This is a genomic window from Lunatimonas lonarensis (assembly GCF_000390185.1).
GTDB classification, from domain to species: domain Bacteria; phylum Bacteroidota; class Bacteroidia; order Cytophagales; family Cyclobacteriaceae; genus Lunatimonas; species Lunatimonas lonarensis.
The window spans coordinates 57,672-115,342 of record NZ_AQHR01000041.1 but is presented as its reverse complement, the minus strand read 5'-3'; the positions used below and the strand labels follow the sequence as shown (position 1 = coordinate 115,342).

49 protein-coding genes and 1 pseudogene (2 of these 50 cut by a window edge) are annotated in these 57,671 nt (G+C 47.0%); 12 read left to right on the top strand and 38 right to left on the bottom strand.

All coding sequences use genetic code 11. The features are described from left to right. From ADIS_RS06135 to ADIS_RS06100, 8 genes are all read right to left on the bottom strand, one after another. Positions 1–707, bottom strand: the 5' portion of a protein-coding gene (locus ADIS_RS06135) for an enolase C-terminal domain-like protein (RefSeq protein ID WP_035804939.1). Its footprint begins 565 nt before the window's first position; 707 of the gene's 1,272 nt are visible here — the first part of the coding sequence; it begins with the start codon at positions 705–707; the stop codon falls past the left edge of the window. A gap of 72 nt (positions 708–779) precedes the next feature. Further along, the gene (locus ADIS_RS06130; RefSeq protein ID WP_035804884.1) at positions 780–1,655 is read right to left on the bottom strand and encodes a 2-hydroxy-3-oxopropionate reductase; all 876 of its coding nucleotides are present in this window, start codon (positions 1,653–1,655) and stop codon (positions 780–782) included. A 128-nt stretch (positions 1,656–1,783) separates the two neighbouring features. Further along, a complete protein-coding gene (locus tag ADIS_RS06125; RefSeq protein WP_010853508.1) occupies positions 1,784–2,965 on the bottom strand; it encodes a mannonate dehydratase in 1,182 nt (393 codons plus the stop codon). 31 nt (positions 2,966–2,996) lie between these two features. Continuing rightward, the gene (locus ADIS_RS06120; RefSeq protein WP_010853507.1) at positions 2,997–4,442 is read right to left on the bottom strand and encodes a GntP family permease; all 1,446 of its coding nucleotides are present in this window, start codon (positions 4,440–4,442) and stop codon (positions 2,997–2,999) included. Positions 4,443–4,447: 5 nt separating this feature from the next. Further along, positions 4,448–5,227 carry an HpcH/HpaI aldolase family protein gene (locus ADIS_RS06115; RefSeq protein ID WP_010853506.1) on the bottom strand — a complete coding sequence of 260 codons (780 nt, stop codon included), beginning with the start codon at positions 5,225–5,227 and terminating at the stop codon, positions 4,448–4,450. Between the two features lie 61 nt (positions 5,228–5,288). Then, positions 5,289–6,815, bottom strand: coding sequence for a SusD/RagB family nutrient-binding outer membrane lipoprotein (locus tag ADIS_RS06110; protein ID WP_010853505.1), 1,527 nt, complete (start codon positions 6,813–6,815; stop codon positions 5,289–5,291). Positions 6,816–6,836: 21 nt separating this feature from the next. Further along, a complete protein-coding gene (locus tag ADIS_RS06105; protein WP_010853504.1) occupies positions 6,837–10,337 on the bottom strand; it encodes a SusC/RagA family TonB-linked outer membrane protein in 3,501 nt (1,166 codons plus the stop codon). A gap of 42 nt (positions 10,338–10,379) precedes the next feature. Next, positions 10,380–11,432: a FecR family protein gene (locus ADIS_RS06100; protein WP_010853503.1), complete on the bottom strand. Its 1,053-nt coding sequence runs from the start codon at positions 11,430–11,432 to the stop codon at positions 10,380–10,382. A 216-nt stretch (positions 11,433–11,648) separates the two neighbouring features. Between ADIS_RS06100 and ADIS_RS06095 the strand changes: the two genes are divergently transcribed. From ADIS_RS06095 to ADIS_RS06070, 6 genes are all read left to right on the top strand, one after another. Further along, positions 11,649–11,888, top strand: a complete 240-nt coding sequence (locus ADIS_RS06095) for a MoaD/ThiS family protein (protein ID WP_010853502.1) — start codon at positions 11,649–11,651, stop codon at positions 11,886–11,888. A 4-nt stretch (positions 11,889–11,892) separates the two neighbouring features. Beyond that, positions 11,893–12,300 carry a molybdenum cofactor biosynthesis protein MoaE gene (locus ADIS_RS06090; RefSeq protein WP_010853501.1) on the top strand — a complete coding sequence of 136 codons (408 nt, stop codon included), beginning with the start codon at positions 11,893–11,895 and terminating at the stop codon, positions 12,298–12,300. Positions 12,301–12,310: 10 nt separating this feature from the next. After that, positions 12,311–13,300, top strand: a complete 990-nt coding sequence (gene moaA / locus ADIS_RS06085; protein ID WP_035804882.1) for a GTP 3',8-cyclase MoaA — start codon at positions 12,311–12,313, stop codon at positions 13,298–13,300. Beyond that, positions 13,301–14,395, top strand: a complete 1,095-nt coding sequence (locus ADIS_RS06080; protein WP_010853499.1) for a HesA/MoeB/ThiF family protein — start codon at positions 13,301–13,303, stop codon at positions 14,393–14,395. Position 14,396: 1 nt separating this feature from the next. Beyond that, entirely contained in the window at positions 14,397–15,587 is a 1,191-nt protein-coding gene (locus ADIS_RS06075) for a molybdopterin molybdotransferase MoeA (protein ID WP_010853498.1), read from the top strand. Between the two features lie 119 nt (positions 15,588–15,706). Then, on the top strand, positions 15,707–16,849 hold the full coding sequence (locus ADIS_RS06070; RefSeq protein ID WP_010853497.1) for an XdhC family protein: 1,143 nt from the start codon (positions 15,707–15,709) through the stop codon (positions 16,847–16,849). Between the two features lie 57 nt (positions 16,850–16,906). Here ADIS_RS06070 and ADIS_RS06065 read toward each other — a convergent pair whose 3' ends face one another. Beyond that, positions 16,907–17,395, bottom strand: coding sequence for a hypothetical protein (locus ADIS_RS06065; protein ID WP_010853496.1), 489 nt, complete (start codon positions 17,393–17,395; stop codon positions 16,907–16,909). A 102-nt stretch (positions 17,396–17,497) separates the two neighbouring features. Between ADIS_RS06065 and ADIS_RS06060 the strand changes: the two genes are divergently transcribed. Beyond that, positions 17,498–18,355 (top strand): sugar phosphate isomerase/epimerase family protein, encoded by an 858-nt coding sequence (locus tag ADIS_RS06060; protein WP_010853495.1) that lies wholly within the window; start codon positions 17,498–17,500, stop codon positions 18,353–18,355. Then, positions 18,339–19,139: an alpha/beta fold hydrolase gene (locus ADIS_RS06055; RefSeq protein ID WP_010853494.1), complete on the top strand. Its 801-nt coding sequence runs from the start codon at positions 18,339–18,341 to the stop codon at positions 19,137–19,139. Before ADIS_RS06060 ends, ADIS_RS06055 begins: the two co-directional genes overlap by 17 nt. A gap of 8 nt (positions 19,140–19,147) precedes the next feature. Here the strand turns inward: ADIS_RS06055 and ADIS_RS06050 are convergent, their stop codons facing one another. From ADIS_RS06050 to ADIS_RS05995, 12 genes are all read right to left on the bottom strand, one after another. After that, positions 19,148–19,690 carry a DUF4136 domain-containing protein gene (locus tag ADIS_RS06050; RefSeq protein WP_010853493.1) on the bottom strand — a complete coding sequence of 181 codons (543 nt, stop codon included), beginning with the start codon at positions 19,688–19,690 and terminating at the stop codon, positions 19,148–19,150. 117 nt (positions 19,691–19,807) lie between these two features. Then, positions 19,808–20,275 carry a cold-shock protein gene (locus ADIS_RS06045; RefSeq protein WP_010853492.1) on the bottom strand — a complete coding sequence of 156 codons (468 nt, stop codon included), beginning with the start codon at positions 20,273–20,275 and terminating at the stop codon, positions 19,808–19,810. Positions 20,276–20,605: 330 nt separating this feature from the next. Beyond that, complete coding sequence (locus ADIS_RS06040) at positions 20,606–22,033, bottom strand: BNR-4 repeat-containing protein (RefSeq protein WP_010853491.1); 1,428 nt, start codon at positions 22,031–22,033, stop codon at positions 20,606–20,608. 100 nt (positions 22,034–22,133) lie between these two features. Further along, positions 22,134–22,526 (bottom strand): response regulator, encoded by a 393-nt coding sequence (locus ADIS_RS06035; protein WP_010853489.1) that lies wholly within the window; start codon positions 22,524–22,526, stop codon positions 22,134–22,136. A 292-nt stretch (positions 22,527–22,818) separates the two neighbouring features. Then, a complete protein-coding gene (locus ADIS_RS06030) occupies positions 22,819–24,216 on the bottom strand; it encodes an enolase C-terminal domain-like protein (RefSeq protein ID WP_010853488.1) in 1,398 nt (465 codons plus the stop codon). A gap of 2 nt (positions 24,217–24,218) precedes the next feature. After that, positions 24,219–26,633: a c-type cytochrome gene (locus ADIS_RS06025; protein ID WP_155907182.1), complete on the bottom strand. Its 2,415-nt coding sequence runs from the start codon at positions 26,631–26,633 to the stop codon at positions 24,219–24,221. Continuing rightward, a complete protein-coding gene (locus ADIS_RS06020; protein WP_238325391.1) occupies positions 26,614–28,077 on the bottom strand; it encodes a sulfatase family protein in 1,464 nt (487 codons plus the stop codon). The genes ADIS_RS06025 and ADIS_RS06020 overlap by 20 nt, the downstream gene beginning before the upstream one ends. A 4-nt stretch (positions 28,078–28,081) precedes the next feature. Continuing rightward, positions 28,082–29,677 carry a sulfatase family protein gene (locus ADIS_RS06015; protein WP_010853485.1) on the bottom strand — a complete coding sequence of 532 codons (1,596 nt, stop codon included), beginning with the start codon at positions 29,675–29,677 and terminating at the stop codon, positions 28,082–28,084. Between the two features lie 21 nt (positions 29,678–29,698). Further along, complete coding sequence (locus ADIS_RS06010) at positions 29,699–30,832, bottom strand: formylglycine-generating enzyme family protein (protein ID WP_010853484.1); 1,134 nt, start codon at positions 30,830–30,832, stop codon at positions 29,699–29,701. Between the two features lie 135 nt (positions 30,833–30,967). Next, positions 30,968–31,198 (bottom strand): hypothetical protein, encoded by a 231-nt coding sequence (locus ADIS_RS06005; protein ID WP_010853483.1) that lies wholly within the window; start codon positions 31,196–31,198, stop codon positions 30,968–30,970. Further along, complete coding sequence (locus ADIS_RS06000) at positions 31,199–32,056, bottom strand: hypothetical protein (RefSeq protein ID WP_010853482.1); 858 nt, start codon at positions 32,054–32,056, stop codon at positions 31,199–31,201. After that, positions 32,031–33,017 (bottom strand): type IV toxin-antitoxin system AbiEi family antitoxin, encoded by a 987-nt coding sequence (locus ADIS_RS05995; protein WP_010853481.1) that lies wholly within the window; start codon positions 33,015–33,017, stop codon positions 32,031–32,033. Before ADIS_RS05995 ends, ADIS_RS06000 begins: the two co-directional genes overlap by 26 nt. A gap of 367 nt (positions 33,018–33,384) precedes the next feature. Here ADIS_RS05995 and ADIS_RS22910 point away from each other — a divergent pair, with 367 nt between their 5' ends. Next, on the top strand, positions 33,385–33,528 hold the full coding sequence (locus ADIS_RS22910) for a hypothetical protein (protein WP_238325390.1): 144 nt from the start codon (positions 33,385–33,387) through the stop codon (positions 33,526–33,528). Positions 33,529–33,667: 139 nt separating this feature from the next. Here the strand turns inward: ADIS_RS22910 and ADIS_RS05990 are convergent, their stop codons facing one another. The 11 genes and pseudogenes from ADIS_RS05990 to ADIS_RS05940 form a co-directional block, all read right to left on the bottom strand. Next, a complete protein-coding gene (locus ADIS_RS05990) occupies positions 33,668–34,312 on the bottom strand; it encodes a DUF4391 domain-containing protein (RefSeq protein ID WP_010853478.1) in 645 nt (214 codons plus the stop codon). 5 nt (positions 34,313–34,317) lie between these two features. After that, positions 34,318–37,548 carry a helicase-related protein gene (locus tag ADIS_RS05985; protein WP_010853477.1) on the bottom strand — a complete coding sequence of 1,077 codons (3,231 nt, stop codon included), beginning with the start codon at positions 37,546–37,548 and terminating at the stop codon, positions 34,318–34,320. 260 nt (positions 37,549–37,808) lie between these two features. Next, positions 37,809–40,934: a type III restriction-modification system endonuclease gene (locus ADIS_RS05980; RefSeq protein WP_010853475.1), complete on the bottom strand. Its 3,126-nt coding sequence runs from the start codon at positions 40,932–40,934 to the stop codon at positions 37,809–37,811. Between the two features lie 352 nt (positions 40,935–41,286). Next, complete coding sequence (locus ADIS_RS05975) at positions 41,287–43,140, bottom strand: ATP-binding protein (RefSeq protein WP_010853474.1); 1,854 nt, start codon at positions 43,138–43,140, stop codon at positions 41,287–41,289. Between the two features lies 1 nt (position 43,141). Further along, complete coding sequence (locus ADIS_RS05970) at positions 43,142–45,034, bottom strand: site-specific DNA-methyltransferase (protein ID WP_010853473.1); 1,893 nt, start codon at positions 45,032–45,034, stop codon at positions 43,142–43,144. Positions 45,035–45,186: 152 nt separating this feature from the next. After that, positions 45,187–45,861 (bottom strand): annotated as a pseudogene (locus ADIS_RS05965) (tetratricopeptide repeat protein); the annotation flags it as partial. Between the two features lie 187 nt (positions 45,862–46,048). Then, complete coding sequence (locus ADIS_RS05960) at positions 46,049–47,680, bottom strand: OmpA family protein (RefSeq protein ID WP_010853471.1); 1,632 nt, start codon at positions 47,678–47,680, stop codon at positions 46,049–46,051. After that, entirely contained in the window at positions 47,680–48,651 is a 972-nt protein-coding gene (locus ADIS_RS05955) for a deoxyhypusine synthase family protein (RefSeq protein WP_010853470.1), read from the bottom strand. Before ADIS_RS05955 ends, ADIS_RS05960 begins: the two co-directional genes overlap by 1 nt. Positions 48,652–48,754: 103 nt before the next feature. Then, positions 48,755–49,399 carry an OmpH family outer membrane protein gene (locus ADIS_RS05950; protein ID WP_010853469.1) on the bottom strand — a complete coding sequence of 215 codons (645 nt, stop codon included), beginning with the start codon at positions 49,397–49,399 and terminating at the stop codon, positions 48,755–48,757. 140 nt (positions 49,400–49,539) lie between these two features. Then, positions 49,540–50,442: a histone deacetylase family protein gene (locus ADIS_RS05945; RefSeq protein WP_010853468.1), complete on the bottom strand. Its 903-nt coding sequence runs from the start codon at positions 50,440–50,442 to the stop codon at positions 49,540–49,542. 59 nt (positions 50,443–50,501) lie between these two features. Continuing rightward, positions 50,502–51,071 (bottom strand): hypothetical protein, encoded by a 570-nt coding sequence (locus tag ADIS_RS05940; protein ID WP_010853467.1) that lies wholly within the window; start codon positions 51,069–51,071, stop codon positions 50,502–50,504. A gap of 145 nt (positions 51,072–51,216) precedes the next feature. On the opposite strand from ADIS_RS05940, the gene ADIS_RS05935 reads away from it, so the two are divergent. Further along, the gene (locus ADIS_RS05935; RefSeq protein WP_162141561.1) at positions 51,217–51,633 is read left to right on the top strand and encodes an AlbA family DNA-binding domain-containing protein; all 417 of its coding nucleotides are present in this window, start codon (positions 51,217–51,219) and stop codon (positions 51,631–51,633) included. Positions 51,634–51,792: 159 nt separating this feature from the next. Here the strand turns inward: ADIS_RS05935 and ADIS_RS05930 are convergent, their stop codons facing one another. Beyond that, a complete protein-coding gene (locus ADIS_RS05930) occupies positions 51,793–52,152 on the bottom strand; it encodes a hypothetical protein (protein ID WP_010853465.1) in 360 nt (119 codons plus the stop codon). Positions 52,153–52,297: 145 nt separating this feature from the next. On the opposite strand from ADIS_RS05930, the gene ADIS_RS05925 reads away from it, so the two are divergent. Together ADIS_RS05925 and msrA are read left to right on the top strand one after the other, a co-directional pair. After that, positions 52,298–52,486 (top strand): PspC domain-containing protein, encoded by a 189-nt coding sequence (locus tag ADIS_RS05925; RefSeq protein ID WP_010853463.1) that lies wholly within the window; start codon positions 52,298–52,300, stop codon positions 52,484–52,486. Positions 52,487–52,539: 53 nt separating this feature from the next. Continuing rightward, on the top strand, positions 52,540–53,634 hold the full coding sequence (msrA, locus tag ADIS_RS05920; RefSeq protein ID WP_035804879.1) for a peptide-methionine (S)-S-oxide reductase MsrA: 1,095 nt from the start codon (positions 52,540–52,542) through the stop codon (positions 53,632–53,634). A gap of 50 nt (positions 53,635–53,684) precedes the next feature. Here the strand turns inward: msrA and ADIS_RS05915 are convergent, their stop codons facing one another. The 5 genes from ADIS_RS05915 to ADIS_RS05895 all read right to left on the bottom strand — a co-directional run. Next, positions 53,685–54,527, bottom strand: a complete 843-nt coding sequence (locus tag ADIS_RS05915) for an arylamine N-acetyltransferase family protein (protein WP_010853461.1) — start codon at positions 54,525–54,527, stop codon at positions 53,685–53,687. A 4-nt stretch (positions 54,528–54,531) separates the two neighbouring features. Beyond that, positions 54,532–54,897, bottom strand: coding sequence for a HepT-like ribonuclease domain-containing protein (locus ADIS_RS05910; protein ID WP_010853460.1), 366 nt, complete (start codon positions 54,895–54,897; stop codon positions 54,532–54,534). Further along, a complete protein-coding gene (locus tag ADIS_RS22230; RefSeq protein ID WP_010853459.1) occupies positions 54,884–55,480 on the bottom strand; it encodes a helix-turn-helix domain-containing protein in 597 nt (198 codons plus the stop codon). Before ADIS_RS22230 ends, ADIS_RS05910 begins: the two co-directional genes overlap by 14 nt. 166 nt (positions 55,481–55,646) lie before the next feature. Next, the gene (locus ADIS_RS05900) at positions 55,647–56,990 is read right to left on the bottom strand and encodes a Gfo/Idh/MocA family protein (protein ID WP_010853458.1); all 1,344 of its coding nucleotides are present in this window, start codon (positions 56,988–56,990) and stop codon (positions 55,647–55,649) included. Positions 56,991–57,030: 40 nt separating this feature from the next. Continuing rightward, on the bottom strand, positions 57,031–57,671 hold the 3' portion of the coding sequence (locus ADIS_RS05895; protein WP_010853457.1) for a 3-keto-disaccharide hydrolase. The gene runs 124 nt beyond the window's last position; only the last 641 of its 765 coding nucleotides appear in the window; the start codon falls outside the window, past its right edge; the stop codon is at positions 57,031–57,033.

Genomic DNA, 57,671 nt, shown 5'->3' with positions numbered 1-57,671 from the left:
CCGAATTGGAGACCGGTTTCAGGTTTCCAAATCGCATTTGGGTCAAAACGCAGAGGAATGTCTTTACCGAAAGCCTCGTACAACGCAAACATAGAATCGGTTTCGAGCCGGGGCTCGAACGCACCACCTTTGAGCTTGATGGACTGGAATCCAAATTCCGCGCACATAGCCTTGGCTTGTGCTACAATTCCCTCCGGATCTACGGCCTCCTTCTGTCTGGCAGCGGCCCAGCCCATAGCCGCCGGATCTTGGCCCGTTCCGAGTACCCCTCCTGCCCCTTCGTATTTGAAAAACAAATAGGCAGCGTAGGGTACACTGTCACGCATTTTTCCTCCGAGCAAATCAACCACAGGACGATCCAACATCTTGCCCTGAATATCCAGGCAGGCCACCTCCAACGCACTGAATACATGTACAAGTTTGCGCTGATCCCAGGGTGTATCCCCTCGGGAGGCGGCAGTTTCATCGCCAAAATAGGCAGCTAGCCTATTTTGCAGCGCGTTGAGATGAAATGGATCCATTCCAAGGACCATAGACCGGGCAGACTCCAATGCCTCGTTGGTCTGTACGTTTCCCGGAATTTCACTGATTCCCACTATTCCGCTTTCCGTAACCAATTCCAGTATGGTCCGGAGCGCATAGGGAGCATGGACGCCCGCTGCATTTAACAATGGCGGATCCTTGATGGCAATCGGGGTGATCACCATCCCACAGATCTTGGAACCTGAATTCTTAACCACCAGTTGATTAGTTTGGTTTTTATTTAATAAAATTAACCTTTATTCAAGTCCCGAGAGTTTTTCCATCAACAAGGCGATGGAACTATGGTCTTTTTCTCCATTGCCCAAGGCGAGCAGGGCATCCATGTGACTGGCGACCAAAGCGGAACCATACAGGGGAACGGAAAACTCCTTACCTGCCTCCAATGCGATATTCATATCTTTTCGATGCAACTTGATCTTAAATCCTGGGTTGAAGTTTCGATCGATGATACGCTGCCCGTGCAGGTCCAGTATACGGCTTTGTGCAAAACCTCCCAATAAAGCCTCCCTCATCTTGGCCAGATCCACACCGGCCTTCTTTGCAAGGGTGAACGATTCGCTGACGGCCTGTATAGTCATTCCTACGATCATCTGATTGCAGGCTTTGGTCATTTGACCTGCCCCCGCATCACCGATCAGTACGGCACTCTTGCCCATCACCTGAAAAAGAGGCAACACCGCTTCAAATGCCTGTTGATTTCCGCCACACATGATGGAAAGGTTCCCTGTCTCCGCACCTACTTGGCCACCGGAAACCGGCGCATCGATGGCTTCGACGCCTTTTTCCTGAAGTCTATCATAGATTTCCCTAGCCGCTGACGGGGCGATCGTCGACATATCCACAAAAACAGTTCCCGAACGAATTCCTTCGTACACACCTTCAACCCCAAATACCACCTTCTTTACCTCCGGGGAATCGGGCAACATGGTAATTACTACATCGGAATTTTCGGCCACTGCTTTACTGCTTTCAAACAATTTCGCCCCGTTGGATTCCAGTTCACTGGCTGCCGAACTGCTCTTAAGTACATTCAGCGCGTAGCCAGCCTTGATTAAATTTAGCGCCATGGGTTTTCCCATAATGCCCAGTCCGATAAATCCTATTTTCTTCATAGTTGATTGTTCATCTATATGTTTGTTAACCGATTGGTTTATCCAATCGGCGAGCACCTCACTCACCAAGGTACTAATCTAGCGGTAATTCCCAAAACCGGAGTTCAAATTCCAGAAAAGAAACCAGTCTAGGCCTCGGTATCTGCCGCTAAAAGCAGCGCACTTATATGGCCATAGGCAAAAGAGAAGGCCTGTAGATTTGCCCCCGGCGCATCGGAGTAAGGAACATGATCAGGCATAACCATCCCATCGTATTCGACATCCCGAAGAGCACGTACGACGTGAAAGAAATTCATGTCGCCGTTATCTGGATATACCTCCTGAAAATTATTCCAGCCTCCTTTGATGTTCCTCAGGTGTACGTTGAAGATTTGCTTTCTTTTTCCCACCCATTCGATGATGGGAAATATTTCAGTGGCTGGATCCTTTAGCCCTTCCGCTATTGATCCAATGCAAAAATTGAAGCCATGATACGGGCTGTCGTATAATTGGGCAAAACGCTTTATTCCTTCAAACACATCCGGGCTATTCCATCGGGTTATTCCCCGAAAACCTGGTTCTACGGGAGGATCTGCAATGTGATTGGCCAATTTAACCTTATATTCCTCGGCTACTGGCAAAACCCGATCAAGAAAATAGGTTATGCGCTCAAATATCTCGTCAATCCCTACTATCCCGGCAATGGTAAGCGGCTGCTCCTTTCTCAGGGCTTCCTCATAGTTCCAAGTGCTGTAACTGGCAAAACCCCGCTTTGGGTCAATGGTACGTTCGGTTCGGAGTACCGGTAGAATGGTTGTATTGTAGTTTAGCACCTTGATGCCGGTCTTGGCCGATACCTCGATCATCTGCTGTACCATTTCAATTTCCCGATCCCTTTCCGGACTTTTCCCCAGCATGATATTGGGAATGATAACCCGATCAATACCCGCCGACGTGAGCGGCAAATGGTAGGCGTCCAGATTTATCCCGTATTTTTCACAGGCCTCTTTTTTTCTTAAGGAGTCTTCCAGGTCCCATCCCTTGCCCTCCACAAAAGCGGGCATGCCGCCATCCAGGTGAAAAACACCATGTCTCGCCTTAAAGGCCAAATTCTCCTCCGTGGTTCCGCCGGATTGGCAGCCCAGCTTCATGAGTACTTTTTTGGGTTTTGCCGTTGTTGTTGATGCTTCCTGGGCATCTTGGGAGGAAGTGCAGCTTGACAAGGTTTGTCCCAGTGCAATGGCACCGACAGAACCCGCTGAAAGGAGTTTAACAAAGCTTCTCCGTTGAATTGTCTCTGTTTTTGCTTGGTTTGAATTTTGGGTCTTCATGTGTATTTCTATTTAAGGAGTGGTTACAAATTTAAATCAATGGAAACAGCTTGGCCGCCAGCATAATCACAGCTAGCCCGGCGAAGCCCATAATGGTTAAGAGTGGAGAAAATGTTTTTAGGGCTTCCTTTTCGGTCAGGTTACTCATCTTGCAGACGATCCAAAAACCACTGTCATTCATCCAGGGCACAAGCTTGGAACCGCATGCAATGGACAGACCTAGGTACAATTGATGATACTCCAACGAGGTCGTGGCCATGCCAGATAGGATACCGGAGGCAGTGATCATGGCTACGGTTGCAGAACCCTGTGCCGTCCTGACCAGTGCTGTAACAAAGAACGCCAAAGGGATCAACGCCATCTGATACCCGGTGGTGAGTTCCGCAATTCTGCCGCTGATTCCTGTTTGTTGGAGCATTGCCCCAAACGCCCCCCCGGCTGCCGTAATAAGGATAATCACCCCTGCACTTGTCAATGCAACCTGCACCGATTTAATGACCTGATCCTTCTCGCTGGACTTTTGCTGCACTACGGTAAGAATGGCTGCCAATGCACCCAAAATCAACGCAAGGTTCTTTTCTCCGAAAAAGAGCACCGCCTCAATGGCCCACTTCGTCAGGCCACCGGTCAAAAGGATGCTTTCGGGAGTGAAAAAGGTTTCCAGACCGGCCTTTAAGCTGATCAATCCGAGCGGAATAATTATGGGTCCAAGGGAACTCAGCACTCCCGGCAAAGAGGAAACATCTTTTTCAGCCAGCGCTTTGATTTCGGATAAGGGTGCTTCGGGGGAATCCCGCAAGGGTATTTCCCAGCGTCGATTGGCCCAGACGGAAAAGAAATACCCTACGGCAATCGTCACCAACCCCACCAAAAAGCCTCCCACCATCATCATTCCGATGGGTATGTCCATTTCCGCAATGAGAAACAGGGGCCCGGGAGTTGGCGGTACCAGCGAATTGGCCATAGCGGCACCTGCCGTTACGCAAAGCACGAGCAAGAGGTAGTTGCCCTTTAGCTTCATGGCCATGGCCTTTGCCAATGGGATCATGAGGTAGAACACCGTGTCAAAAAACACGGGAATCCCCAAGAAAAAGCTTCCACTGATAAACGCTACAGGAGCCTTTTGCTCTCCGGTAACCCTCAGAATAGACCGAACAATGCGCTCGGCGGCACCACTCACCAACATACATTTGCCAATTATGGCGGCCATGGCAATCAATATACCGATCTGCCCGGTGGTGGTTCCAAACGCAGCGGCAATGCGATCTCCGATCGGACGCGCCGCTAGGCTCTCGGCAGCGGACTGACTCATGCCTCTACTAAGTCCGTATTCCACTATGGAGGTCTCCGGCGTCATCCAAGCGACAACCAAAGCAGCCAAAAGCAGTGCTAAGAATGGGTTTAGGCGGAAGGCTATGATGCCACCAATGACCAAAACCATTCCGATCAATAAGATAATCAACGGGTCATGTAGCATATCCATCAGTTGGGATCAACCTTTCTTTTTTGCTGATTAAGCTTCTTGGCCAGGTCGGCAGCTCCGTTCGCCACAAAAGTGGCGTCAGAACTACAGGCGATCAATTGGATGCCCATTGCTTGGTATTTGTCGAATTCCGCCGGATCAAATAACAGAATTCCCGTAGCCTTACCCGCATTTCGTGCAGCCGTCAGAATACGATCCAAAGCAGCGGTGAAGGTTGGATGATCCAATTGCCCAAAAATACCCAGCGACATAGACAGATCTGCCGGGCCAATGAACAATACATCTACCCCTTCGATGGCAGCAATCGCCTCGACCTGATCCACGGCCTCCTTGGTTTCAATCTGTATGATTCCCAGTAGGTTCTCGTGGGTAAGCTGCCGGTATTGGTCAAACTGCTTTCCAAAGCCGGTGGCACGCACCATTTTGGCCACGCCACGGTGACCGAACGGGGGATAGTGTATTCCTTTGATCGCGGTCTCCGCATCCTCGACCGTCTTGATCTGAGGGCACATCACTCCTTCCGCTCCCACATCCAATACCCGGTGTATGCGCTGTTTGGCGACGCTTTCCACCCTTACGATCGGTGCCGCTCCCGTATGCTCCAACGCCTGAAGTTGATGGAGCAGGTCCTTCGGTTCCCCTGCCCCATGCTCCAAGTCTAACAGTACCCAGTCGAAACCGGCCAGGCCCACAATTTCAGCTGTAACAGAACTTCCTAAATTCAGCCAGCAGCCAGTCAGTGTTTCTCCTGCATTCAATCTTTTTTTCAATCCTTTCATAATCTGGGTTTACCGTGCGTGTTTTTTTGTTGTAAAAAGTAAGTATTTATTTAACAAAAAACTACTTCACGTCCCACCAAACCCTCGTATCCATGATATTCGGTCCCTGACGGGCAATGGCGGCCTCCACATTGTTCGCATTTACGTTCAACTCCGCATCGGTATAGCTGAGCCGTCGAATAAATGCTTCGGTTTGCAGGTCACTGCCCGGGAAGGGATTGGGAGTAAGCTGGGGATAGCCAGACCTTCTAAAGTTTGCCCAGGTTTCCGGACCCAAAAGAAAGGTGGACACCCAATATTGGGTGTTGATCTGTTCCAGCTCACGGCCTTGCACCAATGGGTTATTTTGTATGTATTGCTGAATTGCGGCGGCAGGTACCGCGGTATTGGCACCGTAGGTCGTCAGCTGCTGCATATGGGCTTCAATCCCCCTGGCAAAGAACTCAGAGGCACTGCCACCAGTCCATCCCCTGTGGGCGGCCTCTGCAAGGAGCAACTGGGTTTGACTGTAGGTAACCAAAAAACTGGGAGCCTGAATGGCCGCCATGCGGGTTCTGTCCAGCTGGGAGTAATCCCATAAACTGACAAGTCCGCTTGCTTGCACCGCTGAACTGATGGTGGTATTGTCATACCCCAAAGGCATGCCAATTTGTATGCCAGGATCCCGGTTGGCAGCAGCCGCTGTCTGGCCTGCTCCGCTTGCCGCTCCCACATAACGAACAGCGATGGACGCCAACCTGGGATCTGCTGTTACTCTCAGGTGGGTAACAAAATCCTCCGCCAAGTAAAAGAAGGCAGACTGTCCGCCATTCAATTGGGCACCGATATTATTGGTGAAATTGGCTGTATGCCGAATGATGGCATTGTCTGCATTGGATTGCATAAGGCCCCCACTTACCGCCTTGGCAACGTATTCAGCCGCTTTGGTGGGGTTTACTTTGGAGTGTCTCATGGCAGCGCGGAGTAGTAGGGAATAGCCGAATCGTTTCCATTTGGCCAGATCGCCTGAGAAGAGTATCTCAGAGGCCACAGCCGGCCCGGAAACATTGATGGATGCAGAGGCATTATCAAGTTCCTTAAGTATATCGTCGTAGATTTCTTCCTGCCGATCATAAACCGGACTGGTGATACCGTCAAGAAACACCCTACCGGCTTCGAAATAAGGTACATCCCCGTAGGTGTCGGTCAGAATCATAAACGTGTAGGCCTTCCAAATCCGAAGTAACTGCCTCAGATTGTCATATTGTGGCCTGCCCTCTGTTTGATTTAGAGCCGTCACCAGATTCTTGATCCCCTCTCTGTAGCCACGTTGCCAGTTGCCAGCGGCGACGTTGCGGTTGTCCTGGTTGAAATTGGCAGCAGCGCCGACGCCACTGAATGGGGTGATCATCTGTTTGACGATGGTCGTTTCGTAGCTAAGGTTGCCGTATTGGGGCGCGGATGCGACCATTGCGGTATTCAACATAAACACAGGCTCAATGGAGGTCAACGCATTCGGGTTGATGTTCATTTCGTCGAACCCGCTATCACATGATACTCCTACCCAAAGGCAAAGCATCAAATATATACATCGATGGATCGTTTTCATGATTTTCCGTTTTTTCACAGGTTAGAATTTCAGGTTTAGGTTAAAGCCAATGCTTCGGCTCACGGGAAGTCCGGTGGCTTCCAGGCCCATCAAGTTGTCGGATGGGAATCCGAACTGATCTGGATGGATATGGGGAACCCATTTCTTGATCACCGCCACGTTGTTTGCAACGGCGTTGAGGCGCATACCTCTTACGGGAAAATTGCTAGGCAAAAGGCGGGTGAAGTCATAGCCCAGCGTGATCTGTCGTAGTTGCCAGGATCCCGCATTGAATATCGACAGCTCGGAAAGTACCAAGCTTCGCATGGACTCGTAGTATAACTGAACCGGCGTTTGTCTGGTGTTGATTTCCCCATTCGGATTAACCCCTTCCCCTATCACATAGCCCACATCCCTGCCCGGAAGCGTAGCCTTGTCAAGCCCATGCCTGTAGGCGTTCATATGCGTCCCGGAGTTTAGCTTATGGCCCAGTTTGAAATCAATCAAAAAGGACATGTTGATGCCTTTATAATCAAAGCCATTGGTGAACCCTCCTACCCAGGTAGGTATGGCACTGCCAAACTCCATTTGTTCAGGGTTCCGGAGCGGTCTTCCGTTTCCTGGATCGTGCACGACTCTACCTTGGGCATCCCTCAACAGGCCAAAACCATAGAGTTGGGCCATGGGCCTGCCGACTACGTGGCGCAGCTCGCCATGAAAATCGGCCGTTCCTACTGTAATGCTGTTGTCACTTACATCAGGACCCAAGTCGAGTACCTCGGTGATATTGTAGGCGGCATTGAAGCTGGCATCCCATCTGAAATTCTGAGTTCTGATCGGATTCAAATTCAACAACATTTCCACTCCTTCGTTTTGGCTCTTTCCTACGTTGATCAATTGGGTCAGGAATCCGGTTGCGTCCGAAAGCTGTGCCTGAAGGATTTGATCCCTAGAAAGCTTATGGTAGTAAGTCACCTCAAAACCAACTCTGTTGTCAAAAAGCTGCATTTCCAGGCCAAATTCCCTTTCCTGAACCGTCATCGGCCTAAGGTTGGCGTTTGGCACTACTGAACCGGCTATACTGCCCAACGGTTGGGGTACGCCATTGGAATTTGGGAACTGCTGTGCGTTGATGTTAAAGAAAAGGTTGTTCGAATACGGCTGAACATCCGTATCACTGCCCACTTCCGAGTAAGCGGCCCGAACTTTACCAAAGCTTATCCATTCCGGCAACGTGGACCCAAATGCTTGGGAGAAAATAAAACTGCCCGTAATGGAGGGATATAGGATGGATCGATTGGCAGGTGATAGGGTCGAAAACCAATCGTTTCGAAGGGTTCCGTTTATATAAAGGAATTCCTTGTAGGAAACCTCCGCCGAACCATACAGGGAGTTTACCTGCCTTTCGGAAAATTGATAGATGGGATCCCTCACTCGGCTGTTGCCAATCGTGTAAAGGTCTCTGGAAAAGAAATCCTGCACATACACATTGTGCCTGCTAAAGCGCCTGTACATTTGGTTGCCGCCCGCATTTACCAAAAACCCGAAATCACCGAATTTTTTATTTGCACTGATCAGGAAATCGGCATTCACTTCTCTCACATTGGTAGCATCCTGCACATATTGTCCGTTTACAAATCCCGCCGGTGCAGGTACCTGCCGCTGCGTACCATGGGGAAGGTTGTATTCCTGTTCCCTGGCAAAGAAGTCCTGCCCTACCCTACCTTGAACAAAGATCCAATCGGCGAGATCATATTTGGCCGTGATATTGCCAAACACCCGGTCACGTTCGATGTTCTCAAATCTTTTCAACGCAAAGTACGGATTGGTTCGGTTGGTAAACCGGGACCAAATGTTCTCATTGCCGTTTGGATCCTCGGCGTTATCACGAAGAATATGCATAGGCATCGAATTGGCCAGGGTATAGATGATGACCGGGCTATAGTCCTGCTCTGCGATATTGGGTGGATTACGGCGCAGCTCCTTCGAATAATTGATGTTTCCCCAAATCGTGAATTTTTTAGCCACTGTCTGCGTAAAACCGAAATTTATTGTTTTGCGATTGAAATCCGACTCCGGCATGATCAGCTGGTTATCCATATTGGAAATCATCACGTTGAACCCCCCGTTATCGGTAGACGAGGCGACGGTGAATGAATTCGTCCAGGTAAAGCCATTCCGGTAAAACTCTCTGAACTGATTACGCTGAGGTTCGTAGGGCACTTCCAGGTTGTCAAACAGAATATGTGTCATTCCCGGCTGAAACCGCTCTCCAAAACTCCAGACCCCCGAGGTGGGAAAAGGTGCGGTGGGCCTTACCCCGTTTTCCCCTTGGCCATATTCAAATTGGTAATCCCTAAAGTCCATGGGCGTATCGTGGGTGAAATTCGAATTGAATTCCACCGTAACACCCTTACCGGTGCCCCGGTTTTTTGTGGTTATCATGATTACTCCGTCCTTTGCCCTTGAACCGTACAGGGCGGATGCTGCGCCCCCCTTCAATACAGTCATGGACTCGATATTATCTGGATTGATACTGTTCAATCCATCTCCACCGTCAGAGGTACGGTTGCTGCCACGGTCTGAAAAATCACCTCTGGCTCCAAAATTGGTGTTGTCCAACGGAATCCCGTCCACGACGATCAGCGGCGAGTTGTTGCCTCCGAAGGAGGATTGGCCCCTGATCCGAATTTTGCTGGTACCTGAGGGTCCTGTGCCCAAGGAGGTGATGTTTACACCTGCCATTTTTCCCTGAAGTGCATTCATGAAATTGGGAGTTCGGTTAATGGTCATTTCATCCTGGCTTACCGTGCTGGTCGAATAACCGAGGCTTTTGGCCTCTCGTTTGATGCCGAGTGCTGTTACCACCACCTCATCCAATCCGGTCAGGTCCTCCTGCATGGTGATATTGATCACAGTCTGGGTACCGACGGCGATACGCTGGTTTCTAAACCCAATAAATGAAAAGACAAGTGCCCCGCCTTCTGGAACTGTTATGGCATAGTTGCCATCTAAATCGGTTACCGTGCCCTGCGTCGAGCCCTCTACCAACACAGAAACCCCCGGCATGGCCATCCCATTGGCATCAGTCACTCTTCCCCGCACGTTAATATCTTCACGCTCCATTTTGGGATCCTTCGCCGGACTATCCAAGCGCACGTGGATGTTCTGGTTTATCAGTTTAAACCGGAAGGGAGATTGAAGGGAAACTTCATGAAGAAGGTCATAAAGCGAAATTCCCCGCCTATCCACAGAGATTTTGGCGTCTGATTGCAATACGCCTCTGTCATAGACGAATTTTAGGCCAGTTTTCGCCTCTAGGCTACGAAACAGCTCCTTTGCACCCACCTGACTAAGCGTAAGGGATACCTGCCTGTCCATGACGTGGGCGTCCATGGTTGCTTGGGAATTGTTACGTGCAATAGCCAAGGAACCTAGGCCTTGGGATTGGACAACGAATGGGGTACTTGCCAGCATCAGCAGACAAAGCAGCATGATTCGGGTACCGATGTGTTTGGGTGGTATATGCTTTTTCATGGTCATTTGGGTTGATTTTTGTTTAAATGAGGTGTTGCTATACTATTTCTATTTGAATTTTAAGGTCACATTTTTTCCATTTATCTGATAATCTAGGGGATATACAAACTTGAGCCCATGAAGTATATCCTCCAGTTTCTCATTGTCATAGCTGCCGGTAATCTTCCAGGTTTTGCTTGGTGACCCAAACACCTGAATGTTGACGCCATACCATTTTTCCAATCGATCGAAAAATTCCGAAAGACTGGCCTCGCGGAAAAGTAGGATCCCATCCGTCCACGCAATAGCCGACTCCACATGGAAAGGCTCCAATAGATAGGTTCCTGATTTCTTATCCAGAGACAACTGTTCACCTGGAGTCAGCACTCGCTTTTCATGCGCCAGGTGCTTATCCGAAAAATTCACACGTAGCTTACCTGTTACAAGTGATACCTGCGTTTTAAACTCACCCATAATGGCCCTTGCATTGAAACTGGTACCCAAAACCTCGACCAATACCCCATCCATGCCAACCTGAAACGGCAGGGTATCCGGAACCACGTCAAAAAATGCTTCACCCACCAAATCAACCCTTCTGACTCCTCCGGTGAAATATTCAGGAAACGTCAACGTGGACTCGTAGCTTAGATGAACGAGGGTGCCGTCCGGCAATTTGATCTTGGATTTTCTCCCTCTCGGATTCTCAAAGGTCAAAAGAGTCGGCACTTGCTCTACATATGCATCCACCTGCTGGGGAAATATCTTCTCAAACCCCAACCCACCCAACAGACTTATCAGTAAAATCGCCGCAACACGTACCCACTGCGTACTAAACCAATTGCCAAAAAAGTCCAACTTAAAGTGTAAACCCACACGTTTCTTGGCATCACCCCTGAGTATGGCCCCCAACATCTCCTCGGTCTCGGTTTCCGACAGTTGCCCTGATCCAAAATCCAAGCGGCGTACAAACTCAAACGCTTTATCGAAATCCAGTTGCTGATCCGGATGGTTTTTCCGCCAATTTTGCCAAAACCTATCCGTGTCCAGGTTAGGATACCGGACCCAACGGACAAATTCCGCATCGCCTACCAATCGAATAAAAATCGGGTTATTGGGGTTCATCGCAGCCAATCAGTTGCTATTTATATTCATAAGGAACATTTGTTTCAAATGATACCAGATTTGACAAACTTTTTTTTGAAAAAAATTTTTAGTAACAAATTCTGTACACCCAGGGCTACCTCAAGAAATTGTTTAAACTGTGGAAATAACCCCTGTGAGCATGGCCTTCCGGATGATATTTTGTAATTTTAGTTGCCAAATGAAAAGTTAATCAGTATGAAGATTAAGCTATTCGGAATAGCCAGAGAGATAGTGGGCAGCGCAGAACTTATTCTTCCGCTGGATCCTCCACCAAAAAATGTAAAGGACTTCAAAAGATGGCTCTGTGAAAGCTATCCGGAATTTTCTGAATTGAGGTCGCTGGCCATTGCCGTAGATCATGAGTATGCAGATGACGACGTAATCCTGCCACCAAACGCTGAAATCGCTCTTATCCCGCCGGTAAGCGGAGGCTAATCCTATGATAAAACTTGTCGACCGTATAGACCTCAATGAAGCCTACCAGGCCCTTCAGCATCCCGAAGCGGGAGGCATCTCGATCTTTGTGGGCTCGGTACGAAACCATGCCCACGGGAAAGGGGTTCATAGATTGGACTTTGAAGGGTATGAGCCCATGGCGCTGAAAGAAATGGAAGCCATTGCCGAGCGGGCGCAGGATCGCTGGCCAATCAAGCAGTTGGTGATGGTACATGCCTTGGGTCAAATGGCCATAGGTGACCCAGTGGTGGTGGTAGGAACTGCTACCGCCCACAGAGATGCTGCGTTTGAGTCCTGTAAGTTTCTGATCGATGAACTGAAAAAAACAGTGCCCATTTGGAAAAAAGAGTATTTCGACGATCAAACTGTGTGGGTAAACGCCCATCCCTAATCCGAAAGCTATGCCACAACAACTCATAGACCGTTACGGCCGGGTGTTAAACTACCTGCGTCTTTCCGTAACTGACCGATGCAACTTTAGATGTTACTACTGTATGCCGGAAGAAGGTGTTGCTTTTGTGGCACGAAAACAACTGCTGACCTACGAGGAGTTAACGTATTTGCTGGAGATTTTCACAGCATATGGAGTCGATAAAGTCCGTATTACAGGCGGGGAGCCTTTTGTTAGAAGGGATTTGATGGGATTTTTAACGACCATCAGCCGGCTTGATGGTCTTAGGGAAATCACCCTAACCACCAATGGATCGCTCTCCTCCGAGCAGATCGATTCACTGATAACCCTAGGTATTCGAAATGTCAACATAAGCTTGGACTCCTTGGACAAACAGCGCTTTTTTCAAATCACCCGAAGGGATAAGTTCGACGAAGTGGTGGCCGCAGTAATGTACATGGTAAAAAAGGGGATGCATGTTAAGCTAAACGCGGTAATAGCAGAGGGGAAAAATACGGAAGACATCCTTCCCTTTATCGAACTCACAAAGGAGCATCCGGTTTCCGTCCGGTTCTTGGAAGAAATGCCATTCAACGGTTCTGAGACGTTTGAGATTCCGAAATGGAACCATGTGGTTATTAAGCAACACATAGTGGACCACTACCCCAACCTTATCAAAGTAGACGATGGAAAAAACAGTACCTCGGTGAACTATCAAGTTCCGGGCTACAGAGGAACCTTTGGGATCATCGCCTCCTACAGCCGGACGTTTTGCGGCACCTGCAACCGACTGCGGCTTTCCGCCACAGGAGAACTCAGAACCTGCCTATATGGTAAGCCTGCGATCAATCTGAGGGATCTGATCCGGTCGGGAGCGAATAGGGATGAAGTGGTTAGTGAACTGCTCCGAGCCGTCGCAAACAAAGAAAAAGACGGATTCGAGGCAGAGGGAATCCTAGCCTCCGCACCCAAAAAATCCATGTCGTTTTTAGGTGGCTAAATGGTGGAAAAAGACACTAGGTACATCCGGCAGGAACAGATCCGAGGGTTTGGTCGCGAGGGACAACAACGGCTGGCAAAGGCCAGCGTGCTGGTAGTCGGGGCCGGGGGACTTGGCGTTCCCGTTATCCAATACTTGACGGCCATGGGGATTGGCAGCTTGGGAATCGCGGATGGAGACCGTGTGGAGATCACCAACCTGCACCGTCAGGTCATTTACCAGCCCAATCAGGTAGGGCAACTAAAGGTCGAAGTGTGCAAACAATGGGTGAAAGCCCAAAATCCATCCATCATTGTAAGAACCTTCGCGGAGTTTTTGACCGTATCCAACGCCCTTTCCGTGATCGAATCCTATGACCTGATCATAGATGCTACCGATAATTTTGAGGCAAGGTATTTGATCAATGACGCCTGCGTTATCGCTGGAAAACCATTCGTGTACGGAGCACTGCAGGGATTTGAGGGCCACGTAAGTGTTTTCAATTTCCAGTCAGGCCCAACCTATCGCTGCCTCTACCCGACCCCGCCAAATGCAGGACAACTCCCCGACTGCAACCAAGCCGGCGTGCTGGGCATAGTGCCGGGAATCATCGGTTCCTTTCAGGCACTGGAAGCGGTTAAGGTAATTACGGGTTTTGGCCAATCCCTAAGCGGCTCGCTTTTGGTTATTGACCTGCAGGATCATAGCAACTATAAACTAAAAATAAAAGAGAACCCCGCCAACCGGCAACTAAAAGAGCTTCAGGACTCCTACGGTCTTCAATCCTGTCAACTGGAAGGTGAAATAAGTCCCGACCTTTTGGCCTCCTGGATCCTGTCGGAAAAAGAGTTTGTACTGATCGATGTCCGGGAAGTCCACGAATTTCAACACGAGCACCTCGAAAAGGCGGCTAATTGGCCGCTTTCCAAAATTGATTCCTCATCGATGCCCTATGACCTGGAAAAGCCATGGGTGCTGATGTGCCAGGTTGGCAGCAGAAGTAAAAAGGCGTTGGATATACTCAAAAGGCGATTTCCAAACCTAGAAATACGTCATTTACACGGAGGACTGGCGGAGTGGCGGCATGAAATGGGCGACCTTTACGTAGCAGAATAATATGATACCAGTAACCCAAGCACAGAATTTAATCAAAAGCCATTCCTTTAAAGCAGGTGTTGAAACCGTACCCATCGCAATGGCTTCGGGAAGGGTATTGGCAGAAGATATCTTGGCCGATCGGGATGCACCGCCTTTTGATCGCGTGACTATGGATGGAATAGCTATCCGATCAAGTGAGCTGGGGCCGGGAAAGTCATTCCTGGTTGAAGGAATCCAAGCCGCCGGACAGCCCCAACAAACAATACAGGATCCGGCCCATTGCATGGAGGTTATGACCGGTGCTGTGCTTCCGGCAGGTGCCGATTGTGTAATCCCCTATGAACAGGTAGAGATTGACAACGGAATAGCGTCGCCCATATTGGAGGAGGTGCTTCCCTTTGCCAATGTGCACCGGCAGGGAAGCGATGCGGGTCGAGGCGATACGCTTCTTCCAGTGGGAACACTACTGCATGCAGGTCATATTGGATTGATGGCGTCTGTGGGGATTTCCAAGGTGTGCGTCGTCCGGTTGCCCCGTGTGGTCGTTTGTGCAACAGGAGATGAACTGGTACCCATAGATTCAACTCCGCAACCCCATCAAATCCGAAATTCCAACTCATCTATGTTGCTGGGCGCCTTGCAGTCATTGGGGGTTTCCGCCGATTCGGTACACCTGCCCGATGACAGAGATCTACTGGTGGATAGTTTGGATCAGCTAAAAGACAGGTACGAGGTCCTGCTTTTCTCAGGTTCGGTTTCCAAGGGCAGATTTGACTACCTCCCTGAGGTACTACAGTCGTTGGGTATGGAAAGGAAAATCCACGGTGTGGCCCAACGGCCCGGGAAACCCTTCCTTTTTGGAACCTTTCAAGATTCCGTGGTATTTGGCTTTCCAGGCAATCCGGCTTCCACATTGGTGTGTTTTCACGCCTTTTTCACACCTTGGTTCAGAGCCAATCAGGGCATCGAGCAATCACCTGTAGAAGCAGAACTGAATTCTACGATTACGTTTCCGAAACCTCTTACCTACCACTTGCTGGTCAATGTATCCAAAGAAAACAACAGGATGGTAGCTACTCCCGTGCAGAATTCCGGGTCAGGTGATCTGATACATCTAGCCTTGGCAGACGGATTTATTAGCTTGCCACCCGAGAGAGGACGGTTTGAAAAAGGGGAATCTTTTCAACTTACTGTATGGCGTCCAATCTGAATTAATTTTTGATTGGAAGGGCCGCGAGGACTACTGTAAAGAAAAGACGGAATAGCTGGAACCTATTGGTTAGCAATATTATAGATTATAGAGGGCATTCTATTCCTTAAAACAAATCAATGAAAGAGATTAAGGAAATAATTAAGGCATTTGACCAAGCCCAAACAGTGGGTGAACAAACGGCATTGGCCACAGTGGTAAAAGTGGAAGGCTCCTCCTACCGCAGGCCCGGTGCCCGTATGTTGGTGACTGCGAGTGGCATGCTCACGGGTGCTATCAGCGGAGGATGCCTGGAAGGCGATGCGCTGAAGAAAGCGCAGTTGGTAATGTTCAAGAAGCAAGCCATGGTGGTTACTTACGATACGACCGATGACGATGACGCAAAGTTCGGTGTGGGTCTGGGGTGTAACGGAATCATACATATTCTCATCGAGCCGATTGATCCTGAAGCCGAAAACCATCCCGTCAACCTTTTGAAAAAGCTGACGGCAAACCGAAATGACCATGTGTTGGTCACCTTTTTTGATCTTGAAAACAAGCGGGAGCAACAGCTCGGCACTTGCATACTCGATACCGGCCACGGCCGGATTACCGATGGATCGTCTATCCCCTCCATCGATGGATTGGCGGAGGACATTCGGACAGTTTGGGCCGATCAGCAGTCGTTGATTGTTCAGTATAGTGCGGAACAGCCCCTACATGCCTTTATCGAATGGGTTCCTGCCCATTTATCCCTGGTAATCGTAGGTGCGGGAAACGATGCCATTCCCCTGGCGCGCCTCGCGGAAGTACTCGGCTGGGAGGTGTGTGTGTTGGATGGAAGAGCCACTCAGGCCACGAAATCCAGGTTTCCGCGGGCTGACCAAATCCATGTGGTACCCGCTGAGGAGGCTCACTTTCACATAAGCCGTGACAAGCGGACAGCGGTTGTTTTGATGACCCATAATTTCAATTACGATCTCAGGGTAATGGCTTCTTTGCTTCCAATGGAAATCGCCTACTTGGGGGTATTGGGACCCAAGAAAAAACTGCAAAAAATGGTTGAAAACCTCGCAAATGAGGGAATAGAGATTTCGGATACAGACAAACACCGGATCTACGGACCCGCAGGACTAAACATCCATGCGGAAGCACCGGAAGAAATCGCGCTCTCCATCGTCAGCGAAATAAAGGCAGTGCTTTCCGGCGGGGACGGATCATTTTTAAAGGATAAAGAGGGGCCTATTCACCAACAGGATCGCCATCGGGTTTTCGGGAGGTAGTATCCAAGGGCTGTAAAAGTACTTCTTCACCAATCCAATACACTAACAACGAGCTTGTTACCATCTAAACCCCACAGAAAGCTCCTCCAATACAGCTTGATAATCGTATTGAACATCCTCGTGCAGGGTGCCAAGGACTTTCTCAAGCTTTTTGAGCTGTTGTCTGTAGAGATTTTCAATGACCGGATGCCGAAAGCCCAAATAGCCATATTCACGGAGAGATTGGCAAAATGCAATCAGCAGCTCCACGTGCGTGGTTTTATCTTTACTGAATGACAGCAACTTGTTCAAGGTACGCCTGGCGGATTGGGCTGATTTCTTGGCGGTATGGTAATTTCCGGAATAGCCTTTCATAAAGGCAGTCTGCAATTCAGCCAAGGCTTCCCGAAGGAATAGGCCAGGCTCATGCTGTTCGTAGAGTTTAAAATACAGCAGGGCTTTGTTGTCCTTATTGAACTTTGCCAACTCCAACAGAAGCCCTACCAATTCCTTTTCTTCTTTCGAAAGCAGTTCTTTCTTAAGGTCATTTAGCGAAGGTAGCTCCATATTTAGATAGAAAATTGGGGGTTTCAGATCAAAGATAGCCAAAAGGGCTTTTTATGAAAAAGGAAATAAGGTAACTTTGATTTCATCAGAATTTCAAAAGCTATGCATTTAGGAATATTTTCAAAGACTTTTTCGGGCAATCCCGACAGGATCTTCCAGAAGGCCAAGCTATTGGGCTTTGATGCACTTCATTATAACATGGTGAGTTCCGGTCTTCCCCCACTGCCCCCATCGGTACCCCCTTTCAAAATCGACGAAATCCAAACCGCCAAAGGACGCTATCCATTGGATTTGGTGGGTCTTTCGGCCACCTTTAACCTAATTCATCCGGATGAAGCCGAGCGGGCCGCGGGTCTTGCTTCGCTCAACGTTCTCTGTTCAGTGGCCCAGGATTTGGAGATATCCATGGTTACCCTTTGTACGGGTACGCGCGATCCGCACGATATGTGGAGGTGGCATCCCGAAAACCACTCCAATGAGGCTTGGGCCGACCTGCTTACGATGATGGAGCGCTGTCTTCTTACCGCTGAAAAATACGGAGTTAACCTGGGCGTTGAGCCTGAGTTTGGCAATATTGTAAACAGTGCAGATACTGCAAAACGACTGGTAGACGAGCTTCAAAGTCCTTTGATCAAAATCATTTTTGATCCGGCAAACCTATTTGAGACAGCATCCTCCATCGCTGAGGTCAACGAAAAGATTGATGCAGGCTTGGATCTATTGGGAGATCTGGTAGCGGTGGCCCACCTGAAGGATAAAATGCTGGACGGAAAATACGTTACACCGGGGATTGGTGCTGTTGACTTTCCGTTCTTCTTCGAAAAGCTATCAAGCATTGGCTATTCCGGTTCTTTTGTCATCCATGGCATCGGAGAAGAGCAGGTGCCGGAAGCACTACGTTACCTTCAACCCATTCTTCACGCCAGTTTTTCCGGATTACCCGATGGAGCGAATATTTGAGCATAACCATATTCAGTTCAATTACCTGGATCAAGGAACGGGTCAGGCATTTGTATTCCTTCATGGCTTGGGGGCATCTATCATTCAAGCAAAGGAGCTATGTAATGGCATGAAAGGACATCGCATCGTTTCCATGGACTTTCGTGGCCATGGAAAGTCAAAACGTTTCATAACCGAATCCGATGCCCAAATGAAGGTTTTCGAGTCGGATATACAAAATTTATTGGCCCACTTGGAAATAGAGAAATTTTTCTTGGGAGGCCTCTCCCTTGGAGCGGCCATCAGTACCCGGCTAGCCTTATCCCAGCCTGAAAAAATCAAAAAATTGGTCTTGATCCGACCCGCTTGGATCCATGAAAAAGATCCGGCCCATTTTGAACCCCTTAAACTTATCCACGACCTCATTCAAAAATATGGGCTGGCCGCAGGACGTGAGTATTTCCGGGAGTCATTACTTTTTCAGGGATTGGTTCAGACAGATCCTGGCTATGCAGACTCCTTGTTGGGTCATTTTATCAGGCCTCAAGCCGGTACATCCTATGCGTTGCTGAAACATATTCCGGAGGACAGGCCATTTGAGGACTGCAAGACGCTTGCCCAACTCACGATGCCTTCCCTGGTAATCGGCAGCGACGACGACCCACTACACCCTTTTTCCTACGCGCAGACCTACCAAACACATCTCGGTAGTGCACGGTTGGAAAAGGTGTCCTCCAAATACCTGGATGCCGAAAGGCATAATCGGGAAGTCAGGAAACTGGTTCACGACTTCTTGGCACAATAGCTTCCGAGTCAAGGGATCTCGATAAATACCTTTTCCACTCCCCGCATGATGCGATTTCGAAGCCGGTCTTCGTTGGAAACCAGAATCTCTTCTACCGTACCGATCCATAGGGCGTTGTTTTCAGTGGCATCTACCAAATGTAGCGTAACGGTTCCTTTTTTGTAGGTGCCCAGTTCTACCGTTTCCGATTTCCAAGAATACCTTCTCTGCCCGATGTAATTGAAGGTTCCGGGGTCCGTAACCAGTCCGGTTTCCCGTGTCTGGGTTTGTTCCTCTACCCACACGCCAATGTTGACCCATACCTGAGGGGACTCTTCATCACGCAATAAACCTCTATAGGCCATTTGTTTGGCGATCTCCCCTTTAAGGAAATCAATGCCCGCCTGATAATTATCCCCTAAGTCCCCGGAGGCGTCCGTTTTGTAAAAATCAAACGTACTGTATTTTTCGAGCACAAAATCCTCGGCTACCTCTGTAACCTGCAGCTTGGAGGGACTGCATCCGAGCAATCCGACTAGGATCCACCCGAAAATAAAGGCTTTATGGTTCATATAGGATATTCATCATGGTCAATAAACATTCCACGCATGAATTTAAAAAAATAGAACATAAATGCCAATCCGCTCCCTACCGAACAGATTGGCACTACGAGAAATGATGGACGACAGCTAGGCTTTTGGAGCAAGCTTAACTTCCACAGCGCTAAGTCCCTTCGGGGTTTTTTCCGTATCAAAGGTGACCAAATCTCCCTCAGCTACCTGATCAACCAGTCCGTTGACATGAAAAAATATACTCTCCTGGGTGATTTGGTCTTTGATAAAACCATACCCTTTCGAGGTATTGAAAAAGGAAATTTTTCCCTTACGGATGGTATCCTCCTCTTCCTCTGATTCGGATTTTCGGGAAACACTGACCTCTATACTCTCAAGATCCACCTCTTCCATTTTCCGGTGTGGGTCTGGCGGAGTATCCGTGATATTGCCATCCGCATCTACGTAGGCGATCATATCGGAAAGGTCTCCACCCTTATGGGTACTGGTCTTACGGGCTTCCTTCTTTTCTTCCTTGTCTTGCTTCTTCTTAAGTCGTTTCTTTTCTTTTTCTTTTTTGTTAAAAGTTTCTCTTGATTTTGCCATTAATGTGTTTTGGTTTCAAATTAAATTTTTGGGACATAGAACGGCTCCCAAATTTCGGTATATACACCGGCCAAAGGGAGGAGCGTTAAACTCTGAGATGGAGGGATGCGGATACCTCGGTACAACCGTACCCGTAGGCTACATTCAGGATATTAGTACAAATTAGCATATTTTTCCGGTTTTTTCCTATCCCTAGAAAAAATTACGCCAAAATATTAAACACGGTCTCACAGTGCTCTACCATCGAATGACCTCGTTAATTAGAAAACGAAACGTTTCCCTGAACAATAAAGGCGTGCACGCTTCGAAACCGCCTTTTTGTCCAGTACTTTAGTCTCTAAATGCTTTGACCCGCTTAACCCGCTGTTCATCGCCTTTCATATCATAGGGCAATGCCCATACACGACCCCGGCTATCTCCAAAGTACAGCCTGGATTTACTAAAGGCGTCGGGATTGCCATCGGCCCAAAAAAATCGGAAGGGTTCCGCTCCTGAGACCACCCTTCTGGCATAGTTGTGGTTTCGGATACTGTTTTTGGTGATCTGCCTTTCCCTAACCCAGGTCCTTCCCCCATCACGTGACTTCCATTGCACCAGTTCACCTCCGGCACCCCACCGTTGTGGGCTATTATCCGTAGGACCCACCACGGTCCATTCATTTCCTTCCACCCAAATACTGCCACTGTCATAGTTTTGGTCAGATTCGGTGATCTTTGTGGTTTCCCATTTGTCTCCCGTCCAATGTATGACACTCCAGGACCGGGGACCATTCTCCGGTCCCGGTTGGTGCCCGGGCCCGGAAACAAACAACGCTACGGGATGTCCATTTTCGTCAAACCCAACATCCTTGATATATACATTTATTTCCTGGCTAAAATATTCCGCTGCCAGTGGCTGACTATTTACTTCTGCGACAGGAAGTGTAAGCGGCTTACCATCGATCGTAGTCCAGGTTTCCCCAAAGTCCGTAGTTTGCATGTAGTAAATATTGGTTCGCCTATCTACATTTCCATCTGGGTGCCAATTGAAGAAAAAACCAATTTTATCCCCTAATTGCCCCGAAATCTGATAGTGCCCACCCTGCGTGTCGCCCTCTCTTCGGATGCCCGCCAATTTTTTATCTTCAGTCCATTCAAAACCATCCGGGCTGGTCTCAAAATACAACTCCCGCAATCCGGTGTATTTCGTGAATAGATTCAGAAAACCCTTACCAGCAATGAACTTGGGCTGGGGATAGGTCATTTCCTCTTCTGTAATCTGTTCGAAAGCATTGATTTGGTAGGGCTCTGTACTTCGGTATTTGTATCCCATTCGCCTTCGGCCCCGACCGCTTACGAATACCCACAGGTGACCTTGGTCATCAATGGCCAAGCTTGGATTGTCGTGTGGATCGTCCACCCCGCCTTTGTCGTGAACTACCACGGGTTTAGATACTTTCTTGGTCTTATGGTCATAGCTTCCGATCATACACAACAAGTATCGATCCGATTCGGAGGTGGTACCTCCATATACAAAAAATGTCTTCTGAACAGCGGGGGCATAAATGGCGAGGGGAATGTGCTTGGCTGTATAAGTTCCCAATCCGCCGGAATACTTATCGCCATATTGGGAAAACTGTCCCAAGGTAAACCAGATTCCCTTGTATCCATCTACCACAGTCCCATTCAACTCACCCTCTTGCTGGGCGTGGGCAGGATGGAAAAGAGTGAAATAAAGGACTAGTGAAAAAAATACTTTGGTCAATTGGGTTGAGGACATGGCGTGAATGGTTAGCGTTGGCACTAAATAAGGTGCTCAAAACTAATCAAAAAAAGCCAATACATCGAAAAGGTAAGCAGTTTAACATCGGCTACCTACCCTAATGATAAAATCCCTTCAGCTCCTCTTTTTCCTTTAACTTTTGAAAACTCTCCACATTGAAAGGCTTGATCCAAAAATCTATCACCTGCGAATATTCCTCGGATTTATCTCGCTCGGCCTGCTCTATGGAGGATGTGATGATGACGACAGAGTAAGTAATTGGAAGGTTCAACGTATCCAGTTGATCCAAAAATTCCCACCCTGACATGCCCGGCATATTGATATCCAGGAGAATCAGGTACCTTTTTCCCTCCTCGCTCTTTTTCAGGAATTCTATGGCCGCTTCTCCATCCCCATAGGCTTCGATCTCATCGATGAATCCAGCCTTCTCCATCAACTTCCTTTGCAATAATATCACAATAGGATCGTCATCAATCAATAATATCTTCACGGCGGTACGGTTTTTTAAACGAAAGGTGATTCTAAAATCCTTGCTCTGTATTGCTTCTACAAAAACACTTTCAAAAAATTAATCAGCATTTTTGTATATTCAAAATACATTTTTCCAAATGTAAATCAACTTTCTAAATAAAAAAATATTCGTTGAATTTTTTTTAGCGCACATGTTGACATTCCTCATTTAATATAGTTTCAGCTTGGTTTTATTACATAAAAAAACCAACTATAACTCTATAAGGATTATAGGATTGACTGGTATAACGAAATGAAATCGACGCTAGTGCTTACGAGAGATTATGATGGAAAACCGATTCATAATGGGGAGAGTTCAAGAGGATTCCTCCGCTTTTTTCATAAAAGGTATTGTCCGTTGGGTACACACCGTTTACGGTTTTTATCCAGGAGCCATCGGCCATGGGGTGATGGGAAAGCATCCTCTCCCAATTCTTATAATACTGATGTCCATTGGTTTCCTGCAGCCCAAGATTCATTTCGGGAAAAGGGGCAAGGCGGGCAGCTACATTTTTGTTCCAATCTACCAAAATGGGATTGACCGTGAGATCTGCGCAAAAGCATGGAACGCCTTTTTCATAAGCCGCTTGGGCGATCTTCATCGTCATACTCAGCGTCTTGGCAATGGCCTTAACCGCGATAGCGGTGTAGCCTTGTTCAATCCTTGCCAGTGCATCCTCAACGGTGTGCGCACTTTCGTCCGCAGCCACCCGAACGCCCAAATCCCCTACATAGGTCTCGTTATCTTCACCGAAAGGCTCTTCAATAACCGCAATTTGATCAAACGCACCTATTTTTTTCGCATGATCAAGGAAACGCTCCAATGTATCCTTCGTTTCATACCGTTCATTTGCATCGAAATAATAGGGAATTTTCCCATTTTCTGTATAGGGCGTTTCCAGATGGCCTAGTGCCTTATGAACGCCGGTTAAAAACTCGATGTCCTTTTCGAGCATCTCTTTCTGGGTACCGGCCGATCCTGTCTTAAGTTTCATGATAAAATGCCCCCTATCAGCTGCTGCTTTTACATCCTCTATGTTTGCCCCTACACTAAAGGAAGGGATGCTGGCAACTTTATCGTGTCTATGGGACAACCCCGGCTTATACGCCTCAGGGATCATTTCGTCAAAATTCCGCATGCCATTCTCGGCCGCATACATCATCCAAGCCGCATTGTCCACACTTACCAGCGCGTTCAACGCAAAGGTCTTTTTTAGATCCTCCCTTCCGGTGATCTTTTTACCGTAGGCATATACCTCTGGAAACAAATCCTCCAACAACGTCACCGGATCGGTAAAGCTATTACCCTTGAGCAGTTGAAGCGCCCGTTCGGTCATCGCATACATCAATGCGTTGCCACCATTGACAGAATGGGAGAAGAACACCCTTTGGTCGGACCACAAGGTACCCTGCGTTCCGATGCCGATTTTATGTAATCCGCTGGCAGACTTTAGGAAGGACATTACCTGCCAGGCTTCCGAAATAGCACTGCCTTTAAATCGGTATGGTGTGAGCAACTCTCGCTCAAAATTCGAATCAACATGGGTAATTTGGATGTTCTTAAGGGACTGCTTCATAGGACGATTTGTTGTAAACGAAAAAGAGGAAACCCCTGCGGCACCCAGTACCAATGCTGATCCAGTCTTTCCGATAAACGCTCTTCTGTTCATAGCTAAATGTTGTCGTTTGGAATTGAATTTAATGTGTACCACGCCTCCCCTGACCACAGCGGCCTCCCTGATTCGCTTTCCAACGAGGGATCGAACAGAAAATGGACTACCCGCCCCGATCTCAGACCAGGAACCTCTAGGTAAACCCGTTTCCGGTCAGGGGACACTTCTATACGCGTAGGTGTTAATGGCGCAAGATCCATTTTTGGCCCTCCGTAAGATTCGGTCGGCAAATACCACCAGTGGCTGAGGCTTATCCCATTGGGATCGAATGTTGTATGCTTTATAGGCTCGGTAAATTCGATCTCGAACCCCCGCGGTGTGGCACGGATCGCCAGCATTTCAAAGGTAGGATTGCCATTGTAGGTAAGCTTTTCCAAACCAAATTGGCGCTCCTTCCAGCTCCATCCCCCAACCATGCCCACTTCGCCCACGTAGAGCGCATCGTCGGGGCCCCAAACCAGTCGATTTACCCCGGCATGGAATCCTTGGGAAAAACGGAACACCGCTCCTTGGTAGGAACCATTGATTTTTTCCAGAAAATCTCTTTTAATGCCCCCATGGGTCACGTCTCCGTGAACCAACTGCCCCGCGTAGGGGCCAAACCGCATCAGGACTGGTTCAGTGGGTGAATTTCCGATTTCCTTATCGGGCAGCCATATCGCCGGCGGCACCATCTCGGGCACCGACTCCAACTCCGGATCCAATCCCCAAGCCATCCCATTATAAGCACCTCTCTGTACGTGGATGAGCTTGTTCCCTGGCAACCACTGTCCTTGGTTGTCTGTGACAAAAAGCTCTCCCTCAGGACCAACCCCAATACCATTTGGGGTTCTCAATCCGTAGTCAATCGGCTCGAAACTTCCATCCAACGCTATCTTCAAGGTTTTTCCTCGGTCGGGTGCCTGCCGTTGGTCTGCCGTCAGACGCATGGCCATCGAAAGGGTGATATAGAAATGATCTTCTTTGAAAACCAGGCCAAAGGCAAACTCATGGAAATCGTCGGTCACACCCCATGAATTACATACTGCATAATACTCATCCATGATGCCATCCCCGTCCAAATCCCGAAGCCTCGTCAGTTCGTGCTTTTGAAGTACGTAAAGGTCATCCCCTACCACTTCGATTCCGAGTGGCTCCGCCAAACCGGCGGCGATTCGTTTCAGCTTGAAGCCGCGCGGATCCGCGGTGTCCTCCCATGAAAGGTGGTATACTCCCCCAATACTATCCCATGTGGTGACCAGCAAACCACCGTCCGGCGCAATGGCCAATCCCCCAACCCGAGGTTGGAAATCCTCCCGGTGTAGGGTTACCAGGTCAAAACTGGGATGGACTCCTTCCAACGATGCACCAAACCCTGGTTTCGCCTTCTCCTCTGGACTGACTACGAGGGAAACCTGTTTTGGCACGGCGGTGCCGGACTCCTGCTCTTTCGGTGCAAAGGTCATGATGTAATCCAGCATGGGCCTAATATCGGCCTCGGACAACAGCGGATGGGCATTCATAGGTGTATCTCCCCATACGCCGGCCCCTCCTTCTTGGATTTTCTTGATCAAATAGGGGTAATTTTGCTTGCTTCCCCGATACCTCGCAGCAATGTCAAGAAAGGAAGGCCCTACCATCTGGTTCTTTTCCTCGTGGCAGGTGTAACAATCGCTATTCTCCATGCGCAAAATGCCCAAATGGTCATATTGCTCCCGAAACGGCGGCATTTCGGGCGAAGGAAGTGAAGGAAGGTCGATGCGTAGGGCGTGATTGCCGTTGGCACGCATTTCAAAGGGTTCCCGGCCTCCCAATAAGCTGAGGCGGTACCCCTGAGGCAATCCCCGAACCGCAAAATTGCGCTCAAAGGTAGCAGCAGAGCTCTTATTCCGGGTATACTCGGGAATCTCGTCAATATAGATCAACTGACCTGAATCCCCAATTAGCTCATAATGCAGCAAAATCTGATCTTTTTTAAAGGAATACCCACGCTGCTGGAGACGGAAACTAGCCTCTGAGCCATCCGGCCCTAATAGCTGCCAACGCCTAGGCAGTGAGGTGTCTTCTATATAGGGGATTCCCCAGCTGGTTGGTTGGATATTCTTTTTATTGGTGTAAACGGTTCCTTCGAGTCTTACCCCCCCTTTCCAAACTTTGTAAAGCTCTCCTTTTTCCAAATTGTAGGCCGCAAAGCAATCGGGATGTAAGGCTAGGGTAAGCATGCGGGGTTGCTTGTCGAGCACCGACCGAAATGCCCAAGGATCCATGGCCCGTTCATAGGATGGCTTCGGTTCGCTGCAGGAAAACAGCAGGGCCAGCATAAACAAGACCGGTAAATGCATCCTTAACGGATAGCTCGGTTGGATCACGGGAAGAGGGCGAGAGGGTGCGAAATTGGTCATATCATCCAGCCTATTAAAAGGGTCCTGTTGCATGGGTGTGAAGGGCTCCTTTGCTACCGGGCATTTCCCCACGCTCTCTAACGATGTCCAAGGGTTTGCCGTTTTCCTTGTTGTACCAGTCCGGTGTCAGCCTGTCAGGCTGAGTATCTTCGGTTTCGTTCATCCATTGGGTCATTACGTGCCTCAGATGGAGCAGGGTTTGCCTATGGGCGGGATTGGCCGCCACATTGTGGAGCTGCTCCTCATCATCGGGAAGGTAAAGCTCTTCGTAAGGTCTTGGCGCGGCAAAAACATCCGCTTGGGCCGCATTGAGTTTGCCTTGATCCCGTAGGAGAAGTAAATCTCTGTAAGAATCGCTTGCATTGGAGTCCGCAGGTCCATTCTGACTGAACTGGGGACGAAGGTTAAGAACATACACGTGTTCCTTCGTGCGCACCATCCGTTCCAAGGCCTCGTGGTCGTGCCAATTATGCTCTGCAAACACATAATTTCTAAATTCCCGGTTAGGCTCCTTCAATACGGAAAGAAAACTCTTGCCTTGAAAAGCAGCCACCTCCGAGCCACCCGCTAGCTCCACCATCGTCGGGGCAATGTCTATCGCACTCACCAATGCCTGAACGCGCGATCCCGGATGGGGGATTCCAGCCGGCCACTTGATTACCAAAGGTGATTTTATGCCGCTGTCGTACATTCTTGTTTTGCTTCTGGGAAAAGGTCTCCCGTTATCTGACACGATCATTATCAGGGTATTTTCCAATACACCTTGCCGGGCCAGCTCTTTCTCCACCTCGCCAATATAGTGATCAAACCTGGTTATTTCATCGTAATAGCTGGCTAAGTCCTTTTTGGTATCGATAGCGTCTGCCAAATAAACCGGTGGAAAAACCTCTTCCGGGTTGTGGGTACCTGAAAACGGATTCGGCCCCCACGGTCTGTGGGCATCGAGTGCGGCAAACCACATAAAAAAAGGCTTGTCCCCGGGTCGTTCCCGCAAGGTCGGCAACCACCGCTCTTCGCCGCCATCCCCCATCTCGCTACCCTTGTCATACACCACGTCAAATCCCGCTTTTGCAGCAGGTCCCAGGTGCCATTTTCCGGCCTGGGCGGTGTAATACCCCATTGCTTTTAGCTCGGCCGGAAAGGTGGCCAGGGATGCGGGAAGCTCGGTATGAAGCTCTGCGGCCCCGGTATTGTGGGGATATCTGCCCGAAATAATACTGGCCCTGCTTGGACTGCAGGAGCTGGTAGTCAGGTAAAAGTGATCGAAGACCAAACCCTCCGAAGCGATTCTATCCAGGTTGGGGCTTTGCACCAGCGGATGTCCATAACATCCCAAATCATCCCAACCTATATCATCCGCGATGATCAAAATCAGGTTGGGCCTTTCAGCAACCTGCAAGGCATACACCGCTATCGGTAAACACCCAAGCATACCCAACGTAAGGCAACACAGCTCAACAAAACGGATTCGGGTCATGCAGTTATTCCAATGGCTTGGGTTCGAAATCGGATTCATTTACCCATCCTGCCCGTAGTTTTTCGCCGTTCAGGAAGCGTTCATAGAAATTGGCGGTGGCATCTTCCGCATAGAGATAGGCATCAAAAAGATCCCCTCTGCCAAACATCCTCGGATCATCTTCCGCCCTCAGTTGGTCAAACAACTGGGTTTTTAAATTCTCTTTCAGGGATTGGTATTCCGGGTGCTCCGCTAGGTTATGGATGCATTCAGGATCTGTCAATCGGTGGTATAGCTCCTCCTGAGGACGCTTACCAAATGATTGGAACCAGTATTCCGGACTCCGATTGGCCCGCATCCGCTCCAGGATTGTCGTCTTGGTCGGGCTTCCGTCCGTATTGAGGTAGCCGGTTTCCGGGTTTCCCGCCGGCCAGCGATCGGTTTCAAAGTTATGAAGATACAAATATTCCTCCGTGACAATGCCCCTAACAGGATATCCGACATCGTTTGGCCTTCCCACATCGTGCCGCTCCTGCCCAATGAGTACCCTGTTTCGCTCCTCCGAAACCAATCCCTCTTTTTCTGAGAAAAGGACATCCGAAAAACTCCTCCCGGTAATAGGCGCCATGCCCTCTGCCGGATCCACTTCTGCCAACTCCAAGATGGTCGGGGCAAAGTCGATGAAGCTGATAAAATCGTCCACGACTCGACCCGGACTCTTAATGCCCTTTGGCCACATGATCGCCAATGGCATATGGTGCGACATTTCATAGGGATTGCCCTTTACCCGGGGAAAAGGCATGCCATTATCCGACGTAATGATGATGACCGTACGGTCCAACTCGCCCCTTTCCTCCAACAAGGCGATCATTTGTGCCAGGTGCTTGTCAAAATACTCAATTTCGAATGCATAGTCGAGCATATCGTGCCGAACGGTATCGATATCCGGCCAGAATCCCGGCACCTTCTCCAGATCCGAGAGCTGCTTTCGTCCTTTGTTTACACCTGACTGAAATTCGTAGGCCCTGTGGGGTTCCGTAGAGCCATACCAAAAGAAAAAGGGCTTTCCAGGTTCCCTGTCATTCAAAAAATCCTCAAAGTTGGCTGTATAATCATTTTTGCTGATGAAGGCGGTGGGAGGCTCCAGGGTTTTTGCCTGATACCCTTTGCCCGTCAGCAGGCGTGGCTTGCCATCCCTCATACCGGGCTTGCCGGGTGCCCACCCTTTACCGGTAAACCCGGTATGAAATCCCTTTTCCCCGAGTAACTCAACAAAGGATCCGAATTTCTCGGGAAAAAACGGCACGTGATTGGCGGCTTCTTCCAGCTGCCAGGAATTTCTGCCGGTAAGAATGGAAGACCTGGAGGGCGCACACTTGGCATTGGGAGTATAGGCCCTTGTAAATAAGATCCCTTCTTTGGCCACCCTGTCAAAGGCAGGGGTAATCACCCATTCCGTTCCATATGCCCCCATGTGGGGGAATGAAGTATCGTCCATGATCGCAAACAGAAAATTGGGAGGCAGTACCTCTTCTTTCTCCGCGCAGGAAAAATAAAGAAACGATGCCCCTACCATCTGGACGGCAAAAAAAACGAAACGTTGGATTTGCTTTTGCACCATGTCTTAATGCTCTCCTACATGCTAGTTGCTGGATACGCAGCGAAAACCGGTATGCTCCAATCCCGTATCGGGAGAGGATTTCATCTTGGCACTAACCCGGTATCCTTCACAATACGACACATTACATAGGAAGGAGCCACCTTTCACCACTCGCTTGGGTACCGTGGGCTCCATCGGATCGTAGCTGCTTTTGGGGCCGGTCGGGTTTACGGTCACATCACCGCGAATACTGGCATAATAATCCTCGTGGTACCAATCGGACGTCCATTCCCACACATTTCCGGCCATATCGTAAAGCCCATAGGGGTTTGGATCAAAGGATTTTACCGGTGCCAGCCCGATAAATCCATCTGCCCCGGTATCCTTCAGCGGAAAATCCCCCTGCCAAATGTTCGCACGAAAACCTTTGCTTTCCACCGGATCGGCACCCCATGGAAACGATTCGTTTTTGAGGCCTCCCCTAGCGGCAAATTCCCATTCTGCCTCGGTGGGAAGGCGTTTACCTGCCCACTTGGCGTAGGCCACCGCATCGTCCCATGCAATATGTACTACCGGAAAATCCTCCTTTCCTACGATGGTGCTTCCCGGACCCTGCGGGTGCCTCCAGTTGGCTCCCTCTGTCCAGGACCACCACTGGGCGGCGTTGTTCATGGAAACCCGCTGGGCGGGAGGGCTGAACGTCAGCGAGGCCGCCACCAGTACCTCCTCCGGCGGCTTGGGTGTTCCCGGAGGCAGTTGTTTTTTTATCTCCTCCCAATCGGGCTTCTGCTCGGCGATGGTTACATAGCCGGTGGCAGCGACAAACTCGGCAAACTGCCTATTGGTTACCTCGGTGACATCCATCCAAAAGCCGTCTACTTTCACCTTATGGGCGGGCAGCTCGTCTTTCCTGCCCCGTCCATCGTGGGCGCCCATCAGGTACTCCCCCCCTTCTATCCACACCATGCCTTCATGGTTCAGCTCCCTGGTAGGAGCCGACTCGGCAGCAGAGGCTGAGGTGGACTGCGGGGCAGAAAATCGATCCGGGATATTGTCATGGCAAGAGGTCAGGTCATCCGTCACCTCCTGCCGGGACTCGTTGCTTCCGCTACCACAGGCCATCAAAAAAAACAGGATTGGGACAAGCAGGAAACAGGATTTCAAACTAGTATGCATTGGGTGTTATTCAAATTGAGACCCCAAGTTAACCAACTCCTCCAAATTAGTCTATTGAAAGCCTTTTTTTTTGATGTGAGGTAGGTTTTAGTGGCTCAGGTCACATTCACTTTATCAAAGACTTTGTATTGGCCCTCAGGCTACCAACTGGGTTTTGCTGACTCCCGGAAAAGTAAACTGCCTGCTGAGCAGATAATGGTGGTAATGGGTAGTATTATCCGCATCCAGCCCTTCGTAAACAGATCTTTTGAATTCAGCATCCGCTAAGGATTCCAGATCCATAACCCCAAATTGACTGAGTACCCATCTGTTCAACACAAGGGCTTTGCTGAGTTTTACTATGGTATTTTTATTTCTTTTGGCCATTTAAATTCTTTCTTTTATTCCGGTCAAAAATGATTGTAAAAGTGAAAGGGTGTAATCTAAAGATTCATCCAATTTTACGGCCCAGTTTTTAGCAATCGCCGATTTGTATTTTTCATTGATGTTTTGCTCGAGTACTTGTAAAATCCGTTCTTTTAATTGATCTGATTGTTTCAGATACTTTGCAGCTTCTCTTCCCAATACTCTTGATGCGACTATCCGCTGACTATTTTCCCCGTCATCTGTTAAAACTTCCAGTAGGTCAGTATGATTGTCAATGATAAATTCACTCATCATCCAGTAATAATTTTTGATGATCAAGAGGATATCCCCAAGGTCATTTTCTCTTTTTTCCGGACGGTCCGACCAGGCTACCAATTTTAAAAGAATCATTCCGGGAAGTGAAGGGATGTTCGCTACCTTTTCCTCAATATATACAGTAGCCAAGTCTTCCTGTGATAGAACCACATGCATCCCCAAAACATGGAAATCAACGTTTCTCTCGTTGAAGTTTACCGTGTTATTTTCTTCAATTTCACCAAATGGCAGGATATCGATAGCAATTTCAAAAGCTTTGTGATAAAATGTCCAAGGATCAGTGACGTTTACAAAACCTTTTTCTTTTAAGTCATCAATTAAGCCTTGATAGTCAGCATAGGAGCTGATCATGATGGCGAAATCTATATCCTTGGTACCGCGCGCTGGCTTTATCCCATCTTTTAGAAGTTCCAAAGCAATTGCTGTAGCACCTAAAAGATAATAGGGTATTTCTCTCGCCTTGAATGTTTCGTCAAGCAAGTCAAATACTTCTTTGATATGGTCAATACCTAATTCTTTATAGCTCTTGGAGATATCTGTCATAAATTATCTGAGCTGTTTCGATACTTCTTTTATCTCCATTGATGATCAGATCTGCATAGACCAAAAGCGGTGGAGCACATCCCTCTTTTTCATTTCCAGTTTCCCAGAAAGTCTCATATATCTCTATTTCACCATTCGGATCTGGCATTAGTCTGGTACCTTTTATAAATTCATTTTTTCTCAAATCCGTGAATAAGATGAACTTTTCAGGTCTAAGGTAACTGGTCAACAAATCCGCTCCAGGTTCCCCTCCCCACCTGGTTTTTTCAGTTGGTAGATGGATTTCCCTCCAGTCCCTGTCTTTAGGCAACCTATATTTCCCTTGAAATAAGGTAGGCTTGAGATTGGTTCTATATCCATTGATCCACTGACCTATTGCTTCTTCCTTATTGGTCCATTGATAACCAAACTTGTTTTTATTCACCAACAACCCTGCTGCCTTGAGACCTTTGAGTACCAAGGGTATATTTCCCAGAGCAACCCCTGCCTGTTCGGCCAGCTCCCGCTGATTGGTATTCAAATTCTTATCATCCACCAATAATTGAAAAAACACCCGCAAGCCTGTTTTGGTAAAAGCTCGATTGGTCTCCTCACGCTCTTCCTTGATGGGAGGAAACTTATCAATTAAGATCAATTTCCCGTTTTTACGGATAAAGGCGTTGCCATTTGCTTCCAGATAATTGATTCCCATCTCCTGAAGTAGTTGACGGTATTTGGGATAGATTCTGTAGGCCACCAAGAGAAAATTTTGATACCTCCTGTTCAAATCCTGTATAGTCCGCAAGATATTCTCCCTAACTTCCTGCTTTACTTCCGCATCGAAATGGATTTCTCCCTCCGGGAACCGTAAAGTAATAATGGCATCCAGCTCCCTTTGTGCATGCGGCTCCCATTTTCCTTCACTTTGTAGCAAAGGAATTACGTTTTGGAAGGTAAGTTCAATTATTTTCTCGGTATTCATGTTCACAAATATAGCATGTTCACGGTACGTGAACAAATAAAAGAAATGAACAAAATATTCAGCATAAACTTTTCCAAAGTTCGAAACTGGATATTCCGGAGCATGTTGATCCCTGTAATCCGGAACGATTTTGGGCAGTGAAAGTGGCCTGAATGGCCAGAATCGACTGATCCCGATTCTCGGGATTGACCCCTAAAACAGGATATTCAGGATTATTCCGGAGCATACTGACCCCTTTCGGTCTAATTCCGGAGCATAGCCTGTCCCGATATTCGGGGCTGACCCCTCTAACGAATGGTTTTGGTTTCTTAGCGGACCTTTTATTTAATCCGCTAACTATAATCCCATGGCTGGAACACCAAAACCAATGAGTCAGATAAAACAATTATTGATACTTAACAGGCAGGGCAAAGGAATCAAAACCATTGCCCGAACTCTTGGCAGGAGCAAGAACACTGTCAAGACCTACCTTTTCAAGCTTGATAAGCTGTTGTTAGACAAATGGGACTAAGCAAACGTTAAAATTCGGCCCTTGTCTCACATAGATTGCTCCAGCAAGTGTATATGGCCTTTAACTTCAAGTAAACACCTCAATGACCCATACCATTTTTACCTCTACTCCATACATTTGCGGAAAAATCAATTGGTTGCTAACCCAAACCCTGTAATTCCAACACCAACTTTTGTAATGCTAAATTAAACTCAACCTTTTTATTAAACTGCTTAGTCTTTGCAATGGCCGATTCTAATTTTTTTATGCGGTTCTTCAAATCTGCTAATTTTTGTTCTTTAGTAACTATTTCATTCAAACTGAGTCCCCTATCAGCGTTGGACGTATTGCTCAGCTGAATGCAGATATCCTGAAATATGTAGTCAATAGTTTGCTTGAGATGGAATTGACATGCCTCCTTACCTACTGGCAACCATTCCGTCTTAAAAGTCCAATCAATAACGGCATTGTCCTCATTGATAGGATTTGGGTGTTTAACACTTATGTTTAACTGATAGTGGTCTTCGAAAGTTAGGACAAACAATATTGGATAAGGAATTGCCTTGTCAATAATCTTTACCAATTCTGGAATCGGATCAAATTTCCTCAAAGAGATCTCAAAAATCTGAATTTCTTTAACTTCTTTACCTGGCAGGTTTACCGTATCAAAAGATAGTTTGTTCAACCATTTGATCTTCTCTACATTTTCCACAAAAAGCTTTTTGGCCTTTGTGTCAGCATAGTTGTCAAAAGCATTTTTGGGAATAACCCTATCCACTTTGGTAGAGGTCGGTAAAACGAACATCTCGACTATCTTATTATTAAAAATGAGATCAATACAAAATCCTCAATTCCTTTGATTTTATCCACAAGGGCTGTAGTTCCGCCTGCTTTAAACAAACTCATCACATCCTTTTCTTCTTCAGTTTTCAATATGGAGCTAATCGCTTTTTTCAGAAGATTGGAATAGTGCCCCATATCCCTGTAATCATCCGTTTCTTGAGAAAGTACATCACACAATGATTTTATGGGAACACCTTGCCCTTTCGCCAAAGCTCTAAAATCATCCAAGTTCCTTTTTACTTCTATGTGATTATGGACAACGATCCCTTCGTTTGAAATATACACCAGGTAATAAGGGTGCAATCTATTCAATTTGTCAATATTCACGGATGTATTGATATTCTTCAAGACAAACAAAACCCCTGGAGGCAATCCCAGTTTTTTGTCCACGACAGCATGTAGACCAAGCGGAATACTTTTAAGGTCTCCGTATTCTTTGATGTAATTGGATAAGTCGATTCTGAAATCATTGAGCCCCAGATCCGTAATACTTACTCCCTCTCTCAAATCTTCGAGGTCGATTACCTCTTTTTGGAGTTTTGTTAGTTGAACCTTTCTATATTCAAAATCAGGATCTTCCACCCTCAATAAGTTATCATCGCCTGTACTGGCCATATTGGTAATCAACATCCTGTTTTCGACGCGTTGCTTGAGATTGATGTAATTGTCAAGCGCTATATCGGGCCAGAAGTTAACCATGGTAATGGATTTGTTAATCGAACCTATCCGGTCAATCCTGCCAAATCTCTGAACAATCCTCACGGGATTCCAGTGGATATCATAATTGACCATAAAGTCGCAGTCCTGAAGGTTCTGTCCTTCGGAAATGCAATCCGTGGCAATGATCAAGTCGATCTTTTCTTGGATCGATGGATAAATTAGCTCCTTATTTTTAGATCTTGGGCTAAAGCAACTTAACAAAGCATTCAGATCCGTGGGGATTTTTTTGGAGGTGCAAACTCTTCTGGAACCGGTAATAATGGCTGTATGAATTCCGTAACTTTCTTCCATGAAACCTTTGAGCTCCTCATAGAGATAGTTTGCAGTATCTGCAAATGCCGTAAAAACCAAGACTTTTTTATTCGACGGATTGAACGGGCTATCAATCTTTTGGAAGATGGTTTGCTTCAATTTTTGAAGTTTGGCATCATTTGCTCCTTTGATTTCAGCAATTTCGGAGAAAAGTCCATCGACTAGGTCCAAATCCTCGGAAAGGTCTTCCCTCCATTTTCTGGTATCCATATCCGAAATATGAATTTTTACTTTTTTACCAAAAATCTGTTCTTCATCGCCCCAGTTGGCATCCCAGTCAAAGTCTTCATCTCCCCAGTTCGCTTCTATTCCAGAGTAAGTGTCTTCGGCTTTTCTTGAATCAATGGCATTGATCGCCGACTGTATCTGATTTCTGATATTTTTTAACGTAATTCTGAATGAATCAACCGAAGATTCCAAACGCTTTAACAGATTTATCCGCATCAAAATCTTTAAACTGCTCTCCCTATCGCGCTGCCTTAATTTACCGCTCCCTACTTTTTGATCATACAATTCCTCGTAAAATCGAATCTTACTGGATTTGATATAATTCATTGGGGTATAAACGGATAAATTCAACCGGATCAACGATTCTGCTATTTCCTCGTAGGTTATAGTGGCATACTTACTTAACGGGGCTTGGATAGAGACAGGATGATTCCGTTCAGGGAATTCGCCAATATCTTTTGTGTCATAGTAGGTAGTAATGTGTTTTCGTGATCGGGCTATGGTAAGGCTGTCCAATACTTCAAAAAAATCAAAGTCCAGCATATCCAAAAGAACTTCGGTGGTTCTTTCCTCTGCCCTTAATCTAGACCAAGTATTAAATGCAGTCTGTGCTCTCCGGAATATTTGTTCTATACCCCTATCTGTATCAAGCTTTTCATCTATTTCACCGGGACTGCCTTCATAGGCAAGCGCCAATTGATTTTTTAGGTCATTGAATCGATTATTCACAGGTGTTGCTGAGAGCATCAAAACTTTCGTTTCTATTCCCTCTTTCACTATTTTGCGTAGCAGCCGCTGATAGCGGTTCTCTCGTTCGATATTGGGATTGTTGTTCCTGAAGTTGTGTGATTCATCTATGACGACTAGGCCATAGTTGCCCCAATTGACGGTTTCGAGGTTTCTACCGTTGCTGTATCCTTTATCCCTGCTGAGATCTGTGTGAAACAGCACATCGTATCGAAATCTGTCTTTAGCCAAAAAATTATCCTTATCGTTATGCCTGTACGTATTCCAGTTTGCCTCCAACTTCTTAGGGCAAAGAACCAACACATCTTTGTTTCGCAGTTCATAGTATTTGATAACCCCTAATGCAGAAAAGGTTTTGCCCAAACCAACAGAATCCGCAATGATGCAACCCTTGTATTTCTCCAATTTATTGATGGCCCCAATGACTGCATCCCGCTGAAAGTTGTAGAGCTTACTCCAGATCAAGGTTTCTTTAAACCCAATTTGATCATTGGGAAGGGAGTCATTGGAAATGTCTTCCAGAAACTCATTGAATATGTTGTATAGCGTGATAAAGTAGATGAACTCAGGGCTGTTCTCTTTAAAAGCATTTTCGAAATAACTTTTGATATAATCCGTCACATCTTTCAGATCTTCCTGATTGGCCCAGACCTGATTGAACCAATCAAGGTAAGCCTTGCTTTGGGGGGAATCAATTTTTTGAATCAGTGTGGGAAAGCCCGTTTTGGGAGTAAACCCGAGGTCTGCTGTGGTGAAATTATTAATATTGGTATAAGCAGTTTCATTTCCCTCTTTATCCAGCGTATGGATCATCCCGTAAAGCGGCTGATTCAATTTGGAGTTGGATTTAAAAGTGGCCTTTTCCTTAACCCAAGCAGCACATTCTTTCGCTATGGCTCTTTGGGTCAGCTCATTTTTCAACCTAAGCTCAAATTCCCCTCCACACAGATCTGCTTCCTGAAAGATATGGGGTATGTAAAACTGTCGGGACTGTTTTTGAAACTTCTCTTCTACAAAAGCCGGTGATGAAAAAATAAAGCGCATTTCATCAATCCCTTTTAGCTCTTTTTTCAACGCTTCAAAGGCATAAATGGAAAAAGAGGAAGCCGCAATCGAAAGCTTGCTTCCTTTTTTAATCTCGAGCTTTAAATCGTCACCAAGTCGGTTATTTATGTTGTCAATTAGTTTCATTTAGCGCCAAAATATTTTTCATTTTGATTTAGTTTGGGAATTAAATCTGAACATCCATTAGCATTTGCCCACTTAATGGTTTCTAGCCAGCGATCTTTTTTTGCCAATTTTCACTAAAGTTCCAACCTGCCAGTATTAATGGAACTGGTGGTTTTTCCGTCATATGATTAAGCTCTTTTTTCCAATAATCAGCCATGAAACGGTGAATCTCATGCCATTTCTTAGGTAGAGGGCATATATAATCCAATGGTTCCCTCCAATCAATTAATTATCTCCAACAATCGCTCATAACTTGCCACTTTGGCAAAGGTCACCTCTGCCCCGGAAATCGCTTTAAAGTGCTCCCCTGCACAATGGATTTTGAGCTTTTCTATTTCTTTTAATTCCAGCTCAGACTCATCGCCTTTCGTTTCTGCGACGAAGTACACATGCTTGGAGTCTTCTTTGTCAAACACAATCGCCCAGTCAGGGCTGAATCTGGCTATCGGCGTAGTAATGTAAAAACTCTGAGGCAGCTTGGCATACACAGTCACTGCGGTACTGAGCTCCAAATTTTTTGCAAACTCGGCTTCTGTCTTGGAATCCGAAATCAGAAAATCATAGATATGTTTCTGTAATTTTTCCGACTGCCTCAAGGCCTGTTTGTCATTGGTGAACACAGTAGCTGCATCGTATCGCTCATCAATTTTGTGATACACGATATTATTTATGATCAGACTTGCTTTCACTTCATTGATCAAAATGCCACATTTCATGATAAACTCTTCAGGGTTTTTCTGGAACATGGCGAATTTCACCGGCTCTATTGCCTTTAAAATATCTGCAACGGTTCTCCTTGTCAAATTCGTCTGCTGGACGATTTCTCCTACAAGATCATAAGTGGCATTGGTATAGGCGTCAGTTTTGATTTTTCCAGATCGTCTTTCACTGTCCCTGAAAGCATTGCCTGCGTCCAGATTCTCTTTTTCTCCTCCTTCCAGTTCCCCCGTTTTGACTTCATATGACCTGTCTGAAATATGGAGATCTTTGTTCAACCTGTTTTTTGCTTCCCTGATTAATTTTTCTGAATCAAATTGCACCTCATAGATGCTTTTCAAATTGATTTTATTCCACAAGGCTTTAAACTCCTCTCTGTAAAAATTCTTGTTGACACCTACAGTAACTGTATTTCTGTCGTTTTCCGGCTTCATCGCCTCTCCACTGTAGACCGACTTAAGCAATTTAAGGACATCCTGCTTGAAAGGTATCAATTCCTCAGGAACTGGAATGTTCCCATCTTCAATCTTTTCCCGACCTAAAGCCGTAATCTTATCATTCTCATCCAAAATATCTGCTTTGTACAGCAGCTTATTCATCTTCTTGGCCTGATCCTCGTTGATTCTAATCTGCACGCCTCTCTCGTCAGTAATAAGCTTTCCGATCAAGAACTTCTCATCCGCTTTCATCGGCCTATCTTTCAAGGTAGCAGCAATTTCATCCTGAAGACCTTTTGCAAATTTCTCGTAAGATTCAGAGGCGATGACGGTAAGTTTGTTGATGATGTGTACTTCTTCACCAACTGTTTCATAGTCCTGTCGGATACCATGGTCATTCACACACAAACGCATACCTCTACCGACTTCCTGCCTTCTTCTGACAGTAGAATCTGATTGTTTTAAGGCGCATATCTGAAAGACATTGGGATTATCCCAGCCTTCTTTGAGCGCTGAGTGGGAAAAGATAAATCGGGTGGGCTCATCAAAACTCAATAATCTCTCCTTATCCTTCATAATCAAATCATAAGCCGAGATATCATCTGAATCCTCAGAGCCACGTTTTACCGAAGGATCTACCAGTTTCTTTTTCTTGTCTACCGCGAAATATCCATTATGGACCTTACTGGCATCATATCTTTGTAGATACTCCTTGTAGTCAGTGGGCATATAGCCTTTGAGCTTTCCGGGATCTGTTTGCTCCAGGTAATCATTGTATTCCTGATTGAACAGGTCCAAAAATCCACTTCTCAGGTTATTGTACTCTTCTTCGAAGATTTTAGCGTAATCACCCAACGCTTCATTTCCATCCTGATCATAGACTCTGTACTTGTCCACCGAATCTATAAAGAAAAGAGACAGTACTTTTATTCCTTTTCTGAAAAGCACTTTTTCTTTTTCCAGATGGGACTGAATGGTCTCTCTGATCTGTATGCGACGGAATGTTTTTTCGTCAAGATCCCCTACAGCTTCCCCTGCTTGGATTTCCAGTCCGTTAACAGTAATCTGATTTTTATAGCCGTCGATTTCTGTAAGCACCCAATTTTTGTACTGAGGCATTCCTTCTGACAACTCAAAGAAATTAGCGCCTTTATCGAGGGCTTTTCTCACTCTCTTTACATGACCTGAAGAAGACCGGACTTCCCACTCTACTAAAGCCCTTGGAGGCTTTTTCGTATCTAACATAATCTGCTCCAAGTACAGGTATCCTGTGGTTCCTGTAGAACCTTTGATGTTGATTCCCTTAACTTGTATCTTCTTGACAAGTTTTTGGTTATAGGCATCCAGTGCATCCAAGCGATAAATTTTATTGTATTCCTCTGCATGCGTAGCAGAATACCGCAAGCACATGAGGGGATTGAATTCTTGCATCTTATCTAAGGTCTTTGAACCGGTTTTACCCGCAGATTGTGGCTCATCTATGATAAGAATAGGATTGGTCTGTGCAATGATTTCAATAGGCCTTCTTGTCCCAAACTGATCCAGTTCCATAAAGATCCTTCTGGCATCATTGCCACTGGCATTGAAAGCTTGGGTATTGATGATCATCACAGAAATCCTGGAATCCGAAGCGAAATTTTCTATGTCCTGAGGTCTTGAGGAATTGTATATAAACGGAGCTATTTTATGTCTATATACCTCCTGAAAATGATCCCTTGTCAATTCAAAGGTTTTAAAAACCCCTTCCCTGATAGCTATGGAAGGAACAACGACAATAAACTTGCTCCACCCATAATGCTTGTGAAGTTCATACATGGTCCGGATATAGGTATAGGTCTTACCTGTACCTGTTTCCATTTCAATCGTTAGGTTATACCCTAATTTGAGTCCTTTAGGGGCTTCTATTTTCAAACATTCCTTCAGGTCACTACCTCTTTGTATCTCTTGGATATTGTCCAACATGTCATCATCTGACAACTGCAAGGGGGAGTTTCTATAACCGATAGACTCCATGAGCTGATTGTCAAAATCCAACCCGTGCAAACCCAAAGCAGCTTCTTTGGCCCTTCTCAACAATTCCTTGCTTCTCTCCAAGGTGAACGTATTGGACTTTAGCGGTTGGCCATCAAAAACCTTCACCACCGCACGTACGGCCTGTAATTGAAAAAACTGTTCTTTAAATTGTAATTTCATAAGCTGATCTGGAATCGGATAGGTTTGACGTTGCGAATAGGAGCATCTGAGTTTTATGATTACGATAAGTACCTATGTACTTATTTCCTGGAGCTGGTGTACTTATTTTCTTTTCAGCTGGTGTACTAAGGGGAATAACTGGTGCACTAAGCTGAAGAGGTAGTGTACTTATATCCCCAGCTGGTGTACTTTTTTCTGAGGAGGTGGTGCACTAAGCGCTGGAACTGGTGCACTAAGCCGAAGAGGTGGTGCACTAAGGTCTCTACGCTTTAGGGAAAGGTAATCATGGTGCATTCTTAACATACAGAGCATCCTATTGGTGTTGTCTTTATTAATTCAGACCTGGAAGTTCTTATCCTGAATTGTTTTTTTTTGAGGTAATATATGCTTGCTCAGGATGACTGATCATCTCAGGATGAAGGTATTCCAACTCGCCTGATTTGATCATTTCACTTAAATATTTTCTTTTAATGTAATCCTCTCGTTTATTGAGTACTGCTGCAATATGTACCGCTTTGACATGTTCTTTTGCACAAATTTTTGTGATAATATCTTTAACCTTAGCTGCATCGTGCTCTCGCTGATTCAGTAAATCTAGTTGATTTTGTAACTCATGGTCTATGGAAGGTGGTGTACTTAAATCCTGACCTGGTGTACTTAAATCCCGAGCTGGTGTACTTAAATTGCTGGTAGAAGAGGGGCTTTTTTCTTGAGCAGCGCTCAAATCTAAAATAAAGTCTCCAGGAACATAGTACGTAGCTTTCCCTTTACCTTTGGCTATCAATAAATCATGACTCTTAAGCTGCCTTAACTCATAGCTGGCTTTTGAAACTTCACAGTCTGTCATTTGCCTATACGTATGATTGTCAATGGCTCCAACTTCCCTCACAAAAATCAAAGCCTGTTTTTGACCATCAGTCAAATTGAATTTTTCAAACTGACCCAACCACTTCAGGTCACGTTCATCTAAAAAATGATGCAACAATAGCCTTGTCACAAATTGATTATTTACCCTATCGGATTCAAAAGTCGGTGGAGCCAATTTAGCCTGATGCATAAGCTTACGCATCGCCCGAATACCTGACCCTTTGGTTTCCGCAAGATTGGTTTCATGAAAAACAGAAGCTATAAAAGGATTTCTTGTTTCGCTTCCAGGTTCACCAAGCCTTTCCTCTGATTTAAGAGAGTACCCAGGATTGATGATTTCAATTCTATTATCGTACCTTATAATCTGCGTGGGACGGTGTTCTCTGTATGACCTGTGCATGATGGCATTTACGATTGCTTCTCTAAGGGCTTTAGTCGGGAGACCGACTGTATTGGCTTGAATACTGTTTTCCGGTAATAAAAATCCTTTTGGTAAATCCGCATTGATAGCATCCATCAACCTAAAAAGAAGTGTCATTAAGGGGCCTCTCATATCTATGGTTGTGAAACGATTGTCAGGGTCTTCAATCCACTTGTTTCCAGGAACCCGGATGTAGTCAACACGAACCATAGGGAAATTGGAACGGAGAGCCTTGGAACTCCCAAATAGAATCAAACCAGCCAAATTCAACTCACGCGTATTTTCTTTGCTAAGGCAACCTAAGGCCTCCAACAATTCCTGATCATCGTAACTAAGTTCCTCCGCCGTAGGATTAACTTTTTCCCGGAGAGTCCTGTATCGTTTTAGAGCATGCTCATCAATATCATTAAGAGAAGTACCAGAAACGGGTGTGGTATCATAGCTTTTGAAGTCTGCGTAAAATATGCGAAGATCGTCTTCTGTACACCGTTGATCCGTTGGACCTATTCGCCTAAATGCCCCTTTTGGAAGTCCTTCGTTCTTAAAGAAAAGTGGTTTTTGATTGGTAGGTAATTCCTCGATTTTTATCTTGATGACCGTTTTTGCGGATACTGTTTCCACACTGACCTTTGGCCTGATGGGGATATTAAACATAGAACTGCATTGTGTCACAAAGTCTCTCTGAACTTTGTCAGGGTTATCTATGTGAACAGATTTATATTGAGGGAACAACGTCCCCCTATCTTCTGCAATTCCCAATAAAATATAGCCACCCCCCAATCCGGGTTCGTTGGAAAAGGAACAAACGGTTTCCATCAATGAGTGTGAACTCTCTTTTCCACCTTTGGCTTCTATCCAGTCACACTCGTCCTGTTGATTCAGTAATTCAAAAAGGTCTTTAGCGCTATATCCGTCCATATCAGATCACTTTCATCTCCGTCTCCGGACTCAACTGTTTCAATAACTGCTTCACATTTTCCTTGGCCGTATCGTTACGGAAGGAAGCATCTTTAAATACGATACGCATAGGCTTATGCTCCGCAATTTCCTTAGCAAAGGACTCATCTATGCCCTTATCGAAGCAGGCAACAAGTGAATTCCCGGCTACTTTAAATACCTGCTTCCCAGAAACCTGCTCCTGCTCGATTTTCAACGAAAGCGGCAATCCCCAGTCCAGCATCACCTGTGCGAGCAAATCATCTGCCGTGCGGTCGGGCTTGATATGGTCAGCAAATAAGTCCAAGGTCCCTTGCTGTAGTTCCTTCGGGCTGTAATACACATCCTGCATATTGCTGGAATCCAGGCGGTAGACACGGAAGCCGTAATCCTGCGTATCCTGATAATCCGCAAACAACCCATCCTGCTGTGCTTTCGCTAGCTTTTCCTCTTTAATCTTCTTGGCTGCTCGACGGATACGTTCTTTGCCAATTTCGCAGATGTTTTTATAACCATATTTATATGCCTCGCTATTTTCATTGGTTTTCTCTGGTACTTGCACCAAAATATATTTTCTTTTTCCACCGTCCTCAGCATTGAGATCAAGTACTGCTTGAGCCGTTGTCGCCGACCCAGAGAAAAAATCAAGAACCAAACAATCATTTTCTGTGCTATGCTCAAGAATCCTTTTAATTAATAGAGAAGGCTTTGGGTAATCAAAAAGTTTTTTTTGAAATAGTCCTTCAAGTTCTTTTGTTCCATTATCTGTATTTCCTGCATAAATATGGTCCCAGAAATTTGTTGGTGTTAAACCTCTTGCTTCGGATAAGAACATTTTAATAGATGGAATCTCCGACATTTTGTCCTTACCCCAATAAAGCTTATTTTCTTCTAAAAGCCTTTCATATTCTTCTTTTCTTCTTCTCCAAGCATTGGTTGTAGGATTGGTTATTTTTTTCGTGAAAGGGTTTTGGATGGGGTAGCATAAGTTAGGTCTTTGAGCAGGTGTTGCCGGATTTAAAAAGGAAGCACCTTTCCATGGCCCTCTTGGGTCATTGTCTGGATTCGTATATCTATCGTCAGCATCTTGTGTCCTCGACAAAAGATTTACAATAAAATTTTCAGACTTAGAAAATACAACTATTGACTCAACTACTGTGGTAAAGTCAACAGTATTATTACTTCTCGTATACCTTTTTTGCCAAATGATTTCTGTTTGAAAATTAGATATCCCAAAAATATCTTCACAAACCTTTCTAAGGTTATGACCTTCATTATCATCAATAGAAATAAAAATTACACCATCGTCAGTTAGGAGATTTCTCGCCAATTTCAATCTCGGATACATCATCGACAACCAATCTGAATGGTACCTTCCTGAGGATTCTGGATTGGGAACCAACCGTTGGTTATATTCATCTTTTTGCCCACTATCAAGTAATTCTTCCTCTGAATCCTTGGAGAAATTATCCTTGTACACAAAATCATTCCCCGTATTGTAAGGTGGGTCTATGTAAATCATCTTGATCTTACCCAAATAGGATTCCTGAAGCAGTTTGAGCACTTCTAAGTTATCTCCTTCGATGTAAAGGTTTTCGGTAGTATCAAAATCCACGGAGTCTTCCCGGACTGGCCGGAGGGTCTTGGTAGTGGGTATATTGGCTGTGACGATGGCTTCTTTCTTACCCGGCCACTCCAGTCTATAGCGCTCTTTGGTGCCTTCCACTACCTGATGGCTGAGTTCCTGTCGTAGCAGGTCGAAGTCTATGGCTTTGCCATCCGGGCCTTCGGTGAGACAGTTGGGAAACAAAGCGGCTAATTTTTCTATATTATCCTTCACCAAATCAGGTGATTGCATATCGAGACGGTCGGGCATAAAATGATCGTTTCCTGTAAAGAATTGAGAATAAAATGTAATAATGCCCTAATATAAGAGATTTAGCTACTTTCCAGAAACCAACTAGGGCTTGAAGGTAGGAAAAGTCAGGACGGGATAGCATTGGGAGGGAAAAAACAGACCTTCGGAATTTACTCACTTGCTTTTCCCGAAAGCGTAATCGCCAACTCATACTCCCGCTCAAACGGCATCTGCAACTCCTTTAGCATCTCCGGAATGGCCAAGGCCCAACTGACGTAGTAATAGGCCAGGAGTTTATAGTCTACCAGCGTTTCTTTGCCCACTTGTTGTTTGCCAAGCGATCTGGCCGATTCCAGGGCGAGTTGCAATGCCTTTTGGAACACTGCACCATCCACATGCTCTTCGTTTTTGAAGGTTTCGATGGCGTAATCAAAAGCAGTGGGTAATTCTCCTTTTTCGAAACTCACGAGCCCCAAACCCAAGGTGATGTGGGGAAATGTGGGATTGGCCTTGTATGCCTTGGATAGGTATCTTTCCGCCAAATTCAATTTCCCTAGCTGAAGGAATGTCCCGCCGATATTGTTGAGTGCCACATAATTATCGGGGTCGGTTTCCATTACCTGGTCAAAGTAGGTCATGGCGGTATTCACGTCGTTATAATATCTGATATGGATATTCCCCATCAGAATCAGGGCCCAGTGGTTTGTCGGATCCCATTTAAGAGCGTCAATCAAACCATCCACCGCTCTTTCATACTGCCCCTCTTCCTCATAGGTTTGGGCCAGGTTTCTGTGGTATTCACTTACCGTCGGATTATTCTTGATCAGTTCTTCCAAAATAGGCCTCGCCTGGGCAAACTAATGGCAAATGGATCTCATCTAAGTAGAATGACAAAAAATAAACCAAGCCTAACCACCTATTGCAGCCAGGTTGTAAACTAACCTACCTTACACGATACCCAGTAGACCCATGAATCAGCTACCGACCGATACGGCCAGACTTGGCATTGAATGGAGTCAATTGCGATAAAGCCTATTCCTCCAAGATGACCATCTCCACCCGCCGGTTCTGCATACGGCCTTCCTCCCGTTGATTGTCCGCTATGGGGCGCGTGCCTCCGTAGCCCACCACCCGAATGCGGTCGGGTTCAATCCCGTCGGCCACCAACCGATCCCGAACGGCATGCGCACGGTCCAGGGATAGCTTCTTGTTGAGCTCCACATTTCCAAAACTGTCCGTATGCCCTTCCAGCACAATTTTAAGGGTGGCGTTCCGCTGCAAAAAGACCGCAATCACCTGTACCTCCGCCTCGGAGCGGCTATCCAAAAACTGCGTACTTCCCCGTTGGAACTGGATGTTTTCCAGCAGCATCCGTGCCTCCGATCGCGCCGGAACCAACCCAACCAAGTCCCCGTCTAAATCCCCCGCAGTCAATCTAATCGGGAGATAACCGGGTACTTGCAGGGTAGCTTGCGCCAGGTCGGTATCAAATAGATCCACCGGGCTTTCATCAGTAAGCACCAGCAGGCTATCACCACGTAGCGAGGTGATGCTGAAAACAGCAAATCTATCCAAGAGTCTGTCCTTGCGCGTTTGACCCCGGTTAGGCACTGAAACCGCTTTGTCTGTAACCAAATCAGGAATTTTCCTTTCCGATACGTCGGCAGGTTCGGTGACCGAAGCCACGGATGGGATTATCGGAACCGGAGAAAGAGCCCTTTCTGTTTGCGGTTCACGTTGGGAGCTGAGTTCCGGCCAATCCTCCAGTATCGGTACATCCAGGGCGGATTCCAGCAAAAAAATATCCCCGTACCCATCGCTACTGCTGGTACTGGTCATAAAGGACTTCGCATGCAGACCATCTGTGAAATAGGACAGGGTCATTCCCCTTCCTTCGCGCATGGGCAGGGGAAGTGGGCTACTCCAACGGGCGAAGGTGTCGTCCAAGCGACGTGAAAAGAATATACGCTGCGAGGATTGGCTGCCCTGCCCGTTAGATGAAAAGAAGAGGAGCGTTTGGTCAGCGCTCAGGAAGGGGGTTAACTCTTGAAAGGGCGTGTTGATTTCCGGTCCCAAGTGAATCAATCTGGACCAAGACCCCGATTCGTCTTTTAGGGAGATATAGATATCTTCGTTTCCATAAGAACCGAAGGAATTCATGGATAGCACAATAGCATCGCCGTCCTGGCTGAGGCGACCGCTCACACGGGCACCAATGGGCCTAAACCCCGGGATTTCCACGTTGGCGCCTGCCTGCCAAGATCCTTCCTTATACCGATAGCTGTAAATACCCGCAGATGGATGCTTGGCTTGGGCACTGTGGTACACATACACCTGGTTTGCATCCGGAAAGCCAATGACCAGGTCGAAGCCCTCTGTAGACAGTTCCTTTACACGCTTGGCCGTATCGTATACTCCGGTGGTCAGCCGATGGCTAAGCCAGATATCGCCCGGGTTTTCCGGTCCCCCTGGGTTTTCGGGATGAAATGCCCTAGTAAAATACAGGTCGCCACTGGGTGCCAGAACCGGATGAATCTCATCATAGGGCGAGTTGGCTCCCTGCACTGGGATCAACGTCTGGGACCATGAGGCTGCAACTAAAAAAAAAGCAAGCACTGGAATCAGTGCTGCTTTTTTATAAACACAGATAATCGTTACATTCATTACTTGCCTAGTACTATCGCAAAGATCAGTGGGGCCACAATGGTCGCGTCCGATTCGATGATGTATTTGGGGGTTTCCAATCCAAGCTTTCCCCACGTTATTTTTTCGTTGGGGACAGCCCCGGAGTAGGAACCATAAGAGGTGGTCGAATCCGAGATCTGACAGAAATAGCCCCAAAGAGGGACATTGTCCCGCTGAAGATCTTGGTGAAGCATGGGCACCACGCAGATCGGGAAATCGCCTGCGATACCGCCCCCTATCTGAAAGAAACCAACCGTGCTTTCATCTTTCGCATTTTCCGTATACCACTCGGCCAGAAACATCATATATTCTATTCCGCTTCGGACGGTATGCACATTATCGATGTCTTTCGAAATACAATGGCCCGCATACATATTTCCCAACGTGGAATCCTCCCAACCTGGTACGATCATCGGCAGGTTTTTTTTCGCTGCTTCCAACAGCCAACTGTTTTTGGGGTCAATTTGAAACGAGGCATCCAATTTTCCGGAGAGGAGGATTTTATAGAAAAATTCGTGCGGAAAATATCGCTCACCGGCTTGGTCGGCCTTTTGCCACTCGTCCAGAATCACGTTCTCGATCCGTCTCATGGCCTCCATTTCCGGGATACAGGTATCCGTTACCCGGTTCATGTGGCGTTCCAACAGGGCTTGCTCCTGCTCCGGTGAAAGATCCCTGTATCCGGGTATCCGCTCATAATAGTCATGGGCTACTAGATTGAAAACATCCTCCTCCAGGTTTGCGCCTGTGCAGGTAATGATCTGTACCTTGTCCTCACGGATCATCTCCGCCAATGAAATGCCCAATTCCGCGGTGGACATGGCACCGGCCAGCGTAATCATCATCTTGCCGTTATTATCCAGGTGGGCCCGGTATCCCTCGGCTGCATCGATCAAGGCCGCCGCATTGAAATGGCGGTAATGGTGTTTCAAAAACGTTGTAATTTCCATATTCAACTCGTTTTGTGTCTTCTTAGTGATTCAAAATCAATCCAAATGGGTATAAATAGAAAAAGCCCGTTGATACCGGGCTTTCCTGTGGAAAACTTTCCGACTAATTGCCTTCGGTAGCTGCAGGAGCCTGCTGTTGTGCAGCAGGAGCAGCAGTACCTGATTTGGCCCTGAAGTCTTCGTTTATGCCTTTGATCACCTCATCGGTGATATCCAATGCTTTGTCAGCATACCACACGCCACCCCCTCGGGTGTAGGATAAGATCATTTCCAGATCATGCTTCTCTGCGTGCTTTGCCAGGTATTCCTGAATTCGATCGTATACGTCGTTGTAAAGCCTGGACTCATCGGAGGACAGTTCCTGCATCAAGTTGTCCCGAAAGGTTACCAGATTTCTTTCTTTGGTTACCAATTCCTCCTCCTTTGCCCTCGCTTGGTTGATGGTCATGGTGTTGGCAGACTGCTGAAAATTGGCCACCTCTCGCTCAAACCCACGTGCGCGGGAAGCTAGCTCGTCTTCAAACTTTTTACCCTTATCAGCAATCTCCTTGGACTTGTTGATAAAGAACTCAAATTTATTGATCACAGAGTCCGTATGTACATAGGCGATCTTCAAATCGGTCATATTGATCTCTCCGGCCACACCCTCTGAGGCAGCCCCTGAAGGAGTGTTGGCATTACAGGCTCCCAAAAGAATCCCTGCAAGGGATAACATTCCTACTGCGTTGATAATTGTCTTCACTTTCATTTACTTTTTTACGATTCGGGGCAAATATAAACAATCTTGTCTATCTACAAATTGAAATTGCGTTATAAACTGGGAAATTCCGAAGCAAGTAACGCTGTCCAGGCTCCAACTTGATTACCTTACAACGCAAATCATCTCTGTCAGAAGTAGATTTCCTGCGCCAGGCGGTATGTGTTGGCATGGGCTTCCACGATGTCACGAATGCGCTCCGAATACCCGCCCCCCATGCAGCACATTATGGGGATCCCTTTCTTTTTGGCGGCTTCCAACACCATGCGATCCCGCTCCATGCAGCCATTTAGCGACAGGCCCAGCCTCCCCAGCTTGTCGGTCTTCAATACGTCTACACCACACTGGTACAGCAAAAAATCGGGCTGGAAATCCTCGATGAGTGGATGAAGCGAATCTTCAAGGATGGCAAGGTAGTCCTCGTCCCCGATCCCGTCCGGGAGCGGAATGTCCAGGTTGGACTCTTCCTTGTACATGGGATAATTACCGGCACCATGCATGCTGAATGTAAAAACTTCGTGTACCTCGCGAAAGATAGCTGCCGTGCCGTTTCCTTGGTGCACGTCGAGGTCTACGATCAGCACCTTTTGGGCAAGCCCCGATTGGAGCAGGTAGTTGGCACTGATTGCCAGGTCATTTAGCAGGCAAAAACCTTCCCCCCTATCTGCAAACGCATGGTGGGTGCCTCCGGCAATGTTCATGGCTATTCCATATTCAAGCGCATATTCGCTTGCCTGCACGGATCCGGCCATTATGTGCACCTCTCTATCGACTAATTCGGCATTTAATGGGAATCCTGTTTTCCGTATCTCTGACTTGCTGAGCGATAAGGAAAAAAGCCTTTCCACATAGTCCTGTGTATGGGTACTAAGCAGCCACCGTGTATCCAATCGGTATGGCTCAAAGAAATTAGAGGGGGTAACGGTGCCCTCATACAGCAGCTGTTCCGGAAGCAGCTCGTATTTCTCCATCGGAAAGCGATGTCCGGGCGGCAGGGGGTGCGCATAGCATTTCGACCAGGCAATTTTCAGCATGGAATGTAGGTTTCAAAAGAAAACCGTCAACCGAATCATTTGTTGGGGATGGGGATAAATCAGTCCTCCTCGGTCTCCTCTTCTTCCTCAGACTGAAAAGAATAAAAGGTATCGTCGAGGGTGAGCGTATCGTTGTTGAAATCACGTACAAAAGACGCTATCACCTTGTCATCAATCACCTCCACATTCAAGGCAACATCCAGTCCAATCCCAAAATCATGGTGGGTATCTAGATCCAAAAATTCCTGTACCTTCACGGTCTCCTCTTCCTCCATTTCCATGATCATTTCCGTGATAAACCAACCGATTTCCTCTTCTTCGGTCTTGAGCGGTTTCAGGTTGCCATTTTCATCCTCTTCGTATTGAATTCCCTTGAAATTCGGGAATTTCTTTGCCGCCTCATGTTCGGCGATTTCATATAACTCGCTGGAATGATGCAGGCGAAGCGTATACAGCGCGGCATCATATATCACTTCCCTACCCTCATACATTCCAATAAAATAAAAATTCACAAACTCCTCGGAGTTGTCCTCACTGGGGATGATCTTATACGTCTTCCCGCTGGAGGTAAGCTCATTTTTGAGAGCCTCAATGGTTTGGGGATCAAATCCCATGTTTACTACTTGCATGCTGGGGTTTTACGGTTTACTAAAAGAAAAGGAAACTAAACTAGCAAAATATCGATTTATTGGCGTTTATAGGCCATATTGCTCCTTAATATAGGAACTTTTATGTGTTTTTAAAATGGAACCGCCGAAAAAGGACAACGAATTTGTGAAAAAAATAATTTCACAACCGGAAGGAATTAATCTGGACTTTAAACAAAGCATTAGCAATCAGTTAAAAATCGCAAAAACCATCGTAGCCTTTGCCAACACAATCGGTGGCACCATCGTGGTGGGGGTAACAGATCGGCGAAAAATTGCAGGCATTGACCCGGAGGAGGAAAAATACATGCTGGGAGAGGCATTGTCACGTCACTGCATACCTTCCATTCCTCACTCATTCGAAACCTACGAAATCGATTATTGGGAAGACGAAAAACTGGAAGACGAAAAATACCTGCTGTTCATGAATATCCCCGAAAGTGACCGAAAGCCCCATTTCGTCCAGGACCTTGAGGGGAACCGCACCTTCTACCGGCGACAGGGAGATCGCAGTTTACCCATGGAGGATCCCGGCACACCGTAAGGTCTTGAGCCGAAGGATACCAACTTCTGAATCAGAGGGAATTTTTTTGAGAGTAGTCATTCATCTACCTCCCCGATCTTGGGGATTATCCCACTGTTGGATAATCACACCTTCCCCATTTTCTTCCATTCCATCCGGCCTCCATCGCCACTGCCGGTTCTACCACCCATCCGGATCCCTCTCCGGCCAAAAGGGGCCGGTGAGGATCAACTCATTCGTATCGGGAACAGCCCGGTAGCCCAGCTCCATGGTTTCACGGCCCTCTTCATGGATGTTGAGGCAGGCATTAAAATGGACCAATGAAAAGCGAACAAGCAACTTGCCGACCTCCGGAGAATGAACCTGAAGCGATGTTAAGGAGACGTTTTCCACTACTGCTCCCTCTGATCGATAATAATAGGACAGGAAAATGCCCATCTCACGACTACGGTCCCCTAAAAGCCGCGAAAAGCCCTCAACCGTGGGTGGATCTCCAACCTGCCCGAAGTCCACATTCCCAAACTTCCAGGTTTCTTGCATGATTTTTTTGTCAAATATACTCCGTTCAGCGGATTTTATTTCCCGAAAAGATTGTATTATTGCTTTAGACCTACAAATGCAGCAGTGGCGTTTGCCTTGACGAAAGCCAAAAACTAGACACGCTGAAAATAAAAAACACGCTGTTATGGAAAAGAAGCTAACCCGTATACCCTCGAACAAAATGATTGCCGGCGTCTGTTCCGGCCTGGCTGCCTACCTGGGATGGGAGGCAGACAAACTTCGCATTGTCTACGTCTTGATTTCCATCTTGAGTGCTGCCTTTCCGGGCATATTGGTGTACCTAATACTTTGGTTTCTAATGCCCGAGGAATGAATCCGAAAACATCTCGTACACGGTATTGGTTTATTCGTAAAATTTCGTTGGATATGCAAAAGTTAAATTTGTTGTGGACGGTTGGGATCCTCTATTTTACCTTAATGGCCTGTTCGGCAAATGGACCGGTGGAAAACAAACAGCTGGAATCAACGGATGTCCCTGTTACTTATGCAGGCAAAAAAGAGTTGGCTACGTTTGCGGGTGGTTGTTTTTGGTGTATTGAGGCACCCTTTGAGGGCATTGAAGGAATCTTGTCCGTCGTTTCGGGTTATGCCGGTGGCAAGGAGAAAAACCCCACCTATTCGGATGTGTCAGGAGGCAGGACCTCCCATAAGGAAGCCGTTCAGGTAACCTTTGACCCCGATGTGATCAGCTATTCGGAAATCATCGACATCTTTTGGCAACAATTTGACCCCACAGATGCCGGGGGATCCTTTTACGACAGAGGCAGCCAATACGAATCTGCCATATTCTATCACGATACCAAGCAGAAACAGGTAGCCGAAGCCTCCAAGGAACGGCTGGCCCGCTCAGGTATTTTTTCAAAACCCATCGTCACACCAATCGTTAAGTACACCAATTTTTACAAAGCAGAAGCCTACCATCAGGACTATTACAAAAAAAATCCGCAGGACTACAAACGGTACCGCACAGGTTCAGGAAGAGACCGGTTTATCGAAGCCCACTGGGAGGTACCCTCTTCAATCCGGTACCCCAAACCGGATAAACAAACCTTAAAGACAAGGTTAACCACGCTGCAGTACCAGGTCACCATGGAAGAAGCAACGGAACGGGCATTTGACAATGCCTACAATGGCAACAAAGAGGCCGGTATATACACCTGCATAGTATCAGGTGCACCCCTGTTCAGTTCTAATGATAAATACGAGTCCGGCTCCGGATGGCCCAGTTTCACCAAACCAATAGACGCCCGATTTTTGGAAAAGGTTTTGGACAAAAGCTATGGCATGGTTCGGGTAGAAGTTCGCAGCAAGTTTGGGGATTCGCACGTAGGCCATGTATTCAACGACGGCCCCCACCCCACAGGTTTACGCTACTGCATGAATTCGGCGGCCATGAAGTTCATCCCCAAGGCCGAAATGGCTCAGCAGGGATACGGCGCCTATCTTTGGTTGGTTGACTGACCAAAGATCCACGAGGCTTGGCGGTACATTTTGATGGAAACGTTAACTCCTCAGAATACCCGCTGCCGGAGTCTGTCGATCAGGGCTTTCTTTTCGGGTATTCGGATTCCAAACCGATCCTGCAGAACATCCAAAACCTCTCCGGGAGTGCCAAGACGTTTCTTTTCGGTAACCCCATTTGTGGGGTGAATGGTAAATTGGTCGTCCTTGAGGGCCAGCCGTTCGGATTTAGTCGTCCGTGCCGCCATCAAATGGTTTACAAACAGGGAATCCGGATGTTGGTTCAAGTACCAGCTGATCACCTCATAGTCCGGCAGCAGGTATTCTTCCAGCCCAAATTGGTGCATGGGCTCCCACTCTCCGTTTAGTTGAATGGATAGCGTATAAATTCCGTCACAGTTTTGGAGTTTAAACGGTTCGTGGGGAGTAGCCTGCATCTGGTCATTGCCCAAGAGCAACGGTTTGGTCAGCGTATTGCCCCCCCAACCTACATCTACCAAGTACCTTTCCGCATGCAGGGACACCATCAGCACCATGTGGTCCCTTGGCATGATCTTCCCTGCTGGAAGTTGCCACAACACCCTTGCCGCCAGGCTCCGAACCTTAAAGCCAATTTTCCGCAGTACGGCACCAAAAAGGAGATTATGTTCAAAACAATACCCTCCCCTGCCCTGTGTTATCAGCTTCTTCATCAGGCTTCCCTGGTCCAATCGTACCGGTAGTCCCAAGTAGGGATTGATGTTTTCAAAGGGTATGGCCTGTGGGTGGAGTAAATGAAGCGCCTCCAGGCAGCTCAGCGAGGTAGCCACATCCCCTTCATAGCCTATCCGATCCAAATAGCTGGCCAATCCGTCGGGGGAAATGGGCGAAAAAAAAGGCGAGGTATCGTTCATCTACTCAGGAGACACGGTTCGGAAATTCCTTGGATTTCATCAGAAGCAGGGTCTTTTCCAGGTTTGGGAAATCCTTTTCTATCATTTGCCAAACAGCCTCCAACCGGATATCAAATTTTTCATTGAACATCAGCTTTCGAAAACTTGTCAGTTGGTACCAAGGATAGTCGTAGCGATCCAAAAAAAAGCGATCTACGGAGCCAATTTTTTCAGAGATCACAAACAATTGGTAAAAAATGGCCTCCCGTAGCATCTCGTTTTGAAAAAAATCCTCCATACTGTTTTCTCGCACATACTGTATGGAGCGCTGAACAGCGACCAGCAACGCCGATACAGCGGCCAGGCTTTCCCTGTCGTTAAACTTTTTCATATATCAAGACAAGTTCTTCCTTAACGGTATCTAGGACGGGCTTTTTTAGGTTGTCCATCCACCCGATGTCGGTTGGCCGTCCCAACCGCTTCTCCAGCTTATTCTGTATCTCGGCCAGATCAAAGTAGGAAAAATCTCCAGACGTGGTCAGAACTAAATTCACGTCACTCTGGGCATGGACACGCTTTTTTGCGAAAGATCCATATATCCACGCTTTTCGCACCTGCCCAAACCGAGCAATTACGTCGATAAGATCTTGGTAATTTCTTCGTAAATTAAAAGGTTCGTAATTCCTAAAAGCGACAACCTCTTTGGCCAATTGAAAGGCCTCTGGGGCAATTTGTGCCTCCTCTCCCACCGCCAAGGCAACCCTGTCGGCCAGCCAAGGTATCATCAACACCTCTGGGGATACTTCAAACAACTCCGAAAGTAGAAATACCTGCTGTTTGGTCAAACTACGAAGCCCCCGCTCGGCTTTACTAACGATCGCTTGATCTACCCCTAGGTGCTGGGAAACCTTCGAGAGTGTCCATCTCCGTGATTTGCGAAAGGTTTTTATGCGTACTCCAAAAGCATTGATCATGTGAGGGCTGGTTACAGGAATTGGTTGGGCGTAATTTCTTCAAAGCAGTGCTGGCACACTTGTGGTATTTTTACCCTGAAAGGTGATCCGCGAGTCAATAAGTGAAATTAAACCAAAAAAAGCAAGGGGATACCTTGCTTTTTTGTAGGGTGAGGCTATCCATACGTTACACTTGCGGGAGCTTCCAACCGTTGTGGTAGGTCGCTTTAACAAGGTCATTGGCGTCGGCATCGGTAAACGCTCCTTTTTGCGCATCCCAATAGATTTTTCGTCCCAACTTATAGGCGACATTGCCCATGTGCGCATTGACAGCGGCAACTGCACCCGTCTTAATACCGCAGTTCAGCAGGGATTGGTCGTTGGCCTTGATCGCTTCCACAAAGTTGCGGCAGTGAATCTGCTGCGCATTTCCCGTAGGCCTTACCAGTTCCATCGCTTCGATTTTCTCCCGTCTTTGTCCGTCTACATTTTCCGTTTCGGCAATTACTTTCCAGCCTCCCCGGTTTACGACCAAGGTACCGTTGTTGCCAATAAACGCAATTCCCTCCGTGGTACCATAGTTGCCGCCATCTATTCCGGTGGCATGTTCCCACAGCATATTGAAGCCATCGTACTCGTAAACCGTCTGTAAGGTGTCAGGTGTTTCGGATGCATCGTCCGGATAGGCCAACTTCCCGCCCGAGGCCATGACCGATTTGGGCGCACTTACCCCCATGGCATAGAGCGCGATATCAATTTCATGAACCCCCCAGTCGGTCATCAAACCACCGGCATAGTCCCAAAACCACCGGAAGTTGAAATGAAAGCGGTTTTCATTAAAGGGACGTTGCGGTGCAGGCCCCAACCACATCTTGTAATCCACGCCCTGGGGCACTTGGGCATCTGGCTTTACCGGTACCGGCTTCATCCAACCCTGATAGGCCCAAGTTTTTACCAGACGTATGTTTCCGAGCTTACCGGATTTGACAAAATCGATGGCAGCGGCATACTGTGACCCGCTTCGTTGCCATTGTCCAACCTGTACCATTTTACCGTATCTGTCCGCCGCTTTTACCATCAGGTTACACTCCTCGATCGAATTGGCCAATGGTTTTTCCACATAGGCGTGCTTTCCTGCCGATAGGCTGTCTACCAAGTTCAGGCAATGCCAGTGGTCGGGCGTACCGATGATAACGGCATCAATGTCCTTATCCTCAAGCATCTTTCGGTAGTCTGTATACTGCTTGGGCTTTTTGCCCCTCAATTCCTGTACATTGGCACTACGTTGATCCAAGACACTTTGATCAATATCCGCTAGCGCCACGCAATTTACTTCCGGTAATAAAAGATGGCTGTTCATATTGGACCAGCCCATGCCTTTGCATCCAATAAGGCCAATATTTAATTGGTCGTTTGCCCCCACCTTCTTTTTTAGGGCCGCTAAATGCTCGGCGGATACCACATTGGGCAATACAGCGGCTCCAGCGGAGGCAAGCAGGGATTTTTGGATGAATTTTCTTCTGGAGTTCATGGAAAGTTTGGTTAGTAAGGGATGATTCTACTCAAGTGGATTAATCTAATTTTCTTACCCAGATATTTCTAAACTTCACCTCATCTCCGTGGTCCTGGATATGGAAAGGAAGTGCTGCTTCATGGGCTTCGTAATGAGGTATGCCGATATAAAGAGTGGGACCCTTTAGCTCAACATTGTTCTGTACCAGCACCCCATTGTGGATCACGGTAATCGTTGCCGGGGAGACCAGCATCCCATTGGAATCAAACCTGGGAGCTTTAAAGATTGCATCATACGTATTCCACTCCCCGGGAGCCCTCATGGCATTGACCAAAGGCGGATGCTGCTTATAGATACTGGCTGCCATCCCGTTCGTATAGGTCTCGTTGTCGTAGGAGTCAAGTATCTGCAACTCGTATTTGCCCATAAAGAAAAAGCCGGAATTGCCCCTGCCCTGCCCGGTTCCTTTTATTACCGTCGGCGCACTCCACTCTATATGTACCTGAACATCGCCAAACGATTCTTTACTTCGAATCCCGCCCGTGCGGGGTACCACGGTAAAGGTGCCATTTTCCACCTTCCATGGTGCAGGTGAACTCCCAGGCCTATCACTGACCCACGCATTCAGGTTACTGCCATCAAACAGTACGATGGCGTCTGCCGGTGGCAGGTGGTTTTCCTTGCCCGGAGTTACCTTTT

Coding starts and splice junctions, on each gene's coding strand:
- ADIS_RS06040 (WP_010853491.1), bottom strand. CDS start 22,033: ATGTCCTCAACCCAATTGACCAAAGTATTTTTTTCACTAGTCCTTTAT.
- ADIS_RS06050 (WP_010853493.1), bottom strand. CDS start 19,690: ATGAACCATAAAGCCTTTATTTTCGGGTGGATCCTAGTCGGATTGCTC.
- ADIS_RS06100 (WP_010853503.1), bottom strand. CDS start 11,432: ATGAACCCCAATAACCCGATTTTTATTCGATTGGTAGGCGATGCGGAA.
- ADIS_RS05900 (WP_010853458.1), bottom strand. CDS start 56,990: ATGAACTCCAGAAGAAAATTCATCCAAAAATCCCTGCTTGCCTCCGCT.
- ADIS_RS22910 (WP_238325390.1), top strand. CDS start 33,385: ATGAGTCAGATAAAACAATTATTGATACTTAACAGGCAGGGCAAAGGA.
- ADIS_RS05915 (WP_010853461.1), bottom strand. CDS start 54,527: ATGAACGATACCTCGCCTTTTTTTTCGCCCATTTCCCCCGACGGATTG.
- ADIS_RS05945 (WP_010853468.1), bottom strand. CDS start 50,442: ATGCTGAAAATTGCCTGGTCGAAATGCTATGCGCACCCCCTGCCGCCC.
- ADIS_RS05955 (WP_010853470.1), bottom strand. CDS start 48,651: ATGGAAATTACAACGTTTTTGAAACACCATTACCGCCATTTCAATGCG.
- ADIS_RS06055 (WP_010853494.1), top strand. CDS start 18,339: ATGGAGCGAATATTTGAGCATAACCATATTCAGTTCAATTACCTGGAT.
- ADIS_RS05985 (WP_010853477.1), bottom strand. CDS start 37,548: ATGAAACTAATTGACAACATAAATAACCGACTTGGTGACGATTTAAAG.
- msrA (WP_035804879.1), top strand. CDS start 52,540: ATGCAAAAGTTAAATTTGTTGTGGACGGTTGGGATCCTCTATTTTACC.
- ADIS_RS06105 (WP_010853504.1), bottom strand. CDS start 10,337: ATGACCATGAAAAAGCATATACCACCCAAACACATCGGTACCCGAATC.
- ADIS_RS06110 (WP_010853505.1), bottom strand. CDS start 6,815: ATGAAAACGATCCATCGATGTATATATTTGATGCTTTGCCTTTGGGTA.
- ADIS_RS05980 (WP_010853475.1), bottom strand. CDS start 40,934: ATGAAATTACAATTTAAAGAACAGTTTTTTCAATTACAGGCCGTACGT.
- ADIS_RS05995 (WP_010853481.1), bottom strand. CDS start 33,017: ATGAATACCGAGAAAATAATTGAACTTACCTTCCAAAACGTAATTCCT.
- ADIS_RS05975 (WP_010853474.1), bottom strand. CDS start 43,140: ATGGACGGATATAGCGCTAAAGACCTTTTTGAATTACTGAATCAACAG.
- ADIS_RS06075 (WP_010853498.1), top strand. CDS start 14,397: ATGATACCAGTAACCCAAGCACAGAATTTAATCAAAAGCCATTCCTTT.
- ADIS_RS06045 (WP_010853492.1), bottom strand. CDS start 20,275: ATGGCAAAATCAAGAGAAACTTTTAACAAAAAAGAAAAAGAAAAGAAA.
- ADIS_RS06130 (WP_035804884.1), bottom strand. CDS start 1,655: ATGAAGAAAATAGGATTTATCGGACTGGGCATTATGGGAAAACCCATG.
- ADIS_RS06060 (WP_010853495.1), top strand. CDS start 17,498: ATGCATTTAGGAATATTTTCAAAGACTTTTTCGGGCAATCCCGACAGG.
- ADIS_RS06080 (WP_010853499.1), top strand. CDS start 13,301: ATGGTGGAAAAAGACACTAGGTACATCCGGCAGGAACAGATCCGAGGG.
- moaA (WP_035804882.1), top strand. CDS start 12,311: ATGCCACAACAACTCATAGACCGTTACGGCCGGGTGTTAAACTACCTG.
- ADIS_RS06115 (WP_010853506.1), bottom strand. CDS start 5,227: ATGAAAGGATTGAAAAAAAGATTGAATGCAGGAGAAACACTGACTGGC.
- ADIS_RS06005 (WP_010853483.1), bottom strand. CDS start 31,198: ATGGCCAAAAGAAATAAAAATACCATAGTAAAACTCAGCAAAGCCCTT.
- ADIS_RS05940 (WP_010853467.1), bottom strand. CDS start 51,071: ATGCAAGTAGTAAACATGGGATTTGATCCCCAAACCATTGAGGCTCTC.
- ADIS_RS06065 (WP_010853496.1), bottom strand. CDS start 17,395: ATGGAGCTACCTTCGCTAAATGACCTTAAGAAAGAACTGCTTTCGAAA.
- ADIS_RS06095 (WP_010853502.1), top strand. CDS start 11,649: ATGAAGATTAAGCTATTCGGAATAGCCAGAGAGATAGTGGGCAGCGCA.
- ADIS_RS06125 (WP_010853508.1), bottom strand. CDS start 2,965: ATGAAGACCCAAAATTCAAACCAAGCAAAAACAGAGACAATTCAACGG.
- ADIS_RS22230 (WP_010853459.1), bottom strand. CDS start 55,480: ATGATCAATGCTTTTGGAGTACGCATAAAAACCTTTCGCAAATCACGG.
- ADIS_RS06000 (WP_010853482.1), bottom strand. CDS start 32,056: ATGACAGATATCTCCAAGAGCTATAAAGAATTAGGTATTGACCATATC.
- ADIS_RS05990 (WP_010853478.1), bottom strand. CDS start 34,312: ATGTTCGTTTTACCGACCTCTACCAAAGTGGATAGGGTTATTCCCAAA.
- ADIS_RS05910 (WP_010853460.1), bottom strand. CDS start 54,897: ATGAAAAAGTTTAACGACAGGGAAAGCCTGGCCGCTGTATCGGCGTTG.
- ADIS_RS06015 (WP_010853485.1), bottom strand. CDS start 29,677: ATGGTGCAAAAGCAAATCCAACGTTTCGTTTTTTTTGCCGTCCAGATG.
- ADIS_RS05970 (WP_010853473.1), bottom strand. CDS start 45,034: ATGCCCGACCGTCTCGATATGCAATCACCTGATTTGGTGAAGGATAAT.
- ADIS_RS06030 (WP_010853488.1), bottom strand. CDS start 24,216: ATGAACAGAAGAGCGTTTATCGGAAAGACTGGATCAGCATTGGTACTG.
- ADIS_RS06010 (WP_010853484.1), bottom strand. CDS start 30,832: ATGCATACTAGTTTGAAATCCTGTTTCCTGCTTGTCCCAATCCTGTTT.
- ADIS_RS06120 (WP_010853507.1), bottom strand. CDS start 4,442: ATGCTACATGACCCGTTGATTATCTTATTGATCGGAATGGTTTTGGTC.
- ADIS_RS05960 (WP_010853471.1), bottom strand. CDS start 47,680: ATGAATGTAACGATTATCTGTGTTTATAAAAAAGCAGCACTGATTCCA.
- ADIS_RS06070 (WP_010853497.1), top strand. CDS start 15,707: ATGAAAGAGATTAAGGAAATAATTAAGGCATTTGACCAAGCCCAAACA.
- ADIS_RS05925 (WP_010853463.1), top strand. CDS start 52,298: ATGGAAAAGAAGCTAACCCGTATACCCTCGAACAAAATGATTGCCGGC.
- ADIS_RS05950 (WP_010853469.1), bottom strand. CDS start 49,399: ATGAAAGTGAAGACAATTATCAACGCAGTAGGAATGTTATCCCTTGCA.
- ADIS_RS06020 (WP_238325391.1), bottom strand. CDS start 28,077: ATGACCCGAATCCGTTTTGTTGAGCTGTGTTGCCTTACGTTGGGTATG.
- ADIS_RS05930 (WP_010853465.1), bottom strand. CDS start 52,152: ATGCAAGAAACCTGGAAGTTTGGGAATGTGGACTTCGGGCAGGTTGGA.
- ADIS_RS06025 (WP_155907182.1), bottom strand. CDS start 26,633: ATGCAACAGGACCCTTTTAATAGGCTGGATGATATGACCAATTTCGCA.
- ADIS_RS06090 (WP_010853501.1), top strand. CDS start 11,893: ATGATAAAACTTGTCGACCGTATAGACCTCAATGAAGCCTACCAGGCC.